The sequence below is a fragment of the Allochromatium palmeri genome (assembly GCF_009720725.1).
Classification (GTDB): domain Bacteria; phylum Pseudomonadota; class Gammaproteobacteria; order Chromatiales; family Chromatiaceae; genus Thermochromatium; species Thermochromatium palmeri.
Genome location: NZ_WNKT01000030.1, coordinates 1 through 48,106, shown reverse-complemented (window position 1 = coordinate 48,106; position 48,106 = coordinate 1). Strand labels below are relative to the sequence as shown.

50 protein-coding genes are annotated in these 48,106 nt (G+C 60.0%); 18 read left to right on the top strand and 32 right to left on the bottom strand.

The window, feature by feature from the left end; translation table 11 throughout:
* Positions 1–177: 177 nt before the first annotated feature.
* From GJ668_RS13345 to atpD, 13 genes are all read right to left on the bottom strand, one after another.
* Entirely contained in the window at positions 178–1,341 is a 1,164-nt protein-coding gene (locus GJ668_RS13345; RefSeq protein WP_155450644.1) for an RNA-guided endonuclease InsQ/TnpB family protein, read from the bottom strand.
* The gene (locus GJ668_RS13340) at positions 1,319–1,972 is read right to left on the bottom strand and encodes an IS607 family transposase (RefSeq protein WP_155450643.1); all 654 of its coding nucleotides are present in this window, start codon (positions 1,970–1,972) and stop codon (positions 1,319–1,321) included. The genes GJ668_RS13345 and GJ668_RS13340 overlap by 23 nt, the downstream gene beginning before the upstream one ends.
* A 92-nt stretch (positions 1,973–2,064) precedes the next feature.
* Positions 2,065–2,379 carry a DUF1840 domain-containing protein gene (locus GJ668_RS13335; protein ID WP_155450642.1) on the bottom strand — a complete coding sequence of 105 codons (315 nt, stop codon included), beginning with the start codon at positions 2,377–2,379 and terminating at the stop codon, positions 2,065–2,067.
* A gap of 29 nt (positions 2,380–2,408) precedes the next feature.
* The gene (locus GJ668_RS13330; RefSeq protein WP_155450641.1) at positions 2,409–3,356 is read right to left on the bottom strand and encodes a F0F1 ATP synthase subunit gamma; all 948 of its coding nucleotides are present in this window, start codon (positions 3,354–3,356) and stop codon (positions 2,409–2,411) included.
* A complete protein-coding gene (locus tag GJ668_RS13325) occupies positions 3,353–4,681 on the bottom strand; it encodes a DUF2254 domain-containing protein (protein ID WP_155450640.1) in 1,329 nt (442 codons plus the stop codon). Before GJ668_RS13325 ends, GJ668_RS13330 begins: the two co-directional genes overlap by 4 nt.
* An 83-nt stretch (positions 4,682–4,764) precedes the next feature.
* A complete protein-coding gene (locus GJ668_RS13320; RefSeq protein WP_155450639.1) occupies positions 4,765–6,324 on the bottom strand; it encodes an alternate F1F0 ATPase, F1 subunit alpha in 1,560 nt (519 codons plus the stop codon).
* On the bottom strand, positions 6,321–7,136 hold the full coding sequence (locus GJ668_RS13315; RefSeq protein ID WP_155450638.1) for a F0F1 ATP synthase subunit delta: 816 nt from the start codon (positions 7,134–7,136) through the stop codon (positions 6,321–6,323). The genes GJ668_RS13320 and GJ668_RS13315 overlap by 4 nt, the downstream gene beginning before the upstream one ends.
* Positions 7,137–7,139: 3 nt before the next feature.
* Positions 7,140–7,421, bottom strand: coding sequence for a F0F1 ATP synthase subunit C (locus GJ668_RS13310; RefSeq protein ID WP_155450637.1), 282 nt, complete (start codon positions 7,419–7,421; stop codon positions 7,140–7,142).
* A gap of 30 nt (positions 7,422–7,451) precedes the next feature.
* On the bottom strand, positions 7,452–8,141 hold the full coding sequence (locus tag GJ668_RS13305) for a F0F1 ATP synthase subunit A (RefSeq protein ID WP_155450636.1): 690 nt from the start codon (positions 8,139–8,141) through the stop codon (positions 7,452–7,454).
* Positions 8,125–8,454 (bottom strand): ATP synthase subunit I, encoded by a 330-nt coding sequence (locus GJ668_RS13300; RefSeq protein ID WP_155450635.1) that lies wholly within the window; start codon positions 8,452–8,454, stop codon positions 8,125–8,127. Before GJ668_RS13300 ends, GJ668_RS13305 begins: the two co-directional genes overlap by 17 nt.
* Positions 8,447–8,785 carry an AtpZ/AtpI family protein gene (locus GJ668_RS13295; RefSeq protein ID WP_155450634.1) on the bottom strand — a complete coding sequence of 113 codons (339 nt, stop codon included), beginning with the start codon at positions 8,783–8,785 and terminating at the stop codon, positions 8,447–8,449. The genes GJ668_RS13300 and GJ668_RS13295 overlap by 8 nt, the downstream gene beginning before the upstream one ends.
* Positions 8,778–9,167 (bottom strand): F0F1 ATP synthase subunit epsilon, encoded by a 390-nt coding sequence (locus GJ668_RS13290; protein ID WP_155450633.1) that lies wholly within the window; start codon positions 9,165–9,167, stop codon positions 8,778–8,780. Before GJ668_RS13290 ends, GJ668_RS13295 begins: the two co-directional genes overlap by 8 nt.
* Positions 9,164–10,606: a F0F1 ATP synthase subunit beta gene (atpD, locus tag GJ668_RS13285; protein WP_186343098.1), complete on the bottom strand. Its 1,443-nt coding sequence runs from the start codon at positions 10,604–10,606 to the stop codon at positions 9,164–9,166. The genes GJ668_RS13290 and atpD overlap by 4 nt, the downstream gene beginning before the upstream one ends.
* A 1,008-nt stretch (positions 10,607–11,614) precedes the next feature.
* On the opposite strand from atpD, the gene GJ668_RS13280 reads away from it, so the two are divergent.
* The 3 genes from GJ668_RS13280 (at position 11,615) to GJ668_RS13270 (ending at position 15,263) form a co-directional block, all read left to right on the top strand.
* Positions 11,615–13,951 carry a putative bifunctional diguanylate cyclase/phosphodiesterase gene (locus GJ668_RS13280; RefSeq protein ID WP_186343097.1) on the top strand — a complete coding sequence of 779 codons (2,337 nt, stop codon included), beginning with the start codon at positions 11,615–11,617 and terminating at the stop codon, positions 13,949–13,951.
* Positions 13,952–14,034: 83 nt separating this feature from the next.
* Positions 14,035–14,766 (top strand): DUF3581 family protein, encoded by a 732-nt coding sequence (locus GJ668_RS13275; RefSeq protein ID WP_155450631.1) that lies wholly within the window; start codon positions 14,035–14,037, stop codon positions 14,764–14,766.
* 152 nt (positions 14,767–14,918) lie between these two features.
* A complete protein-coding gene (locus tag GJ668_RS13270) occupies positions 14,919–15,263 on the top strand; it encodes a FlxA-like family protein (protein WP_186343096.1) in 345 nt (114 codons plus the stop codon).
* Positions 15,264–15,402: 139 nt separating this feature from the next.
* Here the strand turns inward: GJ668_RS13270 and GJ668_RS13265 are convergent, their stop codons facing one another.
* The 14 genes from GJ668_RS13265 to GJ668_RS13200 form a co-directional block, all read right to left on the bottom strand.
* Positions 15,403–15,705, bottom strand: a complete 303-nt coding sequence (locus GJ668_RS13265) for a hypothetical protein (RefSeq protein WP_155450629.1) — start codon at positions 15,703–15,705, stop codon at positions 15,403–15,405.
* Positions 15,706–15,779: 74 nt separating this feature from the next.
* On the bottom strand, positions 15,780–16,841 hold the full coding sequence (locus GJ668_RS13260; RefSeq protein ID WP_155450628.1) for a radical SAM/SPASM domain-containing protein: 1,062 nt from the start codon (positions 16,839–16,841) through the stop codon (positions 15,780–15,782).
* Between the two features lie 104 nt (positions 16,842–16,945).
* Positions 16,946–17,692 carry a lysophospholipid acyltransferase family protein gene (locus GJ668_RS13255; RefSeq protein WP_186343095.1) on the bottom strand — a complete coding sequence of 249 codons (747 nt, stop codon included), beginning with the start codon at positions 17,690–17,692 and terminating at the stop codon, positions 16,946–16,948.
* A 26-nt stretch (positions 17,693–17,718) separates the two neighbouring features.
* Positions 17,719–18,963, bottom strand: coding sequence for a beta-ketoacyl-[acyl-carrier-protein] synthase family protein (locus GJ668_RS13250; RefSeq protein WP_155450626.1), 1,245 nt, complete (start codon positions 18,961–18,963; stop codon positions 17,719–17,721).
* A gap of 18 nt (positions 18,964–18,981) precedes the next feature.
* Positions 18,982–19,224 carry an acyl carrier protein gene (locus tag GJ668_RS13245; RefSeq protein WP_222930789.1) on the bottom strand — a complete coding sequence of 81 codons (243 nt, stop codon included), beginning with the start codon at positions 19,222–19,224 and terminating at the stop codon, positions 18,982–18,984.
* A gap of 84 nt (positions 19,225–19,308) precedes the next feature.
* Positions 19,309–20,196 (bottom strand): lysophospholipid acyltransferase family protein, encoded by an 888-nt coding sequence (locus tag GJ668_RS13240; RefSeq protein WP_155450624.1) that lies wholly within the window; start codon positions 20,194–20,196, stop codon positions 19,309–19,311.
* Positions 20,193–20,894 (bottom strand): glycosyltransferase family 2 protein, encoded by a 702-nt coding sequence (locus tag GJ668_RS13235; protein ID WP_155450623.1) that lies wholly within the window; start codon positions 20,892–20,894, stop codon positions 20,193–20,195. Before GJ668_RS13235 ends, GJ668_RS13240 begins: the two co-directional genes overlap by 4 nt.
* Position 20,895: 1 nt before the next feature.
* On the bottom strand, positions 20,896–22,614 hold the full coding sequence (locus GJ668_RS13230; protein WP_155450622.1) for a DegV family protein: 1,719 nt from the start codon (positions 22,612–22,614) through the stop codon (positions 20,896–20,898).
* On the bottom strand, positions 22,611–23,975 hold the full coding sequence (locus tag GJ668_RS13225; protein ID WP_155450621.1) for an AMP-binding protein: 1,365 nt from the start codon (positions 23,973–23,975) through the stop codon (positions 22,611–22,613). Before GJ668_RS13225 ends, GJ668_RS13230 begins: the two co-directional genes overlap by 4 nt.
* Positions 23,972–25,240 carry a B12-binding domain-containing radical SAM protein gene (locus tag GJ668_RS13220; protein ID WP_155450620.1) on the bottom strand — a complete coding sequence of 423 codons (1,269 nt, stop codon included), beginning with the start codon at positions 25,238–25,240 and terminating at the stop codon, positions 23,972–23,974. The genes GJ668_RS13225 and GJ668_RS13220 overlap by 4 nt, the downstream gene beginning before the upstream one ends.
* A gap of 7 nt (positions 25,241–25,247) precedes the next feature.
* Positions 25,248–25,907 (bottom strand): hypothetical protein, encoded by a 660-nt coding sequence (locus GJ668_RS13215; protein WP_155450619.1) that lies wholly within the window; start codon positions 25,905–25,907, stop codon positions 25,248–25,250.
* 192 nt (positions 25,908–26,099) lie between these two features.
* Positions 26,100–26,669 (bottom strand): outer membrane lipoprotein carrier protein LolA, encoded by a 570-nt coding sequence (locus tag GJ668_RS13210; protein ID WP_155450618.1) that lies wholly within the window; start codon positions 26,667–26,669, stop codon positions 26,100–26,102.
* Positions 26,670–26,692: 23 nt separating this feature from the next.
* The gene (gene fabG / locus GJ668_RS13205; protein WP_155450617.1) at positions 26,693–27,430 is read right to left on the bottom strand and encodes a 3-oxoacyl-ACP reductase FabG; all 738 of its coding nucleotides are present in this window, start codon (positions 27,428–27,430) and stop codon (positions 26,693–26,695) included.
* Positions 27,431–27,439: 9 nt separating this feature from the next.
* Positions 27,440–27,874 (bottom strand): hotdog family protein, encoded by a 435-nt coding sequence (locus GJ668_RS13200; protein WP_155450616.1) that lies wholly within the window; start codon positions 27,872–27,874, stop codon positions 27,440–27,442.
* 549 nt (positions 27,875–28,423) lie between these two features.
* On the opposite strand from GJ668_RS13200, the gene GJ668_RS13195 reads away from it, so the two are divergent.
* From GJ668_RS13195 to GJ668_RS13145, 11 genes are all read left to right on the top strand, one after another.
* Positions 28,424–28,690 carry a phosphopantetheine-binding protein gene (locus GJ668_RS13195; RefSeq protein WP_155450615.1) on the top strand — a complete coding sequence of 89 codons (267 nt, stop codon included), beginning with the start codon at positions 28,424–28,426 and terminating at the stop codon, positions 28,688–28,690.
* The gene (locus GJ668_RS13190) at positions 28,687–30,849 is read left to right on the top strand and encodes a beta-ketoacyl synthase N-terminal-like domain-containing protein (protein ID WP_186343094.1); all 2,163 of its coding nucleotides are present in this window, start codon (positions 28,687–28,689) and stop codon (positions 30,847–30,849) included. Before GJ668_RS13195 ends, GJ668_RS13190 begins: the two co-directional genes overlap by 4 nt.
* Positions 30,846–32,192: a lipid biosynthesis B12-binding/radical SAM protein gene (locus tag GJ668_RS13185; protein WP_186343093.1), complete on the top strand. Its 1,347-nt coding sequence runs from the start codon at positions 30,846–30,848 to the stop codon at positions 32,190–32,192. The genes GJ668_RS13190 and GJ668_RS13185 overlap by 4 nt, the downstream gene beginning before the upstream one ends.
* A gap of 177 nt (positions 32,193–32,369) precedes the next feature.
* Positions 32,370–32,714 (top strand): ApeI family dehydratase, encoded by a 345-nt coding sequence (locus GJ668_RS13180; protein ID WP_155450612.1) that lies wholly within the window; start codon positions 32,370–32,372, stop codon positions 32,712–32,714.
* The gene (locus GJ668_RS13175) at positions 32,698–32,991 is read left to right on the top strand and encodes an acyl carrier protein (protein WP_222930788.1); all 294 of its coding nucleotides are present in this window, start codon (positions 32,698–32,700) and stop codon (positions 32,989–32,991) included. Before GJ668_RS13180 ends, GJ668_RS13175 begins: the two co-directional genes overlap by 17 nt.
* Positions 32,992–34,059 carry a radical SAM protein gene (locus GJ668_RS13170; protein ID WP_155450611.1) on the top strand — a complete coding sequence of 356 codons (1,068 nt, stop codon included), beginning with the start codon at positions 32,992–32,994 and terminating at the stop codon, positions 34,057–34,059.
* 92 nt (positions 34,060–34,151) lie between these two features.
* A complete protein-coding gene (locus GJ668_RS13165) occupies positions 34,152–35,150 on the top strand; it encodes a radical SAM protein (protein ID WP_155450610.1) in 999 nt (332 codons plus the stop codon).
* A gap of 6 nt (positions 35,151–35,156) precedes the next feature.
* Positions 35,157–36,416 carry a beta-ketoacyl-[acyl-carrier-protein] synthase family protein gene (locus GJ668_RS13160; protein ID WP_155450609.1) on the top strand — a complete coding sequence of 420 codons (1,260 nt, stop codon included), beginning with the start codon at positions 35,157–35,159 and terminating at the stop codon, positions 36,414–36,416.
* 55 nt (positions 36,417–36,471) lie between these two features.
* On the top strand, positions 36,472–37,710 hold the full coding sequence (locus GJ668_RS13155) for a beta-ketoacyl-[acyl-carrier-protein] synthase family protein (protein ID WP_222930787.1): 1,239 nt from the start codon (positions 36,472–36,474) through the stop codon (positions 37,708–37,710).
* The gene (locus GJ668_RS13150; protein WP_155450607.1) at positions 37,710–38,186 is read left to right on the top strand and encodes an acyl-CoA thioesterase; all 477 of its coding nucleotides are present in this window, start codon (positions 37,710–37,712) and stop codon (positions 38,184–38,186) included. The genes GJ668_RS13155 and GJ668_RS13150 overlap by 1 nt, the downstream gene beginning before the upstream one ends.
* On the top strand, positions 38,165–39,052 hold the full coding sequence (locus tag GJ668_RS13145; RefSeq protein ID WP_186343092.1) for a polyketide synthase dehydratase domain-containing protein: 888 nt from the start codon (positions 38,165–38,167) through the stop codon (positions 39,050–39,052). Before GJ668_RS13150 ends, GJ668_RS13145 begins: the two co-directional genes overlap by 22 nt.
* A 4-nt stretch (positions 39,053–39,056) precedes the next feature.
* Here the strand turns inward: GJ668_RS13145 and GJ668_RS13140 are convergent, their stop codons facing one another.
* On the bottom strand, positions 39,057–39,446 hold the full coding sequence (locus GJ668_RS13140) for a hypothetical protein (RefSeq protein ID WP_155450605.1): 390 nt from the start codon (positions 39,444–39,446) through the stop codon (positions 39,057–39,059).
* A gap of 57 nt (positions 39,447–39,503) precedes the next feature.
* Between GJ668_RS13140 and GJ668_RS13135 the strand changes: the two genes are divergently transcribed.
* The 4 genes from GJ668_RS13135 to GJ668_RS13120 all read left to right on the top strand — a co-directional run bounded on the left by GJ668_RS13135 (position 39,504) and on the right by GJ668_RS13120 (position 44,827).
* Positions 39,504–40,250 carry a glycosyltransferase family 25 protein gene (locus tag GJ668_RS13135; RefSeq protein WP_343032216.1) on the top strand — a complete coding sequence of 249 codons (747 nt, stop codon included), beginning with the start codon at positions 39,504–39,506 and terminating at the stop codon, positions 40,248–40,250.
* Complete coding sequence (locus GJ668_RS13130; protein WP_186343091.1) at positions 40,247–43,318, top strand: methyltransferase domain-containing protein; 3,072 nt, start codon at positions 40,247–40,249, stop codon at positions 43,316–43,318. Before GJ668_RS13135 ends, GJ668_RS13130 begins: the two co-directional genes overlap by 4 nt.
* Positions 43,315–44,124: a polysaccharide deacetylase family protein gene (locus tag GJ668_RS13125; protein ID WP_155450602.1), complete on the top strand. Its 810-nt coding sequence runs from the start codon at positions 43,315–43,317 to the stop codon at positions 44,122–44,124. Before GJ668_RS13130 ends, GJ668_RS13125 begins: the two co-directional genes overlap by 4 nt.
* A 109-nt stretch (positions 44,125–44,233) precedes the next feature.
* On the top strand, positions 44,234–44,827 hold the full coding sequence (locus GJ668_RS13120) for a DUF4410 domain-containing protein (RefSeq protein WP_155450601.1): 594 nt from the start codon (positions 44,234–44,236) through the stop codon (positions 44,825–44,827).
* Between the two features lie 64 nt (positions 44,828–44,891).
* Here GJ668_RS13120 and GJ668_RS13115 read toward each other — a convergent pair whose 3' ends face one another.
* The 4 genes from GJ668_RS13115 to gloA form a co-directional block, all read right to left on the bottom strand.
* On the bottom strand, positions 44,892–45,608 hold the full coding sequence (locus GJ668_RS13115) for a YceI family protein (protein WP_155450600.1): 717 nt from the start codon (positions 45,606–45,608) through the stop codon (positions 44,892–44,894).
* 1 nt (position 45,609) lies between these two features.
* Positions 45,610–46,167, bottom strand: coding sequence for a YceI family protein (locus GJ668_RS13110; protein ID WP_155450599.1), 558 nt, complete (start codon positions 46,165–46,167; stop codon positions 45,610–45,612).
* A complete protein-coding gene (locus tag GJ668_RS13105; protein ID WP_155450598.1) occupies positions 46,164–46,718 on the bottom strand; it encodes a cytochrome b in 555 nt (184 codons plus the stop codon). The genes GJ668_RS13110 and GJ668_RS13105 overlap by 4 nt, the downstream gene beginning before the upstream one ends.
* Before the next feature lie 657 nt (positions 46,719–47,375).
* Positions 47,376–47,777: a lactoylglutathione lyase gene (gloA, locus tag GJ668_RS13100; RefSeq protein WP_155450597.1), complete on the bottom strand. Its 402-nt coding sequence runs from the start codon at positions 47,775–47,777 to the stop codon at positions 47,376–47,378.
* Positions 47,778–48,106: the final 329 nt, after the last annotated feature.

Here is a 48,106-nt window from a genome sequence, read left to right as displayed (position 1 = left end):
GTGAAATTATTGATGGTTATGGATCTGAATATAAAATTGCGTTTTCATCTGTTTAATTTTTTTAATGAAAGTACTTAGCGAACTTAAGATGGTGACTGTGCTCTTTGTCACCGCTCCGAAAAGTCTCAGATAATCTCAACTATCTGTTATTTTCTTCCTGCTTCATCGAGGCTGGTTTCACGCTGCCAAGGCAACGCCAGAGCCGTCCTCTCCACAGGCTGACACGGTAGAGCTTACCGCGTAATTGGCGAGGTTAATCGCCGCATTCAGGTCTCGGTCGATGGTTAGGCCGCACTCGCAGCGCAGGGTCTCGACACCGAGAACGATCTCAGGGTGGTGCTGGCCGCACTGCGAGCAGGTCTTACTGGATGGAAACCAGCGGTCTACCACCACGACCGTTGCGCCGGTCATGGCCGCCTTGTACTCGATCTTGGTGCGCAGCGAACGAAGGCCCGCATCACTGACCGAGCGGGCAAGACGACTGTTCGCGGCCATGCCTTTGACGTTCAGATCTTCAATGCCGATGACATCGAACTGCGTGGTCAGATGGTGACTGAGCTTGTGCAAGGCGTCTTCGCGGATGTCAGCCAGGCGCTTGTGCAGTCTGGAGAGCTTGGTTTTCGCTTTCTTCCAGTTCGCACTGCCTTTGCGCTTGCGGGCCAGGGAACGATTGAGCCGGCGCAGACGTCCGTCCAGTCTGCGGTGCGGTTTTGGTCCTGGGATGGATTCGCCCGTGGAGAGCGTCGCCAGCGCCTTCAGGCCGAAATCCACGCCGACCACGCCGGTGGATTCCTGGTGGAGCCGATCATCGGTCTCGACCAGGATGGAGATGTACCAGCCATCGGCCTGGCGACTGACCGTCGTTGACTGGATGCAGCCGGGGAAGCGCCGTTGCTCGCGCATCTTGACCCAACCGATGATGGGCAGCTTCACGCGCTTGCCATCGACCTGCACAGCCGACACGCCTTTCTTGGGCGGGCCGTTATCCGCGCGGAAAGCGTCGTGGATGCCTTTCTTCTTGAACTTCGGATAGCCGCCGTCCTTGCCTTTTTTACCCGCCTTCACCTTACGGAAGAAGTTGGAGAACGCCGTTCCAGCGTTCTTGATGGCCTGCTGCGGCGCGGTCTTGGTGACTTCCAGCGCCCACGGGAACTCGACGGGCTTGATGGCGTTGTATTGCTTGCGCAGCGCCGCCTCATTAGGTTTCAGGCCAGCCTCGTACTGCGCCTTCCATTGCGCTAACGACCAGTTGTAGGCATGGCGGGCGACGCCGCACGCCTTGGCGAAATAGGTCGCCTGTTCCTGGTTGGGGTCGAGCTTAATCTTGTGGGCGCGCAGCATCGTAAATTCCAAGGTCTTCGGCCATCACGTCCGCCGAGGCTTGCAGGTCGTGCAGCAGCTTGCGGTGTTTCTTGGAGCGGCTACCGTAGAGCCGAGCGGAAAAGACCGTGATGATCTCCAGAACGTCCTGGGCCAAATCTTCCTCGAAAGACGGCTGATCTCCCTTGTGGATGATGACGATCTCAATGCCCTGAATCTCACACAAGGCAAAGACAAGCTCCGAGCCGAAGCGTAGCAGCCGATCCTTGTGAGTGATGACCAGCCGCCGCATCTGGCGGCGCAGGATCATTTCGAGCAGGCGTTGCAGTCCTTTCTTGCGGTAGTTCATGCCTGAGCCGAGATCCCGGATGACCTCTGTGCGCCAACCTTTCGCGGCGCAGTAGGTTTCCAGCATCTCGTGCTGGCGATCCAAGTCCGCTTTCTGGTCATGGCTCGAAACGCGGGCGTAGCAGACGGTCGGAGCATCGGTATCACCGAGGGCGAGCAGGTCCGCTACCGCGTAGTAGCGGGTGCCGCCTTTGGTTTTGCGAGCCGGCAGCAGTTCTCCGGTCTCCTCCCATTTGCGCAAGGTTGCCGGAGTTGATCCGATAAGGGACGCGGCTTCGCCGATCTTGACTAATTTCCGTTCCATAGTGCTAGATTACAGAACATTATTGTAGATTAAAAGTATCTGTTATGAACCCGTGGCCGGTCAGTGCGCCGCAACCAGCCGCTGCCACTCGATCAGGCGTCCCACATCACATTTTCGTGCGCTGCGGCCGCCGCTGTGAGCAGCTCGATCAGCGGCAATGCGCGATGGGCGAGGCTGACGTGCTGGCCGTCCTCGCCATCAGTCGCTGATCCGTTGGTCGGATCCAGGGGCGCGTCCGGTTGTGCCTGGACCGCCGCCTGCAGCTGCGCCAGTGCCGTCGGTACGTCGTCAGCCATGAGGGCGCCGGGTACGCGGCCGCTATGTCCCATCAGCTTGATGAGTGTCACGGCGACGTCGCCGAACATCGTGATGCTGGCATAAGCCTTGGTTTCGAAAGTAATCAACATTTCGTTTCACTCCTGTTGTGATAAGACCGTCATCGGCGTTGCTTTGAACGCCGCGATCCGGCGAGTGCCTCGAAGCCAGCGATGACATCGAACAGTTCCTCGTCGATGCCGCTCTGGCGCAATCGATGGAAGGTTCCGTTCAGCGTTTCCAGCAAGTCTTCGATATTTTTATCGGCGCGCTGCATCGCGGCGAGTCGGCTGGCGTTCTCGCTGGCCAGGGATTCGGCGCTGGCCCGAAACAGCGACACGAACAGATGCTCGCGGATCAGCGCCCGCAGGGTTCCCGTATCCACTCCGGAGTCGTCCCCGATGACCTCGGGCTGATTGTTCGTCGGCCAGGGACGCTCCGCCAGCGAAAGACGCCAGGACTCATCCAACGGCAGCAGTCGCTGAGCGACCGGCGTATAGACCGCTGCCGAGTGAGGTCTGTTGTAGACAAGATGCAGGATGGGCAAAGCGCTGCGAAGCCCCTCATCCGCCTCGATCGCCACCAGAATCTCGCCGACCAGCGGTGTAATGCCGGCGACCGAGTTCGGCACCTTGAAGCATTCGACCACCGGCAGACCGGCGTCTACCAACCGCGCCTGCACCCGCTCGCCGACCGCCCACACCCGTAACTGACGCCCTGATCGATCCCTCGACGGCTCAGTCAGCCCGGCCAGCGTCTTCACCGCATGATCAGCGACCAGATCGTTGAACTGGCCCACCAAGCCCTGATCGGAGCCAAAGACAACCGCGCCACTCACGCCCGCCTCCGCGCCTGTGGCGTCGCCAGTCAGCGCGTCCGCGTGGCCGATGCCCCGGAAGCAGACGCTCAGCCCCAGCTCCACGGTGCGGGCATAGTCGCCCAGGGCGCTGACCGATTGCTCGTACTGGACGATGCTCGACGCGGCCAGCGACTTCATGGTGCGGACGACGGATTGGAGGTCACCGGCGCTTTTGAGCTTATGGCGCAGACTGGCCGTGGTGTCGCTCATGAGGCGCTCCGTCTGTCGAGGGCTTCGCGCACCTGTCTCAGCCGGTGCGCGAGCCGGTCGCGATCAGGCGGGGACGCAATGCAGCGCTCGGCGGCCTCGCCGATCGCGTCGACTTTTTGTCCGAGCGCCCAGCGCCGGTTCGGGCTGGCGGTCTGACCGGCGATGGTGTGCAGCGCGCCAAGCAGCCGCAACAGGATGGCAACGTTGCCTTCGGCGTTCTGCCGAATCTGGTCGAAGGCCTCGCCCAACAGGCTCTCGAAGCTCGAACCGCGAACGATGACGCGCAATGTCCCTTCATCCAGCCGATCGGGAGTCGCAATCCGGCGCGTCGCCAGTCGGGTCAGGATCGCCGCCAGATAGTCCACGCACATCACGGCGGTGGTGGTGTCATTGATGCCGGGTGACAGCGCCTTCATGGCGACGTCGACGATCTGGCGGATACCGAAGGCGACATCCTGCTCCACCGTGCGCTGACGACTGATGACGTAGAGCGCGTTCAGTCTGGCCGTCGTCGCCTCGTCCAGGTCACCCGGATCGAGCAGCGAGACCAGCGGCGTGCCCGCGACGACGAAATCCCCGACGCCATGCTCCATCCGCAGCAGGGTCTCCAGTGTCCGGGCCACATCCGGCAGTGCGTCCAGATCGAGACTCGCGATGTAGCCGGTCTTGTCGGCCGGAACGACCAGCCAGGGCTGCCCGGCGAGCGCGCTCGCCAGGGTGTCGTCCGTGCCTTCGTCGTCATCGGCTTCCAGCGCCTCCGGAAACAGATGATCCACGGCGGCGAGCGTTTCCTGCGCGGCCGTGGCTACGATGCTCGACGCCTGGATGGAGGTCGCAATGTGATGGATGAAGTGGATCAGCACCGCGATCCCGACGAAGGCGAGCAGCAGACCGACCAGCACCGCCAGGGTCGGGACGAAGGCCCCTTCGGCACCGTCGCGAATCGTCCGCAGCACCACCAGGCAGTAGGCGAAGATGCCGAGAAAGACGCCGAGCACCCACTGGTTGACGCGATCGCGCATGAAGTTGCGAATGACCCGCGAGCTGTACTGACTGGAGGTGAGCGAGAGTGCAACGAGGGTGATCGAGAACACCAGCCCGGCCACGGTGATCATCGAGCTGGCAACCGTTGTCAGCAAACCACGGGCGCCGGCCGCACCGGCCCCGAAGAGCAGCGGCCAGTGCGCGACCAGATGCAGATCGAGGGTGGTTTCCAGGGTGATCAGCAGGATCGCCAGCACCACCGCATCGACGACCATCAGGGCGGGGACGAACCAGAAGCTCGACCGCATCGCTTGCCAGCCATGGCGAAGTTTCGTGATCATGCGCGGAGATCCTCCTGTGAGACGCTGGGTTCGTGCGTCTGCCTCTTCAAGCTTCGCGCGGATTCCGGCACCGTCCGGCCGCGCTAACCGCCCCGTTTGAGTGCTGAGTCAGGTTCGGGCTGAAACCCGGCGAGCGCCCCGCGCCCGATCTCGACAATGGTTTGACGATCCGCCGCGCTCAGGGCATCGGCACTCACCAAGCGCTCGATCACGTCCTCCGGGATCGTTGTTGCCGCGTCCAGCACCGCCCGCTCGGCGTCGGGCATTCGCGCAAGCGGCACTGTGTCGAAGAGCCCGGCGGTCAGAGCCAGCAGGATGGCGATCTGCGCGGGCATCGACACCGGAGCGAATTCCGGTTGCTTGAGGCAGGCGCGAATGCGCCGCCCATGCGCGATGCGTTGGCGGGTGTCTTCATCCACGCGCGCACCGAAGCGGGCAAAGGTCTCCAGCTCCTCGAATTGCGCATAGGCCAGCTTCAGATCGCCCGCCACCGCGCGGTAGGCGGCCCGCTGCGCCTTGCCGCCGACACGCGAGACGGACTGGCCGACATCGACCGCCGGCAGCACGCCCAGTTCGAACAGCGATGGCGAGAGATAGATCTGCCCGTCGGTGATGGAGATGAGATTGGTCGGAATGTAGGCCGAGAGGTTCTGGGCCTCGGTCTCAATGATCGGCAACGCGGTGAGCGAGCCGCCGCCAAGGTCTTCGCGCAGGTGAGTGGCACGCTCCAGCAGGCGCGAGTGGATGTAGAAGATATCGCCGGGAAAAGCCTCGCGACCGGGCGGGCGACGCAGCAGCAGCGACAGCTCGCGATAGGCGCGCGCATGATGGGTGAGATCGTCATAGACGATCAGCACATCGCGGCCTTGCTCCATGAAGTGCTCGGCGATGCTGGTCGCGGCATAGGGGGCGATGTAGGTCAGCCCCGGCGCGTCGTTGCCCTCAGTCAGGACCACCAGGGTGTAGTCCAGCGCGCCCTGTTCTCGCAGGGTGGCCAGGGTCTTGGCAGTAGCGGACGCCCGCTGGCCGATGGCGCAATAGACACACAGCACATCCTGGCCGCGCTGGTTGAGGATGGTATCGATCGCGATGGCGGTTTTGCCGGTCTGCCGATCACCGAGGATCAGCTCGCGCTGGCCGCGCCCGATGGGGATCAGGGCGTCGATGACCTTGAGTCCGGTCTGCAGCGGCACGGTGACGGGCGCGCGGTCCATGATGGCCGTGGCGGGACGCTCGATCGGCAGGCGCTTACCCGTGGTCAGCGGCCCCAGGCCGTCGAGCGGTCGTCCCAGTGGATCGATGACACGCCCCAACAGACCCTCGCCGACCGCCACGTCCATGACCCGGCCGGTGCGCTCGACGGCATCGCCGGCGTGCAGTTGCCAGTAGTCGCCGAGCAGCACCACGCCGATCTCGTCCGGGTCCAGGTTGAAGGCGATGCCGAACACCTCGCCGGGAAACGCCAGCCGCTCCTCGAAGCCGACGCTGGGCAGACCGGAGACCTTGGCGATGCCGGTGGAGACGCTGGCGATGGTGCCGATCTCGTGGGGTGTCAGTGGTAGCTTGAAGGTGTCCCGCGTCTGGTCGATGGCGCCGAAGAGGCGATCGAAGACGGACTGCAGGGTGTCGGGCGCCGCGTTCATGGCGTGGGATCGTCCAGCCCGGACGCCGCTGGTTTGGACGCGGCACCCGGTTGGTCCTTCGTCCTGAGCAATTCATCAACCCCCTGCTCCAGCGACTTCAGATAATCCGCCAGGTTCCAGCCGATCCGTTGTCCATTCGCGCTCAGGTCGATCCCGCCAATCAGATCCGGCCCGCTCTCGAACCGGACCGAAACCTCGGCGTCAAACCGGCGGTTGAGCGCCGCCTGGATCGCCTCACGTTGCGCCACGGGCAACGCCAAGGCACTGCGCACGCGCACCGGCTCGGTCGTCGTCTCCAGTGCTTGGCCAAATACATCGCGCGCCTCGCCGTTCATCGCCTCCAGGCGCTCAATGAAAACCGCGACCAGTCGTTCTTCCAAACTGACCCCGGCCAGATCAGTCAGCGTTTTGCGCGCAATCGCGAAGACCTCACGCTGCGTCCGGCTCAATAGCGCCTGATTGAGTTGCTCGGCTTCCTGGCGCAAGGCTTCCTGGCGCTTGGCCCGCAGGGCGTCGGCGGCGTGTCGGGCCTCGTCGAGCAGACGCGCGCGTTCGGTCTTCGCCGCGTCCGTCGCCTGGGCCAGGAGCGCCGCGCGTTGCGCGTCGAACGCCTGGTTCTTGTGTTGGAAGGTCTCGCGCTCCTGCTTAGCCTCGGCGCGTTTGGCGTCGGCGTCCGCCAGCTCAGCGGCGATTCGCTGCTCGCGCGCGTCGATGGCGTCGAGGATCGGACGATAGAGAAAGCGCTTCAGCAACCACACCAGGACCAGAAAGTTGATGACCTGCGCGCCGACAGTGAACCAGTCGATGAGCATGGCCTATGTCCCGGTGACCTGGGCGATGGCGAGGTTCCAGAACGGGTTGGCGAAGATCAGGATCATCGAGATGACGAAGCAATAGATGGCCGTGGATTCGATCATCGCCAGACCGACGAACAGGGTGCGGGTGATGGTGGCCGAGGCGTCGGGTTGTTGCGCCAGTGAGGTGAGCGCCGTCGCCACCGCGCGCCCCTCGCCGAGCGACGGGCCCACGACGCCGAAACTTGTCGTCAGGCCGGCGGTGATGATCGATGCCACCGCGATCAGGGTCAGGCTATCCATGGTGTGTCCTCCGCTAAGTCTGTGGGTGTCTCATGGTTTAGGTGCGGCCTTTGGCGTGCGCGTCTGCGTGGCGGCCGCGATATACACGGCGGCCAGGATGCTGAAGATATACGCCTGCACCAGGCCGGTGAGCAGACCGAGCGCCGTCATCAGGATCGGAAAGAAGAAGGGCGTGATGGTGAGCAGGATGGCGATGATCATCGCCCCGCTCATCATGTTGCCGAACAGCCGCACCGCCAGCGCCAGGGTGCGCGAGACCTCGCTGATGATGTTGAACGGCAGCATCATGAAGGTCGGCTCCATGTAGGACTTGAGATAGCCGCCAAGGCCCTGGTCCGCGATGCCGAAGAAGGGCACGGCCACCAGCACGCACAGCGCCAGCGCGGTCGTGGTCGAGAGCGAGCCGGTCGGCGGCTCGTAGCCCGGAATGATGGTCGCCAGGCTGGCGGCGGCGACGAACAGGAACAGGGTGCCGAGAAAGCCGAGATAGCTCCGCGCCTCGCGTAGTCCGACCTCGGCGATCTGCTTTTCGATGCCGGTGACGAGGATCTCCAGCAGGTTCTGCCAGCGCGACCGGCTCAGATCCCGCGACAGTTTGCGCGTGACGAGGAACGCGCCGACCACCAGCACCAGCATCAGCGCCCAGGTGAAAACGATGGTCGCGTTGAGCTTGAGAAACCCGTATTGCCAGAAGATGATCTCATCAGGACTCAGGCGCATGATCGACCTCCTTCACGACGGTTCGATGGTCATCGGCGGGGTGGGTCAGCTGCAGAACGACAAAACGCGCGCCGATGACGCCGACGAGCCCAGCCAGCAGGCGCTCCCAATGACCGTCGGAAACCAGGTACAAACCGACCAGCAGCAGGCCCATCCGCGCCAGCAGGCTGCCCAGCAGCCACAGCGCCGGTCGTGGGGACTTCAGGCTCTTGCGCAGCGTCCACCAGAGTCCGCCGAAGAACATGGCCCCGAGTCCCAGTCCTGCGACCCCGGCCAGCGCCAGACCCAGACCCAGACCCAGCGTTTCATGCATCGTCATCCTCCTGTTCTTCGCGCATCGCCCGCTCTTCCTTGGCGACCCAATGCCAGGCATTGAAACAGCCGAGCGTCAGCCCACCCACCAGCAGCGCCAGTGTCCAGGACTGGCTGCCGGGATAGTGTTCGTCGAGCCACAGACCCAGCCCCGCGCCGAGCAGCGTCGGCACCACCACCGACCAGCCGATCAGCCCCATCATGCCGAGGCCGAACCAGACCCCCGGCGTGGGGTTGCGCCGCGCCCTGAGCTTGCGCGTGGCCTTGTCGCCGACCTGTCCGGCGAGGCTTGGAGTCCTGTCCGAGGTCTTGCTGTCTGGAGGTTCAGTCATGGCGCAGACTCACGAAACGGTGCAGAAATCCGGATTCAAGTTTCGCCATCACCGCGCGCATTTCCTGCTCGCGCGCGTCCAGGAGTAAAAATTCCTGTTCCACCGTCGCGCGCAACTGGCCAAGGTCGTTGCCGCGAATCGCCCGGCGCACCGACACCAGCACCTCAGCGCCGGTCTTGACCAGCACGCCTTCATCCACGGCCAGGTAGACCTCGCCCTCGGCGACGGTTTCGTAGATCAGGATTCCGGGCGCGAGCGCCGCGACACAATCCAGGCGACGTGGCAGAATCCCGAAAAAGCCGTTAGGCGTCTCAGCGACGAGGCGCGTCACTTCGGTGATCTCCACAAAGACGCGAAATGGCAACAAAACCTTCAGATTCATGACGTCTTCTCCTTGTCTCTGTTGTCCTTGTCGTCCTTCACCTTCACCAAAGCCTCATCCACCCCCCCAATCATATAAAGCGCCCTCTCAGGCACATCCCTGAACTCATCCCCCAGAATGCGCTCGCAGCCATCCAGCGAATCGGTCAAGCTAACCAGCTTGCCGGTCAGGCCAGTAAAGCGTTCAGTGGTAAAAAAGGGCTGAGTCAGAAAACGCTCCAGCCGCCGGGCACGAGCGACCAGATTGCGGTCCTCCGGCGAGAGCTGTTCCAGGCCCAGCATCGCAATGATGTCTTTCAGCTCCGCGTATTGGGCGAGCGTGCGCCGGATCTCTTGCGCCAGGGCGTAATGCCGCGTGCCGACGATGCCGGGCGTGGCCATCTGCGAACTCGATTGCAGCGGGTCGATGGCCGGGTACAGCCCCTCCCCCGCCCGCTTGCGCGAGAGCACGATGGAGGCGGAGAGATGCGAGAAGGTATGGACCGCCGCCGGGTCGGTGAAATCGTCCGCCGGTACATAGACCGCCTGGATCGAGGTGATGGCGCCAGCATCGGTGTTAGCGATGCGTTCCTCCAGCCCCGACAGCTCCGTCCCCATGGTCGGCTGATAGCCCAGGCGCGAGGGCATCTGACCCATGAGGCCGGAGACCTCCATGCCGGCCTGGATGAAGCGGAAGATATTGTCGATCAGCAGCAGCACGTCGCGCTGCTCGTCGTCGCGAAAATACTCGGCCATCGTCAGCGCCGCATGGCCGACGCGAAAGCGGCTGCCGGGCGGCTCGTTCATCTGGCCGAACACCATCACCATGTGCGGCAGGACGCCGGCGTCCTTCATCTCGCGATAGAGTTCCTCGCCTTCGCGACAGCGCTCGCCGATGCCGCAGAACAGGCTGACACCGGCGTGGTGCCCGATCATGTTGTGGATCATCTCGGTGAGCAGCACGGTCTTGCCGACGCCCGCCCCGCCGAACAGGCCCGCTTTGCCGCCGCGCTCCAGCGGGAGCAGTACATCAATGAGTTTGATCCCGGTCTCGAAGACCTCGGACTGGGTCGAACGTCGCGCTAGGGGTGGCGGGGCGTTGTGGACGGAGCGCCATTGGATGTCAGTGGGTGGCGGTTGGCGATCGATGGCGTTGCCGAACACGTCGAACATGCGCCCGAGGAGACCTTGGCCCACCGGCGCCATCAGCGGTGCACCGCTGTCCTCGACCCACATGCCGCGCGCCAGGCCCTGGGTGGGTGTCAGAGCGATGCCGCGTACATGCTGGTCATCCAACTGTGCCAGCACCTCGATGCGGATCTGACCGTCCGACCCCGCGCGCAGCAGCCGATAGATCGGCGGCAGCTGCGTCTCGAAGCGCAGATCCACCACGCTGCCGCGCACCGCGACGACCAGGCCGCGATTGGCGAACGGGGTGTTGTGGTCTCTGCTCTGGTCCACGCCAACCTCCGTTGCTCGCGCCTCAAGCGGCGCAGGCCGTTATCGGGTTCGATTGAAACCGGAACCCTGTCCGTAGCCCTGACCCTGATCGTATCCAGGACCGTAGCCATTCATCATGCCGGAACCCTGACCATATCCAGGGCCGTAACCATTCATCATGCCCGGACCCATCCCATAGCCCGGACCTTGACCATATCCAGGGCCGTAACCATTCATCATGCCTGGACCTATGCCATAGCCTGGTCCGTATCCAGGGCCATCCATCATGCCCGGGCCCATGCCGTAGCCAGGACCGTACGCGCCTTGAGGCGGTTGGGCGAATGCGCCGGCGGCCAAGACCGTTCCGACGAGAAAGAGGGCGGCGCTCGACGTTGTGCGAAGGTTCATGCGTGCCATGGTCAAACTCCAATAAGGATTTGGTTCGATGTCTGTCTCCGCAACGAGCCAAAACGCTTATCTGGCAGCGTCCGGCTGAACCATTGCGACACCCTTTTTATAGGCGCATTGGCGATGGCTGTCGGTACGCTGCCGCACATAAGCGCCCTGATGGCGATGCCCCGGATTGCCGGGGACGGGCAACCTCTGCACACATCCAACCCGTCTCACTGGACCAACATCAGTCCAACGGTGCACAAGGTCCGGTCTTCCGCGCTGGATGATCACGGCCGCAAGTGGCCAACGTCTTGCCGTCACCGGGTCGCGAATGCCGCGATCAATATTCTCAATGCCGGTTTGGGGTTTATAATTGCTGACCATAATCTATTTTTTCTATGAAAATCTGGATTTTGCGTCGGCTTGACCGCTCTCGACAAACCTTGATACCTAGAGACTAAACTTCAGTGGACGGCATAGACCTGGGCGCCGTCGGATACATGCGCTCGGACGAGCGTCCACCAAAGCTCAAGGCCGTCTTCACCCTGGAGCCCTAGGCGCGAGACTTTCATGCATCTTCGATGGCACCGCAGTATCTTGTCTCGAACCGGGACCGTCCTGGTCGCCGTCTTTCTGTTGATCGGCACGATCACCGTCGGCATCAACCTGCAACACAACCGGTCACACGGCGAGAAAGCCTCCAAGCTCCGCCTCAATCAATTGCTTGATACCGTCGAGAGCACCGCCAGCGTCGCCTGTTTCACGGGCGATAAGGTGCTTGCAAACGAACTCGCCTCTGGATTGCTGAGAAATTCAGAGGTTCTCGCCGTCGTCATCCAGGCGGATGACAGGGAGCTGGTCAGCCTTCGACGTCAAGCCGACAACGTCGATCTCGCCACCGAGCCGAGCGTCACGCCATTGGTCCGCGATGTGTTTTCCCCGTTCACGCCGGAGACACGCGTCGGCCGGATACGGCTGACACCGAACCAACAGGTGATTGGTGAAGTCATGCGGCAGGAACTGCTTGGCGCCATGCTGCAGATGGCCCTTCAGTTAGTGCTCGTCGCCTTCGCGGTCGCGGTGGCCATGCTGTTCCTGATCATCCGCCCCATCAAAGCCATCTCGGATGGCCTGCATCGCATGGATGCAAGCCGTGGTGAGCGGCTTCCCCTCCCCGCCGGACACCAAGACTCCGAAATCGGCATGCTGGTCGAGGACGTGAATCTCATGGCCGATCATTTGGTCCAGGTTCTCAATGAAGAGCGGGGACTGCGGATGCAACGCGAAATCGATGAGCGCCGTTATCATGCGATCTTCGAGAATGCGGATACGGGGCTCTTCGTGCTGGACAACGAGGGGGTTCTCACCTCGTGGAATCCTGCCTTCGCGCGACTGATGCACCTGTCGACGCGGACCGAGCAGACCGCTCAGCGCTCGCTGTTCAGTTTCGGCTGGAAAGACCCGGCCCGGCTGGCCGATGTCTTACTGAAGAGCCTGAGCAGTCAACAAAGCACCTCGGGCGATCTGCATTTCTGTTCGCCTGAGGCGCCGGATCGATGGCTAAACATAATGTTGACGCCAATCGCCGATCAAACCATTCAGGGCGTGATTCACGATGTGACTCAGCACAAGGAGGCAGAGCACTCAGCTAGACAACTGGCCGTCACGGACAGCCTGACCGGTTTGCCCAATCAGCTCGGACTGGAGCGGCACCTGCATGAACTGGCTCGCGCCTGCGATCTGACCCAAGGCACTGGCTTCGCGCTGGTGCTCATCAGCCTCGACGACTTCAAAAGGGTCAGTACCGGCTTCGGTCCAACCGCCGGCGACGACATCCTGAAGGAAGCTGGCAGGCGCCTTTCTTCAAGCGTCAAGGGCACCGATATCGCCGCGCGGCTCGGAGTCGATCAATTCGCCGTGCTGCTGCCCGGCATCAGCCTTGACCTGGATACGGAGCGTGTCACAGAACGCATTCTCCACGCCCTGCATAAGCACTATTTCGTCGCCGGCTCGCCTGTGCAGCTCCAGATTAGCGCCGGAATTGCCTTCTATCCCCATGACGCCGACGCCGGTGTGGCGGAATTGTTGCAGCATGCCGATCTGGCTCTGTCGGAAGCCAAGAGTAGTCATGGCAGCTCCATCCGGTTTTTCGACCCGACGCTCGCCGAGATCGCCAAACACAGACAACGTCTCGAAAACGATCTGCGACGCGCCATCCGGGCCGGGCAATTCGCGCTCTTTTTGCAGCCGATCGTCGATCTCACGCAAAACGCCCTGGTTGGTGCCGAGGCGCTGCTGCGCTGGCAACATCCGGAGCACGGTCTGGTTCCACCCGACGAATTCATCCCACTGGCCGAGGAAACGGGTCTCATCAACGACATCGGACTCTGGGTTCTGGAAGAAGCGGGTAAACAGCTTGCGGTCTGGCAACAGGCCGGACTCCCGCTGTATCTGTCGGTGAATGTCTCCGGCCGTCAGATCCCCGATGGACTCCCCCCCAGCCTACTGGTCGATCAGGCCGCCCGCCTCGGCTTCTCACCCGCTTCACTGGCCCTGGAGATTACCGAGGGCGTGCTCCTGAGCGATTTTGGCAGCGCCCAATCCTGGCTCGACGCCGTGCGTTCGAGCGGTTTTCCCGTCTATCTGGACGATTTCGGCACCGGCTATTCGTCGCTGTCCTATCTGAAGCGGTTCGCTGTCGACCGCTTAAAGGTGGACAAGAGCTTCGTCCGTGATATCGGCACCAACCTGGGGGATCGGGCACTGGTGGCGGCCGTGACGGCCATGGCGCGCAGCTTCCACCTCGACGTCGTCGCCGAGGGGGTGGAGGACGCGGACCATGTCAGGCTCTTGCGGCACATGGGCTGTCGCTACGCGCAGGGCTATTACTTCTCGCGCCCGGTGCCCATGGAATCATTCCACGAGTTCAGCGCGCGTATCCCGGAGTTGCTCCGGGCAACGCTGGACTCATGATCCGGACCTCGCGCACGCTCGATGCCCTCCCCCTCTTCCAATGCCACGTCTTCGTGGCTTCCCATACCTCGGAGCGATCAGCCATGTTTCTCGATCCTTTCCACGCGCCCGAAGGTGGCGCCGTTCGTGTCTCTGCGGCGCAGGGCAGTGCCTTCGCGAAGGCGGTCGCGGGTGATTTCAATCCCATTCATGATGCGGTGAATCCGCGCTTTTGCGTGCCTGGCGATCTGCTGTTCGCACTGGTGTTGGCCAGGTTCGGCGTCGCGAACCGGATGGCGTTTCGCTTTACCGGGATGGTGGGGGCGGATGTCGGTCTGAACTTCGCGGCAGGAGCCTCAGACGTAACAGTCAGGACCGAGGACGGCAAGTCCTGTCTTGAGGTCGAGTCGAGCGGAGACGTCAGCAACGACCTGGCGTTGATCGAGTCTCTGGTCTGCCGCTACGTCGCCTTTTCGGGTCAGAACTTTCCGCACATCCTGGTGCCGCTCATGGAGCAGCATGGCGTGATGATCAATCCCGACCGGCCGCTGGTGATCTATGAGCAGATGTCGTTCGAGCTGGACCGGCTGGATTGCCCGGATCTGGACGTGGCGCTGGAGTCAACCGAGCTGGAAGTGAAGGGACGACGCGGCGAGGCGCGCCTTGGATTCGCGCTGCGCGCCCAGGGTGAGCTGATTGGACGGGGCTCCAAGACCCTGATTCTGAGCGGGCTGCGCGACTATGAGCCTAAGGCGCTGCAGGGCTTGGTCGAGCGCTATGCAGGCTGGAAGGCCGCCTATCTCACAGATCCGGCATCACTTCAGCTCCAGGCATAGCCAACAGCGTATCAGGCGGGGCGGAAGCCTTTGCGTTGATAGGAGCCTCGCCCCCAGCCGACCCGTGCCTCGCGCGAACGGTGATCGGCTCAGGCAACCGGCGGCCGTTTGGCTGATACTTGAAGAGCGAACAACAAGCCGGGGATATGGCCATGATCGGTGCCATCAGCGGATATGCGTCCATCAACTCGTTCGGTCGGTTCAGTACGAGCGACACGACAACCAGCACGACCACGCAGGTGGCGGCGCTTGAGCGTCAAATCACGGCGCTGGAAAAGGAACTCGAAGCCGCCTTGAAGGAGACCGGAACGTCGGAAGATCAACAGTACGCCATGAGTCTGAGCCAGCAGATCGCCGCGCTGGAATCGCTCATCGCCCAACTGACGGCCGATCAGAACACGACCACTCTGGAGGCGGACACCACCGGCGGCGGGGGAACGACCAGCTCCACGCTGGGGGTGCATCTCGATGTCTATGCGGCCCGCCGTGGTTTGTAGAGGCGGGAGGCGCGTCTGCCTCTGGAATCAGCCGTTTCTCAACCTCAATCCCACAACTGGGGCGCTGATGTGCGTCACGCCTGACCCGTCTACTCCAGCGCAAAACCGGCTGTCAGGTAGCTCCAGTTCGTCATGAGGTTCACAGTCCGATTTCCCCACTCATCACCGGCACGTTGGCGAGCACGGCCAGGGCGATCATCCAAAAGACCAGCGAGATGTAGCCACGGCGTAGCAGATTGACGCCAAAGCCGAGTAGATAGACCGACTGCGCCAACCGTAGCGCACCTTCCCCGACAATCCCGAGATCCAGTTCAGGCAGCACTCGGTTCAACCAGAATCCGAACTGAACCAGCAGCCAGAGGCCGGCCACCACGCCGATGAGTCCGACACCGATCTCGAAGCGTCGAAACGGTTTCTGCACCGGTTGTGGGATGAGGGTCATGTGTAAGTTGTCTCCGCAGCTGAGTCTCAAGTCCCCGGAGATTGTAGACACGTTTTTTGAAGCGTTCGGGGCGTTCATCGATGATCAAGGCCCGGTTTTCGGCTACAGGCCGCTATCGTATTCCGCCAGCAAGTCGGATCGGAGGCCAGGTAATCACCGGTCATCTGATAGGCCGCGCCCCGGCACCCATAGCATTCCTCGCTTTTTTCACAGGTGCTGCAGAATCCCTTGATCGTCTGCCGGTAGTTTTTCAGGTTTTTCATCACCTCGCTGTTTTTCAGGATATCGCCCAATGGTTGCCGACGAATATTGCCCAGCGCAATGGTCACGCCAACACAAGGCGTGACATCACCCTGGGCAGTGACCAGGCAGGAAACCTGGTGACGCATGCAGCGGTTGCCGACCAGCGGCGGCTGCGGCTCCCACTGGCGATTAAACTGTTCGCGGTCAATGGCTGAGAGCCGGGTGAAGAGATTCTGCAACTCCTCGGCTTCGACATAGAGCCAGGTGTTTTTTACAGCGTTGGCCTGGGGGGTGAGGATCTCGAAATAGGGTTCGATGTTCTGCTCTCGCAACCACTGCCAGAGTTCAACCAGTTCTCCCAGGTTCTGCCGACAGATGACGGTGCTGGCTGCAAGAACCAGCTCCCTTGAGGGGTAACCTGCCCGGTGCAACCGTTCCAGGGCCTGGTTGATGATCGTCGAGGCGCCCTTTTTTCCGGCCAGGTGGTCCTGAATCGCGGCATCGCGGGAGTTCATTTTCACCACCACCTGTACACGTTCCTCGGCCAGAACCTGCGCCAGCTCCTCGGTGATACCACTGCCGTTGGTGAATAGCTCGATCTCCAGTTCAAGTTCGCCGAGAAAACGGAGCATTTCCACCAGGTGAGGATAGATGGAAGGCTCGCCGCCCAGAATGATGATTTTTTTCGCGCCCAGTTCCTTGGCCTGGAGAATAACGTCTTTAATCTCCTTGAGCGACATCTCCAAATCCGATGCTGTTGGATCTTCCACATAGCAGTATGGGCACCGGAAATTGCATTTCCGGCTGAACTCGATTTCCATGGATAACAGCCGGTCGGCCGCCGCTGCGGCGCGGATCTCCTCTTCGGTGAATTCCAGATTGTAGAGTTGCATGCTTAGTATCCTTCGAGATCCTTGAATGTATTATTTTCCCGAATCGAATGCTCTTCGTTTTCGGAAAAACCAAAATAAGGCCGCGAACGACCATCATCCAGTATTTACGCCAATTCCGCCTCGCGCTGCCGGCCTTCCATGGCCCGGCGAACCCGTTGGCCAAGGTCGCTGAGGCTGCATTGGAGATCCTGGACGGCAATCGTTTCGACAAGACGCAGGCGGATCGTGTTTTCCTGGCTGGCAGCAAAGAGGAAAACGCCGGGAGTGAACAGTCGGTCCGTGTTTTCCACAACTAGGACATGGACCGGCACCCGGCATTGCCGGGCAATCTTCAATGCCCCCTGGTGAAGGGGCGCGATCCGGCTATCGCGACTACGCGTACCTTCCGGAAAGACAAAGAGGTTGCCCCCGGAAGCGAGATACGCGGGCAGAGATTCCATCTGCGTAAGCATCAGGGCCGCGAACGGGCCGCTGGCCGTGGCCGGCAGGTAACCGGAGGTGCGAATCACCCAGCCAAAGATGGGGACGGTGAAAAAGACGGATTTGACGATGGTGGTGGCGCGGTAGAGATGGGCGATCAGCAGCAGGGGGTCGAGATAGGAGCGATGATTACAGAGAATCACCGAACCACGAAGTGAGCCGATGGCGGCATCGATCTCCCAGTGTTGTCGCGGGGCGATATTGTGAAGGATGCGAAAAAAAAATCGATAAAAGAGGCGGTTATATCGCTGAAAGGCGCGTGCTTTTTCTTTGTGGAAAAGACTGCTCCACAGATAGAGCGGCGCAAATAGAAAAAGAAAACCCAGGGTAAAATAAAGCCAGCAGATGAAGGTCACGCTGAGATCAAACAATCTATCCGCACTCCACCGCCGCATTTTTACACGACCTCGTTGCCGTTTTTTATCAGGAGGCAGGTGTTGACTCCGCCAAAGGCAAAATTTTGGATTGCAGCAATGCGAGTCGAGGCTTCGATTACCTCTGGTGTATAGTTGAGTCGGGCGCAGCGGGGATCGATTTCCTGAAGATTCAGGGTAGGGGCAAGGAAGTCTTCGGCCATCATGTACAGGGTCATGATCAGTTCCATCGCGCCGCAGGTTCCCATGGTGTGGCCGGTGTAGCTTTTCAGTCCGGTCACATAGGGAGATTGGCCATAGACGGCCTCGATGGCCTGGGATTCGATGATATCGCCCATCTTGGTTGCGGTTGCGTGGGCACTGATATAGTCCACCTCCTTCGCCTCGATGTTTGCATCGTCAAGGGCAAGGCGTAGGGTCGAGGTGATGCCATCTAGGTTGGGAAGGATCAGGTCGCCGCCGTTGTTGTTGCAGGCAAAGCCGATGACCTCGCCGAGGATGGCGGCCCCCCGCTGTTTGGCGGACTCGTATTCCTCGAGAAGGACAGCGGCACCGCCTTCGCCAACCACCAGGCCATCGCGCTTTTTATCAAAGGGGCGGGGGGTGCGGGAGGGGCAGTCGTTGTAACCGACCGAGCAGGCAAGCAGATTGTCGAACACTGCAACGGTTGTAGTGTCGTATTCGTCGGCCCCGCCGCAGAGCATGGCATCCTGCACGCCGAATTTGATCATTTCATAGCCAAATCCGATGGCTTGGCTGCTGGTGGTGCAGGCGGTGGAGGAGGCGATCACCCGACCGGTGATGCCGAACATGCGGGTGATGTTGACCGCCGTGGTATGGACCATGGAGCGGAGGTAATCGACCGCGCCGATGGAAGAGAATTCGGTCTCGAGGCTCTGAAAGAATGTCTGGTAGATATCCCGCTGCACCGTTGGGCTGCCGTGGGTGGAGCCAAAGGCAACGCCAAGGCGGCCGGATGCAATAGATTCCTTGGAGAGTCCGGATGCCTCGAGCACATCCTTGGCCACCTGGCAGGCGTAATAGGCGACCGGTCCCATCGTTTTACGCTGAGAGCGATTGAACGCGTAATCAATGGGGTAGTCGACTGTACCGAAAACGCGGGAATGAATATGGCCGGTGAGAAGGCCGTCATCACGCAGAGGCTTGATCCCGGAGCGTCCCAGGCGCAGGCTCTCGACGATGGATTGTTGGCCGTACCCAATGGGGGTGATGGCGGAGCAGGCGGTAATAACAACGCGACGTTTCATCGAACAAACCCTGGAGGATTACTGAGCGCGGCCCTGTTGGATCCTCTCCAGGTAGTCGAGGATATCGTTGATCGTCCTGATCTCCATCGCCTTTTCTTTTTCCTCGCGGGTGAGGGAAAAGCCCAGGATGCGTTCGATCTTGCCCAGCAGTTCAATCGCGTCGATGCTGTCGAATCCGTGGTCGTCTCGCAGGTTGTCATCCAGGCCCGGTTCCTGGAATTCGAAATCCTGGACAAGGATCGTCAGGATTTTTTCTTGCATTACATCTCTTGTCATGGTGGCTTATCTATGTAGCGAATCTTGGTGGCAGAAATAGCCGCTGCCGAGCCTGGGGAATCGGGCCAGTCAGGGGGTCTCACCCGGATCAAGGAGGAATCGGTCGAAATGATACCATTCGTAGGGGTGAGCGCGGAGGGCCGCTTCCAAGAGGTCGGCATACCGTTGCGCGGCCTGTGCAACCGCTTGGTGCCGATCTTCTCTTCGCTCGCATCTGACCCAGATGGGCTCGGAAAAGGTAAACCGGTAGCGGTTGCGCCCCGTGCGGAAGGCGAAAAAGACGACAATTGGTGCCCCGGAGACCAGGGCAAAAACGAAGGGTGCCTCGGAAACAAAGGCTGGATGGCCAAGTACCTGCACCGGAATCCGGCGCTGATCCTGCCGCCAGATGATATCTCCGGCCATGGAGACCAAGCCCCCCTGGCGCAGTATTTTCAAGCCCTCCAGTGCGGTAAAGGGATTGGCCGCGCCCTGGTCAACCCCAATAATCGTGACCCCAGCCTGTTGCAGCTCCTCTTTTTGTCGCCGTTCCACCCCCTCTTTTTCCTTGACGCCCATATAGAGGAGCAGGGGCGTCTCGTAGCCCTGGTGAATCATGAGCCGTGCCGCCATCTCCCAGTTACCGAGATGGGACATTAAAAGAAGTGCCCCTCCATGATTGATGCGTGCATTCAGCGCCTCGCCCCCTTCACAGGTAAAGATCGGCAGCTGGCCGTTGTTGGTCAGAAAACGATCAAAATGGATGGTGGTAAAGCTCTGATACTGGCAAAAGGCGCACCAGAGATGAAACCAGCGGCTCCGTTGGGGGAAGACGATGGCATAGAGGCGGAGGCTTTCTCGAACCTTGGGGGAAAAGAGAAAGTAGCCGGTGGCAATGCAGCGCGCGATACTGGTGAAGAACCAAGGGCCGATGAGGCGTGAGATCCGCACCAGGACAGCGTAGGGAGCAAGACTCATTGTTTGCTGCCCAGACGAAAAATGCGGCTGTAGATCAACCGGCTGAAGGTGCTCGAGTTGCGCAGAAAATCGCGCCAGGGCCGGAAATGGCTGACGCGAACGCCTTTGGGCTGGTACACGACCGAGACCGGAACTTCCACGGTAGCAATCCCCGCGCGTTTGGCGCGCACCAGCACTTCCACCTCAAACTGGTACCGTCGGGCAACGACCCCGAGCTGCAGGGTTTCGGGAAGGGGGTACAGGCGATAGCCGGACTGGGAATCCGAGATCTGTGGACCGCCGGAGACCCGGACCCAGAAGTTGGAAAATCCACGACCAAAACGACTGGTCCAGGGGACATGGTCACCGGCCATACCCTGGCGATTGCCGACAACGATCGTTCGTTCACCTCGCTCTGCCGCCGCGAGCAGGGTCAGCGCGTCAGCCGGGTCATGCTGGCCGTCGGCATCAATGGTCAGCGCCCAGTCGCAGGTGCGAGCAGCTTCGGCAAAGCCGGTGAGCAGGGCCGCTCCTTTCCCTTGGTTTTCGGCATGGTGCAGCAGGGTGACACCTTCCTGATGTTGGAGAACAGAGGGCGTGGAATCGGTGGAGCCGTCGTCGACGACAATAATCGCTAGGCCCAGAGGGCGTGCCGCCGCGATCACCGCAGCAATTTGCGGTCCATGATTGTACACCGGTATAACGATGGCAACGCGCATGTTACGGCTCCTCGGCAAAGGCCAGCGACCAGGTGCCCGGTCCCATATGGACCCCCGAGGTCAATGAAAGGGGAACCAGGTGGAACTCCGCCCCAGGTAGGAGGCTGTGAAGTTGCGGTTGGGCTATTTCGCGCACCCAAGGCTCGTTGTCGGAGTGCTGGAGCAGGAGCACGGCGCGGGCCGGAGTGGTGATCTCCCGGCGCACTTTTTCGCAGGCAAAGGCGAGTTGGGCGTCCCGACTGCGGACCATGCCTTCCTTTTTCACCCCCGCCGCCGTCGGACTGATGATCGGTTTTAGACCCAGAAGATGACCGAACAGGCCACTGGATCGTGAGACGCGGCCACCGGCAGCCAGATACTGGAGGCTGTCGATGAAGACGTACTCCCGGCAGGCCCGGCTCAGGTGCAGGGCGTGATGGCGAACCGCGTCCGCATCGGCGGTTCGCTGGGCCAGTCGGGCGCTCAGCAGGGCAATCAGCCCCAGGCGTCCCGAGGCGGCGCCGGTGTCAATGACCTCGAGGAGCTGGTCCCGGTCCTGCTGTTCTTGCCAGGCCAGGGCCACGGCATGGTTGCCGGTGAAGGCGGAGCCCACGCAGAGATAGAGGGTTTTGCCGAATTCTTCCAAGACAGTGCGATAACGCTGATGCCGTTCGGCCAAGGAGGCCTGAGCCGTGGTCAGGCGGTACTTGTGCCGCATCAGTTCATAGATCTGCACCGGATCACAGAGGCTTTCCGGGCGGGCGCTGTCGCCGTGGATGATATAGCTGTCGAGGAGGCTGATATTGTAGCGTCGGGCCAGCTCGCGGGGTAAGGAGCCAGCGGCATCGGTCATGATGTGCAGACAGCCTGCCGCAACGGATTGCGCCTCTGCGGCATCAGCCTCCGCCTCCGCCTGTAGCGGCTCAGCCGACCAGTGGCTCACTTCTCCAAGATCGGCAAGTTGGGCGTGCAGCATCCCTGGATCAAGGGTGTGGATATGAATCTTCAGGCTGTTCTGCTCGGGGACAACCACCAGGCTTTCACCCAAATGTGCGAGTTCGGTCGGATCCAGGGAGCGCTCGTTTGTCGGGGCAAGGAAGACATCGACGCAATACGCATCGCTTGTTGGTGGCCGAAACTTCGCGTCCAGGGTGAGATAGCCGTGGAAAAGGTCAAAGAGTGACGGACGCTCGCCATCCATTCCTGTCAGGGTTTGGAAAAATCCATCGAAAAAGACATACATGCCCAAGGCGCCGGAATCAACTACGCCCGCTTGCCGGCAATCAGCTTGAATATCGGCGGTGGAGAGCACTGTTTTCTGGAGGTCGGCAAGGATGTCCTTACAACGGGCGGCGTCGAGCGATGGGGATGAGGCGAACAGCTCGGACAGCGCTTCAAAGACGGAGAGCATGGTGCCGTCCTTGGGGACGGCAACGGCCTTGCGTGCCTTGCGGTACCCTGCCTGGATGCGTTCAGGCAGCTCGGCCGGACTGGTTGCCTGGAGAAGAACACTGAAAAAGGCGGCGGCGATATTGCCGGAGTTGCCGGTAGCCGAGTGAATGATCTGCTCGGCGGTTTGCGCGGATGTCAGCGTGCAGGCGCGCAGCGGGCTGAGGCTGATACGGAGGTTGGCACCAGTATCCGCGTCCGCCACCGGAAAGACATTGATCCGATCAAGCAGATCCGACCAGGCACTGAGACTGACATATCCGGCAGTGAATGCCTCTTGCAGAGTCGTCATGGCATAAAGAGCTTGAGCACGGCTTCGCGATCGACCTTGCCGTTGTCCGTGACCGGAAGTCGATCGATGGTTTTGATGGCGCCGGGCAGGGCGTAGGGCTCGAAGCGGGTCATCAAGAGCGTTCGGATGTCCTCGATCTCCACGAATGGCCCTTCCACCAGGGCGACGATGCGGTGCTCACGACTGCCGCGATCGGGCAGCGCCAGGACAAGGCAATCGCTAACCCCCTGCATGTACTTGATCGCCGCCTTGACTTCCTCGAGATCGACCCGTTTGCCCCCAACCTTGATGACGGAATCGGTGCGCCCTCGCAGTTGGAAGGCCGTGGCCCCGTCGGCCTCGACCCAGTCGTTGGCGAGGTAGCCTCCGGCTGCATCCAGCGGCAGGCTGGGTGAAAGATAGGGTGAGCGGATCTGAAGTCGCTGGTTGTGGATCTGCCAGTCGATGGTGGAGTAAGGGGTGAACCCGCGTTCTCCACAGGAGCGGTTGCGCAGCGCGATGCCACCCGTCTCAGTGGATCCGTAGATCTCGACAATGCCACAGCGATTGGCCAGGCTGAACGCGTTGTTGTCCGTGACATCGAGCATGCCCGCGGAGGAAAAGGCGAGACGGAGCGCATCCCCTAGACAACCTTTGCCCCGCAGTACCCGATAATGCGGGGGAACGCTGACGAGCACCGTTGCCTTGCGCTCGCGCACGCAGCGCACGATCTCCTCGGGAAAGGACGGTATCCCAGGGACGACCGATGCCCCGGAAACCAGGGGCAGGAGCACGGAATAGAGCAGGCCGTAGATATGCGCGGGAGAGATGGTGGCAACGATGCGATCAGAGGACGAAACAGCAAAGTGGGCGGCAAGGAACAGGGCCTCGCCAAAGAGGTTGGTGCCAGTCTTGCTCCAGAGTTGGGGAGCGCCGGTGGTGCCGCCGGTATAGAGACGGAGTAGCTCTTCATCCGGGTAGATGGCGGGCAGTGGGGCCGCCGTCCCGCCGCCCTCCCCCAGCGGCCGGATCGGTTCCATGCCTGGAGGGGGTGGCTGCTCCGGGTCGACCAGGGCATGCCGGCAGCCGGTTGCCTGATGCAGCCCCGACAATGCCTGGGCGGAAAAACTGTAGGGCAGGAGCACGATCGGCCCGCCGGCCAGGGAGGACAGGAGCGCCGCGGCAATCAAGTCACGGTTATCGGTTGCCAGGCAGAGCGTTTGTCGTTCTAAGTCATCGGCGAACTGCCGCCGCAGCCAGGCCGCCATCCCATGCACCGAGCCAAGGGTCGTGCCGCCATCGACGAATTCCTGGGCTGGATCGAGCGCTCGAGTCAGCAGGGCGGCGACCTCCGGACCATTGCAGGGAATTGCGGGCTTCATCGTCCAGGCTGCACCTTGCCGAATGTCTGGTTGCTCAATTCGCGGTTGCGTGGCCTGAAGGTATTGTCCGCCATCTCCTTGCGCACCACCTGTTGGAACAGTTTCGCCATCTTGATGTTCTGTGATTCGTCCCGGTAAAAGGTATCCCAGGCGTAGGCGAGTAATTCCTGCAGCCGCTCCGGAGACATATGCTTGGGCTGATAGACGACTTTGTCCGCCGAATAGTCATCCCAGTCGGTGGAGATGATTCGGTTCTGCCGCTGGAGATCAGCATAGGCCCTGGTGTGAGGAAACGGGGTCAGGACCGTGAATTCGGCAAGATCCAGCTCGATGTCGAGGAGAAAATCGATCAACCGTTTGATGGAATCCTCGGTATGGCTGTCGAGTCCAAGGAGGATCGTTCCTTCCACGCCGATGCCATGGTCGTGATAACGCTTGACCCGCTCGCGGATGTAATCCGAGGTGTCGAACACCGCCTGGTAGACATACCAGGCACCGGCCTGGGCGGCGAGGTCGAGCACTTCGGGCTTGTCTTCGATGGGGTGGCAGCACCACTTTTTCTTGAGCGGAATCATCTCCCGAAAAAGATCCATTTCCCAGGCCGTGTCCTGGGCCAGCGAGTTATCGACTAGAAAGAGGCGGTTATTGTCGATGGCCTCCATCTCGGCAATGGTCTTATCAATGGGTCGGGGACGAAATTCCCGGCCGCCGAGGTAGGCCACGGCGCAGGGGTAACAGTTGAAATGGCACCCGCGCGAGGCGTGGACCAGATCGACCATCTGCACCCCTTTGTGATTGTAGAGCGAGCGATTGAGAATACTGCGGCGGGCCGTGCCCACCAGGCCAATATCGGGGCGATCATCAAGAAAGTTGTAACAAGGCTGGAGATTGCCCTGGCGAAAGTCGGCAAAGATCTCCTCCATGCGTCCTTCCGCTTCTCCGAGAAAGACGGCGTCGGCATGGGCCATCGTCTCCTCGGCATGGAGCATGGTGGCGATGCCGCCGAATATTACCTTGACCCCTCTGGCACGGTAGGCGTCGGCGATGGCCCAGCCCCGTTTCACCTGCACGGTCAGCATCATCGAAATGCCGACAAGATCGACCGGATCGTCAAAATCAATCGATTCGAGGTTTTCGTCGACAAAGTCGACGTCCACATAGCCGGGCAGGGTTGCGGCAAAGACGACCGGGCCATGGGGAGGGAGGTGGAATTCGGTTTGCTGGGTCAGTTTTGGCCATTTCGGATAGATTAGACGAAATTTCATGGCGGATTCACGGATTGATAGCGGGCAGGGATTCGGCGCTCAGTAGCCGCATGTTCAGAGTATAACCGGCAGCACCCTGACCGGTTAGGTTGAGTTCGTGCGCCATGAGAGTGCTTCCGTGCTGGTTGCACATACGGGCATCGACCGTGCGGGTCTGCACCGGCGTTTCGCCGGACGACCCCATCGGCGCGTAGGTCGAGAGTCGGAAACAACCGTCCATCTTCGGGAGAACATCGGTCACTTCCTGGCCGTTTGCATAGCGGCACTGGACCCGGCCGTCGGCCAGGCGACCGACGCTGACCACTCCAGGCGGGGACAGAAACACCGCCCGAACGTCAGCAATGAGGCCCGCGGCAAACCCTTGACGGTCAAAGGGAGGCAGCGCCCGCAGAACCTGCAGGGTGCCGTCGCTTTGGGAGCGGGCCGTAAACAGCGTCAATCCCTCGATCGTCATCAGGGCACAACTGAGCGCGTTGCCATCGATGATCAGCACCCCCACGGCATTGCCGTTGGCTCCATTGGCGAGCTGAAAGTTGATCTCATGGGCCAACTGCCAGCGCCCCTTGGGAAAAAACGAGGCGCAACGGTCGGCAATGGGTGCGGACGTCACAGCGATCATCGCCGGGAGGGAGGCGTGCCTGGTGGTGCTGCAGGCGGCCAGGAGCATGGTGATCAGCGGAAGGGTAAGTCGCCAGTACCTCCCCTGAAGCCGTTGTTGCCAGGGGCGCGCCTTCTCTGCTGAATTTAGCTGAACGGTACACACTATTGCCTTGTTCACCCGAGAATAAGAAGCCGTAGGCCGAGGTAAGCAGAAGAAGAGCCTGTTCACTAGGGATCGACTCGGTCTGTCAGGGCCTGATCAGGGGGTCGTGAATCGGTTGGCCGGAATCTCCTCGTTCAGCACAACCTGGGAAAAGGTAATCACGGTGAAGTCCTCATCCCCCTCAACAATCGTCACTTGCTCCACCACCCCTTTTTGTGCTCCCAGACGTAGCTCGATGCGTTGAATCATCGACTCCATACCTGGATCCCTGGGGCGAAGCTCCAGGGTCTGTTGATCCTGGCGGTGGACGGTAAAGAGCGGGTTGTCGTTGAAACGACCGTCCAGCCAGCTGCCGATATCCTGAAGCACAATCTGCATGGCCTCCACCCCGGAGCCGTTATCGCGCTCAAAGTGGCCATCGTGTTCGATGCGTTTATCAATGTGGCCGTCATGGAGCAACAGGACCGTGTGCATGGGCTGCAAATATTCCCAACGCAAGGACTGAGGACTTTGAAAGGTGAGCGTTCCCTGGGAGATCAGCGGTCGGGCGAGAATTTTGAGATGTTTTTCCTGGGTGAATACAGCCTGGACCGAGTGAAGTTCTCCAGCGGGATGGAGGCTCCCTTCACTCGAGGCGACTCCGCCTATCCCGAGCAGGCTCGGCAACAGAACCCAAACCGCGAGTCTTTTCACAACATGCCCCCGTTCACCGAGATAACCTGCCCGGTGACATAGGATGCGGCATCGGAACAGAGAAAGGCCACCACCTGCGCCACCTCTTCCGGGCGACCGATGCGGGCCATGGGAATCAGCCCCTTGATATGCTCCTTGGGAGCATTGGCAATCATGTCGGTCTCAATCAAACCCGGTGCCACCACATTGACACGTATACCCATGCGGGCTACCTCCGAGGCCACGGTCTTGCTTGCGGCGTTAAGTCCGGCCTTGGCGGCGGCGTAATTCGCCTGCCCTCGATTGGGCATCAGCGAGGAGGCCGATGAGATGGAAACAATCGCCCCCGTTCTGGCGCGGACCATGTGCTCAAGAACCGGACGGGTCATGTTGTAGAAGCCGTGCAAACTGGTCTCGATGACGCCATGCCAGTTTTCGGGAGACATCATCATGAACAAGCCGTCCGCCAGGGTACCGGCATTATTGACCAAGATGTCGATGGAGCCATGACGACCGGCAATGTCGGTGATCGCCGCTTCTGTCGCCTCCCGGTCCCGGATGTCGAACGGATAGACTTCGCCCTGCCCGCCTACTGCCCGCACCTCGGCTAGGGTTTGCTCGGCACCATCTCGGTTACGCCTATAGTTGACGATGATGAACGAGCCGTTTTTGGCCAGCTCGACGCAAACGGCGCGGCCGATACCGCCGCTACCGCCTGTGACGATGGCGACCCGAGGATTGTCATTTATGCTCATCTTCGATCTTTATCCTTGAAATAATTGAAGAACCACCGAGGCGGCAAGCTGGCCGTCGAGATAAAGTTCACTGGTGATTTCCCGGAAATTTTCAAAGACCAGGGTGTTTTCCGCACTGACCAGTATTTGGGTACCAAGGGGAAGTCGGTCGATCAAGAGATCGGCCCGTTTCACCGCCACCAGCCAGCCCATTTGGTTGGAGTTCAGGCCCTTGGTCTGGACGCGATCCCAACCGTTGCACACCCCAGCGGTCTGGGCTGCCAATTCAACGCAGATCAAGGATTCAGCACCATGGGCATCGGTGAGCGGCCAGCTCGATCGTACCCTGCTCAGAGTTCTGGCATGGACGGCATCCACCTCCAGAACTTTCTCAATTAGGAGCATCCCGTCTCGATGCGGGAGCAGATCCTCGAGAGTGAGATTTTCAAGTTCCAACCCGTTCATAATCCTCAATCCTCTCCGAAATCCTCTCCGAAGTCTTGTGCCAGGCAATCGACGCAACGTGCAAAGCTCACCCGAGCAGCATCCGCGCGCCCTGCCGCTACGGCCACTGCGCCCGATTCAGCATCCGATGGTAGCGCTCGAAGCGTCGCTCGGCGCTTAGCTCCATGGCGCACAACGCCGCCGTCACGGTGCGCGGGCCTTGAGCCAACAGGGTTCTTCGCAACATAATGTGGAAATAGCCCCAAGTCGGACGGGTAAACAGGCAGGCAAACGGCTACAGAACAGATACAATCGCGGTCGGAAGAGGACGCATCGGCAAACATCGCTGGCGTTTTGGTCGACATCGGACAATACCGCCCGCGGCCCTCCGTTGCCCATTCCGTCAGGTCCGTCATGCGTTCGTCGGCCTCCCGCTAAGGCTCAAAAATGGCCAAAATCGAGGTTTAACGTGTTTGTTAACGGCCACTTGCATCACTTTTTCATGAAAGAATAGTTTGTCCTTACACAACACCCGATTGATTATCAAGGCGAGTATACGTGGACAGTACGATGAATGAACTGATCGAAGAGCTCAAGACCAAACTGATCGAACTGTTGAATCTCTCCAGTCTCACTCCCGAACAATTCGATGCCAAGGCCCAGCTGGTGGGTGGGGAACTCGGCATTGACTCCATCGACGTCTTGGAGATGGTGGTGATGGTGGACCGGGACTACGGTGTGCTCATCAATAGTCAGGAGGTTGGCGAGAAAGTCTTTGCCTCCGTAGCGTCCCTTGCCGCGTACATCGAGAGCAACCGGGCCGGAGGGGCTACGTGAAGCAAAGGCTGGTCTACGTTGCCGCCGCTGGAATCGTCAGTCCTCTTGGTTGGGGGCTTGACGAAACCGAGGAGGCCCTATGTGCGGATCGCACGGCCATTGCCCCACTTGACATTTTTTCGCCCCTCCAGGGCCAGCCCCTGCCCGCGGGGCAGGTCAAGGATCTGGATTCCTCTCCAGTCCCACCGCGAGCCCATCGCTTGGCACGCGAGGCGGCACGGATGGCGCTGCACGGACAACCGGAACCACCCGATGCCATCGTTCTGGGGTGCACCACCGGTGGTATCTTCACCACTGAAGAGCAGCTGCGCAACAAAGAGCATTCCCCAGATGGTTACCGCTCACACGGCCTGCTGAGTCTGGTCGAGGATATTGCCAACCTCTGTCACTGTACAGGCCCGGCACTGACAGTCTCCACTGCCTGCTCTTCGGGAGCGGTCGCCATCGCGCTGGCCCTCAACCTCCTGCGAACCGGCCAGGCGCGCCGCGTCCTTGCCGGTGGGGTCGATTCACTCAGCCGTCTGACCTACTATGGCTTCCATTCCTTGCAACTGGTCGACCGCAATGGCTGCCGTCCACTGGATGCCGGCCGCCAGGGACTTGCGGTGGCGGAAGGGGCCGCCATGCTGCTGCTAACCACCGAGCAGATCGAACAGCCATTGGCCTGTTTGTTGGGGGCCGGGCTCTCCTGTGATGCCTACCACCCGACCGCACCCCACCCTGAAGGCAAGGGAGCCCGGGCGGCGATGCAGGCCGCCATCGAAGATGCCGGCCTTGCTCCGGAGGATATCGATTACATCAATCTCCATGGCACGGGCACGCCGGATAATGACCTGGCGGAGGCACGGGCCATTGCCTCGCTTTTTGCTTCGCCACCGCCGCTTTCCTCGGTCAAAGGCGCCATCGGTCATAGCCTTGCAGCCGCCGGGGCCATTGAGGCAGTGGTCTCCTGCCTGGCCATCTCCCGAGGACTGATCCCGGGGACGGTCGGTTGTCGCCAGCCGGATCCGGCCTTTGCCTTCACCCCGGAAATGACCTGCGTCCAGAGACCGGTGCGGACGGTGCTCTCCAACTCCTTTGGCTTTGGCGGGAACAACGGGAGCCTGGTGTTTGGAAATCTAGCGCATCAACACCCTCCCCTCCCCTCCTCAAGGGAGGCGTGGCTCGCCATTCACGGCAGTGCCTGCCTGACCGGAATAGGCCTGCTGCACGAAACGTTTGCGCGCCTGCAAGAAGGGGGGTCGGCGGGGGGGCGCTTTCCCGATGCGGATCTGGCCCAGCGGTTGCCTGCCAGGCTCATTCGACGGATCAAGCGGTTGGCCCGAATCGCCCTGCTGCTTGCCGGGGAGGCTCGGAGCAATGCCGAGGGGCAGGATGGGCCCGACACGGTGTTCATGGGAACTGGGTGGGGAGCGCTTTCCGAGACCTGGGATTTTCTTCAGGGGCTCGAGTCATCAGGCGAGCAGTTCCCCAGTCCCACTGACTTTGTCGGGTCGGTCCATAACAGTCCCGCGGGACAGGTGGCGATGCTACTCAAGGCGACCGGTGCCAACGTCACCTGCAGTGGCGGTGACTATTCCTTTGAACAGGCCTTCTTGGCGGCGCAAACCCTGTTGCCGGAAACCGGCCAGTCGGCCATGCTACTTGGAGTCGATGAAGCCCACGCCGAATTTACCCCTTTGCTCGATTGGTCCATTGGGACAGGCGATCTGGCTGACGGCGGCGGCGGCCTGTATGTTAACCGGGATCGCGAGCAGGCGAAGTGCCTGGCTCGGCTGGCTTACTATGGGCGAGGCGGGGGCGATGACCTTCCTGATCGCCTGTTTGCCGCTCTGGGGGGGGCGGAGTATTTTCATCGGCACAGCGTTGTCCTATTTGCCGGCGTGCCGGCCGCCATGCAGGCCGAGAGCGGACCGCAGTTGGAACGATTACAGCATCTGATCGGTCATTCCTTGCCTGTCTGCCGGTATCGTGATTTTGTCGGCGAGTTTGCCTCGGCTTCGGCGATTGCCGCCGTTCTAGCGAGCCAGTGTATCGAGACAGGCCGTGTCCCCGGTACCCTAGTCGGAGGTGCGGATGTCATGCTTGGCCCTGAAAGCCGGGTGCTTGTCCTCGGCACCGGACAATGTCTGACCGCCATGGAGTTTTTTCGCCCGTGAGGATCCTACTCCTCTCACCCAATCGGTTGATCTCTCCCTATCCGGTCTATCCATTAGGTCTGGATTATGTGGCGGCCTCGCTCTCGCCTGTCCATCAGGTCGAGATCGCCGATTTGAATGTTGTTGATAAATCGGCCCTGGCAGCCTTGCTCGACGCGTTTGCCCCCGAGATGATCGGCATCGCCTGTCGCAATATTGACAATACCGACGCCACCGATTCCCTGTTTCTTCTTGAGGAATATCGGGATCTGGTGCTCTGGTTGCGTGCGCGGTCGACCGCTGTCATTGCCTGCGGTGGGAGTGGTTTTACGATCATGCCGAAGCGGATTGCGGCCTTTCTTGATGTTGATTACGGCATCATTGGCGAAGGTGAGCGGTTTGGGCTGCTGGTCGAGGCCCTTGCGGCAGGGGATGATCCCGCGGCCATCCCGGGTATATTGTCCAGGGGCGGCATTGCGGTTCAGCCCCCATCCTGGCAGGGAGGATTGTCTCGCAGGCTACCGGTTGCGGATGAGCAGAGTGCGTTCTACGTCAAAAACGGCGGCATGCTCAACCTGCAAAGCAAACGTGGCTGCCCCTTTTCCTGTCTTTATTGCTCCTACCCCCGTATCGAGGGAGGCGTCCATCGGCTGGTGGAGCCGGACGAAGTGGCCCGGATTGCCTTGGGCCTGCAGGAAGCCGGTGCCCGGTATCTCTTTATTACCGACTCGGCCTTCAACTCCGATTTGACCCATAGTCTGGCCGTGGCCAAGGCCCTGCATCGTCATGGTCTGACGATTCCCTGGGGCGCTTTTTTCGCGCCGATTGCGATGCCGCCGGAGTATTTCGAGGTGATGGCAGCGTCCGGTTGCAAGCACGTCGAGTTTGGCACGGAATCCTTGTCCGAATCCATGCTGCGGACCTACCGCAAACCCTTCCGTCCCTCGGAGGTCATGGAAGCCCACCAGCAGGCCCGTGCCGCCGGATTGCATGTGGCCCATTATTTCTTGCTTGGGGGGCCGGGGGAAAGTGCAGCAACCGTGGACGAAAGCCTCGACGCCATCGAACAGTTAAAGAAAACAGTGGTTTTCTTTTTTTTCGGGATCAGGATCTACCCCGGTACCGGCCTCTATGACCGGGCTTTGGCCGAGGGCAAGATCGACCGAAGCACCGATCTGCTGCGCCCGGTCTATTATCACCCCGATGCCATCAGTCTGGCTGCCATCGAAGCTCAGGTCATCAATCGGGCTGCCCGGCGAAGAAACTGGCTGGTCGGCTCCGGCGGAGCGAGGGTTACCGCATCGTTGCAGGCCATGCACCAGCGAGGGTTGATCGGGCCGCTCTGGGAGTATCTGGCCGTCTAGATGGAAAAGCCTCCAGGGCAAACAGATCGGGGTACTCCGCTCGCGCTGTGTGGCAGGGGTACAACACAATGCAGGCAAGCCCCGATGGATGCTACCCCCTCAAGGTGGCAACTTGGGTTATGCTACACGCTGGCCATCCCGGGCTAGTCTCGTTTCAACTGGACACAAAATGATAGAATGTGGTTTTTGCTACTTGATTTAGATCAGCCTGCACCAGACGAAATTCGGGCAGGAGTCGTCGTCAACGGCGACTCGCCCTGGTTTGACGGCCATTTTCCCGATAGCCCCATTTTGCCTGGTATTGCGCAGCTCAAGATGGTTGCTGATGTAATAGGTAAAGCTCGACATCAGTCCTTGTGGGTCAAGCGGTTACATAGAGTGAAGTTCAAGCGAATCGTCAAACCTGGAGAGCTGCTCGAAATCCACGTCAAGGGCACGGATAACCAATATTCTTTTCGTATTACCCATAACGCAGAGGACGTCTGCTACGGCATGATGTCTCTTGATGGCAAACGGCATTAAAAACGACCCCATGAACAGCAATCTTGATCAAAATATCCTCCGCATCGCCAAAATCATCATCGACACGTTGCAAATGGAGGATGTGACCCCTGAGACCTTTGAAGCCGATCTTGACCTGGTTGACGAGGTGGGTATCGACAGCATGGACCTGGCCACTATTGCCCTGGTCATTCGTGATGAGTTCGGCGTTCGCATTGATGAGGACGACTATCCCAAACTGACCACCCTGCGGATCATCGGCGAGTACATCACCGAGAAACTGCAAGACGAGGGATAAATGAGCAGCCAGGCGACGCAGGACACGTTCTGGAAATTCGCGGACATTATTGCTACCCCTGCGATACGGGATCGCTGGGAAAAGGTACGGCGTTACTTTTTTCTTCGCGAGTCCACCTACGATATGACCCATCGCTGCAACATGCGTTGCGATGGCTGCTATTATTTCAATGGCGAAAAACAGTTCGCCGTTGAAAGCGGCGATCCTGTCGCCTGGCAGGAGCTGATGACCGCAGAAAAAGAGCGCGGCATCACCTTTGCAGTCCTTGCCGGGGCAGAACCCTCGCTGGTGCCCGAGCTATGTCGAATCTGTGCCGACACCATTCCCCTGGGAGCGATTGCCACTAATGGCCTCAAACTGCTTCCCCGCGAGATTGACTACCGGGTCCATATTTCCGTCTGGGGCAATGACGCCACCAGCAAGGGGGTCCGCAAGGCCGAGCACATGCTCGATCGTCAGATCGCCAACTACGAAAACGATCCTCGGGCGGTCTTTGTCTACACCTTTACCTCACAGAACATTTCCGAGGCCGCAGAGGTCACCAAACAGCTAGCCGAGGCCGGCCAACAGATCACCTTCAACATGTTCTCGGCTCCTGAAGGCTATAACGGCTCGCTTCGGCATACACCCGAGAGTCTGTCGGCAACGGCGGCGATGATGACCGGGCTCTTGCGCGAGTATCCCGAGTCGGTGCTCTTTTCACACTATAACATTGTCGCCCATACCCATCGCTTGGGACTGCACGCGCTCTATTCCTGCTCCTACCCGAGAATGAACCCGTCGACCAATGTCGGCCTGGGCAGATCGTTTCGGCAATACCGCACCGATCTGCAGTGGGATCGCGACGCCGCCTGTTGCGTGCCTGATACCGACTGTGCCGATTGTCGCCATTATGCGGCAGGGAGCGCCGTGGTGACGGCCCGAATGTACCGGCATGCCACCAACCCGGAAGCCTTTTCCGCTTGGCTCGATTACGTTGATACCTACCTGGCGGTCTGGGTGCGGGGATACGATAAGAGTCCCAATCTCTGTGACTATCCCGTCACGCCTCCCGCGGACGGTCAATAGAGGCAGAATCGAGTACTACCCGCACACCCAGGAACGGTAAGTCTCTTCGGATCGCACCGACAAAGCCGGTGGTTTACAGATTAGTTACTCGTATGAAAACAGTCAGCTCACTTCTTGATCCCGAATGGTACGAGCGTTACAAGCGCATCTCCAAACTCAACATCCGCAGCTCTATTTATGACGTGACCGACCGTTGTAATCTCCGCTGCAAGGGGTGTTTCTTCTTCTCCTCAAACGAGCATAAGGCCGCTTCGGAAGAAAAGGATGTGAGCAAGTGGGAGGCCTTTGTCGAGAGCGAAATGGCCCGTGGAGTCAACCTGGCCATCCTCATCGGCGGAGAGCCCACCCTCTGTCCGGACCGCATCGAGGCCTTTTACAAACGGTTGCCCACCTTCGTTGCCACCAACGGCATGATCAAGGTCGACCGTGACCGCTTCCCCGATTTGATGATCGGCATTTCCCTGTGGGGCGATCGCGAGGACGAAGTCCTCCTGCGGGGCAAGGATACCTTTGCCATTTCCAGCCGTCATTATGCCGGAGACCCCAACGTCTATTATCTGTACACCATCACCCCGAAGCAGTTGGGCAAGATCGAGGATAACATTCGCCGAATCAAGGATGTCGGGCTCAAGGTGCACATGCAACTGCTGTCCAACGACGAGGGGATCGACGGTTTTTCCTGGCAGCCCGACGAGCTGATCGCGGTGCGTGCAGAGATGGACCAGATGCTCGATGATTACCCGGAGACGGTGATCTCCTCCAAATATTATCACCAAATCATCACCACCGGGATCATGTGTGGCCGCCGCTTCGGTTGGATGGAGTGCCCCTCGGTCACCGATTCCATCGATCAACGAGACCCCCGGCCAAAACGGCTGACCAATTTCATCCGCTGGGCCTCTGATCTCAAGACTATGCACCGCTGCTGCACCTCCGAAACCCGTGACTGTTCCACCTGTAAGGACGGCGCGGCCCATATGAGCTGGGTTATGGTCAATAAGCGTGCCCACATGAACAGTTCCGAGGATCTGCAGAACTGGATCGAAGTCTATGAGATGTTTGCCAAGCTATACCGCTACATACCTTGGTAGTCGTTGATGCGACTCTCAGAGGGAAAAAAAGCGGTTATTGTCGGCTATGACGCCATTTCGCCATTGGGTGGCGATCTTGCCCAGCAGTGGCGCAATGCCGTAGCCGGCCGATCCGGTATCGGGCCGCTGACCCGCTTTCCGCTGCGAGAGGATTTTCCAGTTCGTATTGCTGGGCAACTGCCTGATGTCGACCACCTGAGCTATCCCTTTCTCACCGCCCGTCATCAAGCCGCCTGGCATTCTCCGGTATTCAAGTACGGCATGCTCACGGTGGCTCGCGCCCTAGAGCGCAGCGGCATCCAGATCGACTCCGGGCTTGCCCCACGCGTCGCCGTCACCTACAGTTCGGCGGTCGGGGGCATTGATGCGGTGCTCACCGCGGACAGGCGTCTGCAAGCCGAGCAGAAACTGCCCTACCCCTACGCCAATCCCAACTCCTGCATCAACATGATCGGCGGCAAGGTCGCCATGCTCACCGGTGCCAAGGGGCCGATCCTCTCTACGATCACCGCCTGTGCCACCGGCTTGACCTCGATTCTGGTGGGGGCCATGCTCATGGCCCAGAACCGGGCTGATGTTGCCATTTGCGGCGCTGTCGACTGTGCGCTGGTCGAACCGATCCTCGCCGGATTTCACACCATGAACGGCGCCTATTTTCCCAAAAAGGGCGAGGAAAACGAGCCACCCGAACGGGCCAGTCGGCCTTTTTCCGTTGATCGTCGTGGTTTTGTCGTCTCCGAGGGGGCTGGAGCCGTCATTCTCGCCACCAGGGAGTTTGCCGCCGCCCATGGCCTGAGACCCTCGGCCGAGCTGGCCGGTTGGGGTATGACCTCCGATGCCCATCACTTTGTCATGCCGGCCGAAGACACCGTTCGCCAGTGCATGATCGATGCCCTGGGCGATGCAGGCCTGCACAGCGGCGACATCGCCGCGGTCAACGCCCATGCCACCGCGACCAAGGCCGGGGACCGGGTGGAATTCGATGCCCTGCAGACCCTATTTGCAGGGTGCCTGCCACCGGTCAGCGCCAACAAGTCCCTGTTGGGGCATGCCATGGGTGCCTCGAGCATCATCGAAACCATCCTCGCCCTGCGTGGTATGGAAGAAGATCTGTTACTCCCCACAATCAATTATCAACCCGACCCCGAAATGGAACTGGACTGCGTCGCCCAGGGTGCCCGGCCGCTCGTCCAGGAACATGTGCTCAAAAACGCCTTTGGCTTTGGTGGATGCAATGCCTGCGCGGTCTTGAGAAAATTAGTGTAAATGCACCGTTGAGAGAGATCGTCCGCCATTGAGAGCACCAAGCAATAGAAAGGTCGTGGTTCTTGGTTATGGGGCCGCCTCCGCCCTGGGTAATACATTCGCCTCTACCTGGGAAAAGGCGGTGGCTGGAAAGGCCGGGTTTCGCCGCCTGACCCGCTGTACCGTGGAGACCCGCAGTCAGGTGGTCGGTGAGATACCGGACTGGAATCCGAGTGCGCTCCCCTATGTCAGCAGAAAGGATGCATCGCTGTGGAACGCGGATTTTGTCCATCTCACCATGGAGATCTGCCGCCAGGCCCTGGAAGACGCCGGACTGGTGATCGACAACCAGACCGGGCCGCGAACCGCCTGCCTGGTTGGCTCGGCGCTCAACGGCTCCGATGCCTATCGGATCGCCATGGACCACTACACCCGTCTCGGGCCGACCAAGGTCAGCCCCTACCTCCTGCCGAACCTCTGCGCCAATCTTCCCGCCAGCAAGGCGGGGATGCTGCTTGGCTTTACCGGCCCCATCTTCTCGCCCCAGGGTGCCTGTGCCTCGGGAAATCATGCCATCGGTATCGGTGCCCGCATGATCCGGGACGGTGACTGCGATTTCGCCCTGGCCGGTGGCGTCGATACCTGTTTGATTCCAGAGATTATTCTCGGCTTTGCCAATATGCTGGCAACGATCAACGTCGGCCCCAAGGACCGTTCTTTCGACGATCCGACTCAGGCCTCCCGTCCGTTCAGCATCGATCGCAAGGGCTTTGTCCTTGCCGAAGGGGCCGGGGTGCTGGTCCTGGCGGCCGAAGAGGCCGCGCGGGCCCATGGGCTGCTGCCGAGAGCGGAAATCGCCGGAATCGGCTGGAACTCCGATGCCTACCATTTTACTCGGCCCAATGAGCAGACCGTGACCCAGGCCATGCGCGCGGCAATTGATGATGCCGAGATTCGGCCGCAGGATATCGGTGCGGTCAATGCCCATGGAACCTCAACACCCACAGGCGACACGACCGAGGCGCATTGCCTGCGGACCGTGTTCGGTCGCCATGTACAGGGCATCCCGATCTCGGCCAATAAATCGCAAGTTGGTCATAGTCTGGGAGCCTCTGCCGCAATTGAGGCTGCTCTGGGGATTGAGGCTATGCGCCAGGGGCTGGTGTTGCCGACGGTCAACCATCTGCCCGACCCAGCCCTTGCCGATCTGGATGTCGTACCCAACCAAAGCCGCAGGCATCGCCACGAATTTTTTCTCTCCAACTCGTTCGGCTTCGGTGGAACGAACTGCTGCATCGTTTTCAGGGGTCTGTAATGCGTCCGAAACCCTTTGTTCCCGAACCCCACGAGCGCCCATCCTATGTGCGAGACACCAAAACCGGGCTGGTCTGGCACCGCTGCGAACTCCGCACCCTCTATGCGGATACGGACCGCTCCCAGGTGGTCTATCACGCCAATTACCTGCGGTATTTCGAGTTCGGTCGCGCCTCGCTCATGCGTGAGGCCAACTACCCCTACAAGGACATTGAAGATAGCGGTTTCATCTATCCGATCATCAATACCGAGCTCAATTATTATTCACCGCTTTTCTACGATGACCTGATGTATATCCACACGCGACTGGCCCGTTTGGAACTGGTCAAGGTGCAATTTGATTATCTGATTACCAACGCGGAAACCGGTGAGATTTGCTGTACCGGCATGACCCGTCACTGCGCGGTCAATTCCAGGCACATCCCGGTGGAAATCGACGACAAGACGATCGCCCTGTGGAAGCAGTTTCCCTGCTGATGGCCGATACGCGCACCCCAATCCGTATTCCAATTCTCCCCTGGTATTCCGATCATCACTTCGGCGGCCGCGTTATCCTGGCTGGCGTAGAGGCCATGCAGTTGCTGGCCGTTGCGGCGCACGCTGCACATCCAGGCGTGGACGTCCGCACGATGGCCGATGGCCGATTTGCCAAACTGCTTGAACTCCCTGCCGGTGCTTCGAGCATCGATGCGTTGGTGGAGACGGAAGACGGGGAAAACGGGACGATTCGCACACGCTTACTGACCCGAGTCCGAGGCAAGGTCATGACCCGTCTGGTCAGCCATTGCGAGGTGCGTTTTGCCGCTACGTCGGTTGCCGCCCTGCACATGAATCCGTTGCCGCCAGCCCCCGCTGCAGAGTCCTCGGTGAGTATTGACGCTGCGAGGATTTATGAGGAGCTGGTTCCCTTTGGCCCCTCCTTCCGCAGTCTGCAGGACCGGTTATATCTCTCCGCGGAGGCGGCCTGGGGTACGCTTCAGGCCGCGGCACCGGGGGCGAGTGCCGCCCAGCCACTCGGCTCACCCTTTCCTCTGGACGGCGCCATGCACGCCGCCTGCGTCCATGGGCAGCGAATCGTGGATTTCGTTCCCTTTCCGGTGGAATTTACCAGCCGACATGTTTTTAGGCCGACCGTGGCCGGTGAACGATATCGAGCCCAGGCCCTGCTCAAGCAATGGAGGGAGGGTGAGCTGATCTATGATCTGAGTCTTGTCGACGAAGCGGGGCACCTGCGGGAAACGGTCAGTGGGCTGCTGATGCGGGATGTGAGTCAGGGGCTGATCAAGCCACCGGCCTGGGTCAAAACCTTGGGCCCAAGAGGACAAACAGCGCGCAATGGCTAAGACATCAGAGGGGCAGGTCGGGCCGGTACTCTGCTCCCACCCAGGTTAGACAGCGCTCCACGCTCACCCGGGCAAGCCAGCGACCAAAAATCAGGGAGTAGGTTACGCCGGAGAGATACATGCCCGCCAGAAAGACGAGGTGCGACAAACCGTAGATGAGTGGGCCTCCGATGACGACGATCCATGGAGTCTGAAAATGCACGGAGAGAATGCCCAGGGCGGTCACGGCCGGCCAGCCGAGCAGCGAGCCCAGAATGATGAGAAAGACGCCAAGCAACACCTTGGCGGTTGGTTTTTCACGAAAGGCGGCAAGATCTGCCCGCTCTTCGATCGCTGAGCGCACAAAATCGGTGGAGGCCACCCAAAGGATCCATTTTGTAGACAACTGTTTCATCGATGGTCGTTATGTGTTGAGAACAGACTGGGCATCAAGTAGAGCCCATCGAGAGGCGTGAGGCAAGATCGGAGTAGGAACGAGAGGATGAGCCACGGAGCCGAGTGGGATTTTTTTGACGCCATCTACTGCATAACACTTGCGAGCCGACCCGATCGAATGCAGGCCGCAAAGGAGCAGTTTGCCCGGGTTGATCTGGAGGAGCGGATCGAATTCGTTGTTGTGGCAAGGGATGAAGAAGACCCTGTGCGCGGTATTTTCAGCTCGCATCAGCGTTGCCTCTCCCAAGCGCTGGCGGCGGGAGCCCAGCATATCCTGATCTTCGAGGATGATGTTTTTTTTCGGCAGCATAACCCGGAGCGGCTTCGTGAGGCTTGTCGGTTTCTGGAGGATATCGGCACCTGGGACGGTTTTGCACTTGGCTGCCTGACCCGCAGCAGCCGACCGACCAACCGGCGTGGCGTGGTCCGCATCCGCTATCAGTGTCTCACTCATGGCTATGCCCTCAATCGCCCCTTTGCCAAGCGCATTCTGCAGGAATCCTGGCAGGGCGTACCCATTGACACTCTGATCCATCGCCTTGGCGGGGAATTCTATGCCCTGCATCCGATGTGTGCCTTTCAGGGACTGGCGACAAGCGACAACAACACCGTCTGGATCGACCGGTTGCGCTCCATCTTCGGCGGCTTGGCCTTGATCCAAAAAGGCAACGAGGTCTACTGCAACCACAAGTGGCTTATTATTTTCATCCACGTCCTCGTTGCGGCGGGGCTCATCGCGCTTTTTTGGCCGACCTGTTCATGAAATCCACTTCGATCAACTATCCGGCGCTACTCCTCGTCGGCGCAGCGATTGCCTTGTTTGCCTACTTGGGGCTGACCCGGCTGCATATCGACACCGATATTGTCAAGACCCTGCCCGCCCACGAAAAGATCATTGGCGATGCCCTGGAGATTTTTGAGAACCACCCGATCCACGACCAGATTGCGGTGGATCTGATGATCGACCGCCATGCACCGGATCTCTTGGTCTCCTACGGGCAATCCCTGGAGAAACGGATGCGGGCCAGCGGCCTGTTTGCCGAGGTGGGGGGAGGTGATACCAGCGGTTTGCTGCCGGAACTGGCGCATCATGTGGCAACAACGCTGCCCCTGCTGTTCTCCCGTGAGGCGCTGGACACGGCCATCGCGCCTCGGTTGACGGACAGCGCCATCCGCAAGCGGCTGCAACAGGCCATGGCAGGGTTGTCGGGCCTGGACGGCATTGGTCAGGCGGCCTTTCTTCGTCTCGATCCTTTGGGGCTCAAGGATCCGATCCTGGCCAACCTGCTGTCTCTGGCACCATCGCAGGCGGCAACCTTCTATCAGGGATACCTGCTCTCAAGCGATGGGCGGCATCTCCTGGTCACGGCACGGCCGAATGCCGCTGGGACCGATGGCGATGCGGCGCGTAAACTGGCCGATTTCTTTGTCGCGGCAGAAAAAGAACTCTCCCAATCCGCGATATCGGCCGGTGTCCACCTGACTCTCACCCCGGTCGGCGCCTTTCGCGCCGCCCTGGATAACGAGGCCATCATTCGTCACGATGTACAGCTCGCCCTGGGCCTGACCACGGCCGGTCTTGCACTGTTGCTGTTGCTCGCCTTTCCCCGCCCCCTGATCGGCCTGCTCTCGCTCGTACCGGCGGTGGCCGGTATGGCCATGGCGCTCTTTGTGTATTCCCTGCTCCATGAATCGATTTCAATCATGGTCCTCGGGTTTTCCGGGGCCCTGATCTCGATGATGAACGATCACAGCATCGCCTACCTCCTCTTCCTCGACCGTCCCCACAAGACCCGAGGGGCGGTGGCGTCCCGTGAGGTGCAGTCCGTTGGCGGGAACATGGCCCTATTGACCACTATCGGTGCCTTTTTGGCAATCAGCCTGAGTGATTTTCCGGTATTCCGTGAGCTCGGGCAGTTCACCGCCCTGGCCTTTATCTGTACCTACCTCTTCATCCACGTCATTTTTCCACGCCTCTTTCCGGTGATGCCCGCGGGCGGCAAGCGGATCCTGCCCCTGCATTGGTTTGCCGAGCGTCTCTTCAACACCGGCCGTCTCGGGGCGCTGACCGCGCTCGGACTCGCCCTGGTCCTGCTCTTTTTTGCCAAACCAGAGTTCCGCGTCAGCCTCAGCGAGATGAGCACGGTCAGCGCCAAGACTCAGGCCGAGGACCAAATGTTCAGCCAGGTCTGGGGCAATACCGGGAGCAAGGTCTATCTCATGACCAGGGCCTCCTCCCTGGCCGAGCTGCAGAACAAGAACGACCGCTTGCTGGCCCAGATGGAAGAGGATCTGCAGGCAGACCGCATCCTATCCGTGTTTGTGCCCTCCCTCCTGTTTCCCGGCGCGGAGCGCAGTCGAGCGAATTTTGCCGCCTGGCGCTCGTTCTGGACACCGCAAAGGGTGCAGCAGGTACAAAGCACCCTCGTTGACGAGGGGATCACCCTGGGCTTGACAGCCGATGCCTTTGCTCCCTTTTTCGCGCAACTCAAGGCCACGAGCTTGCCTGCACCACCGATCCTCGATGGCCGTTACAACCAGCTCTTTGGCATTACCACCGGGTCGGACGGCCACCTGATCCAGTTCACCGCCCTGACTCCGGGAGAGGCTTACAATGCGCAATCCTTCCTCGAAAAGTATGGCCAGGAGGGCAAGGTCTTTGACGGCAATGATTTCTCCGCCCGCCTGGGCGAGACCCTGTTTTCCACCTTTGCGACCCTGCTGGCGATCATCGCCGCCATGGTGAGCCTGCTGCTCTTTGTGCAGCTACTCAACTGGCGTCTGACCCTGATCACCCTTTCTCCCCTGGTCTTTGCCTTTATCTGCACCCTTGGTACCTTGAGGCTGATCGGCCATCCCCTGGATATCCCTGCCCTGATGCTCTCGGTGGTCATTCTGGGTATGGGCGTGGACTACGCCATCTACACCGTTTGCGGCTGTCAATGGTACGGCACCGTCGATCATCCCGGCCATGTCCTGGTGCGCAGTGCAATCCTCATGGCGGCCGCGACCACCTTTATCGGGTTTGGCGTTCTCTGTTTCGCCCAGCACAGCGCTCTACAAAGCATCGGCTTGACCTCGCTGCTCGGCATCGGCTACTCCCTGCTTGGTACCTTTCTGCTGCTGCCGCCGCTATTGCGCTGGTTTTTTGCCCAAGATCGGACCAGACTCGATCCGGCGGCCACACTTGAGGAGCGCATCCTCTCTCGGTATCGCCTCATCGAGGCTTACCCGCGCGTTTTTGCCCGGTTCAAGCTCCGACTTGATCCGCTGTTTCGTGAACTCCCTCAGTGGCTGGACGGGAAAGGGGAGATACGAAGGATTCTTGATATCGGCTGTGGCTACGGTGTTCCGGCCTGCTGGTGTCTGGAACGGTATCCGGCGGCCGAGGTGATCGGCGTGGATCCTGACGCGTCCCGAGTGCATGTCGCCACCCGTGCCGCCGGCGCAAGGGGAACCATGCTCGTCGGAGCTGCGCCCGATCTTCCGGATATCCCCGGCCCGGTCGATCGGGTCATGCTGCTGGACATGTCGCATTACCTGAACGATGAGCAGCTGGTTGCCACCTGTGCACGCGGCTTCAGGGAGTTGGCAGATGGGGGGCTGGTGTTGATCCGTTTCGTCACTCGGCCCCAGGGACGTCTCTCGGCAACCTGGTATCTTGAGGATTGGCGTACTCGCCTTCGCGGCGGGCGGACCTGGTACCGAAGCCCGGAACAGTGGCAACGGATGCTGACCGATGCCGGCTTTGTTGAGCTTCGACTAGAGACTGCGATCAACAGTGAGCTTTATTGGCTCAGTGGCCGCAAACCTGGGGTGCCGACAACATGAGTAAGCGGCAGTGGCATCGCCGTTTCAGCCTGGCGAAAAAGACGGGCTTGAGCGTGCTGCTCACGGCGATCCCATTGGGCCTCAGCCAGGTTCCCCAGCTTGCCGCCATCCCTTTGGGACTGTTTCTCCTGGTCTGCTTGGGGGCGCCGTTTTTTCCCCGTTCGTCTTTTTTTCTGCCCGTCATCTCCAGAGGGGCGGATGGCCGTGAAGGGATCGCACTCACCTTTGACGACGGCCCTTTTCCCGACTCCACTCCGGTTTTGCTGGAGCTATTGGCACGTTATCGCTTACCGGCCACTTTTTTTGTGGTGGGAGAGCGTGCAGCCGCCCATCCGGAGCTAATCGCCGCCATCCTTGCCCAGGGTCATACCATCGGCAACCATTCCTTCAGCCATGACAACCTGCTCATGCTGCGCGCGTGCGATAGAGTGGAGGCGGATATTCGACAGACCCAGGAGATCCTGGCGAATTTGGGCGTGCGACCGCTGTTTTTCCGACCGCCCATCGGGGTCATCAGCCCTCGCTTGGTGCCGGCACTCGCCTCTCTCAAATTGCAGGCCATGACCTTCAGTTGCCGCATTTTCGACCGTGGCAACCGCAATGTTCACGATTTTGCGGCCAGGGTGGTGCGGAAGATCCGGCCTGGCGACATCCTCCTCCTCCACGACAACCCACCCCAGACGGAAGAGTATAGGGTGTACTGGAAGCAAGAATTGCACTATCTTTTTGCGCGTCTTGCCATGGAAAATCGGATCGTGCCACTCGCCGATCTCATCGGGCAGCCGGTCATGTTGCCGTTAGACTAGCTGTTGCGTCCCGTGTGATCATATGCCGCGAAGGAGCTATCCTTTGTTGCTCACCCGTAGCCACTATCCCTCCACGCCCTGAAGGACAGGGTTTCTCGCAGAGGAACTGATGAAACAGATGCGTATGCTAAAAATCATCTTGATACTGAACCTGCTTTTCCTGTCTGCATGTGCCACCCAGCAAACCGGAAGCGGCGCAGACTCGTCAGCGGATACCAGCCCGGGCGACAGTCAGGCTGCACAACCTGACAGTCCGCTTGACGGCAGATATGACAACATCGTGTTTTATGAGTTTGAAACAACACCGGAGATAAAAAGAGACTATCCCGAAGTGACAGATGAATGTCTGGCAAGCGCAATCTCACATCTTCTGGTGAAAAACGTTTACAAAAAAGTCGAAAAGCGCAGTGGTTCGTATCACCGCCACCAGACTCTTTTGATAAAAACAAAAATCTCCGATATGAGAATTGTAAGCACGGGAGCAAGAATGTGGGGGGGTGCATTTGCCGGCAGTTCATATATGAATCTTGAGGTTAAATTCATAGATGCATCAAGCGGCAGTGTGTTAAGAACAAAGAAAATATCAAGCAACAACAACGCATTCGCAGCAGCCTGGACATTTGGCTCCAATGACAGAAGCCTTGCCTCCGACATGGGAGTAATACTTGCCGACTACATAGTGTCCACAGTACCGAGCAAATAAGGCAAATCTGACCACCGGTCAGGTTTTCTGGGTAGCGGCGTAGGTTGAGCAAGAGCCAACTGCTCTATTTGGCGTAAGAGGCATGAAAATGAGCCAGTGCTTCGATCTGGAACGACAGGTCAAGCCAATCTTCAACCGCGAGTGCGCCGCCGAACAGACTGTAGGGCTTTAAGCCAAATGCCGTTTGGCGGATGCGAAACTGGCCGCTAGCTTGGACTCGCCCGGCGTCTTCCTCGAAGAGGACCGGAACGCGAAGGGTCTGTGTGACGTTGTTCAAGGTGATCTGCACCTGCAGCTCGGACTTCGGCTTCGTTCCGGGGAACCAGGTCGCGGAGATGACAACCCAGGGTGCTCGTTTGGCGTCCAATACGTCGCTCAGCAGATGCTCGCGCGTTCCGGCGATCTCGTCCTCTGTCAATTGCCCTTCAAGCCCAACCCGCTCTCGCAATGCCGGGTTGTCAAACTCGAGCTCGGCGAGCGCGAAGTAGATGTCCGCTCTCGAGCGCGCCGGGTCATCGTCGATCGATACCCCGCCTTTGATGTTCTGCGCGGCGAGGACGTGCTCATGCCCGAGGTGGGCGAGCGAGCCGGTGCGACCGACGCGGATGAGAATTTCCGAGGCATGCGGATCAATTCGATAGAGCACGCGATTGGGCGACTTCGTATCCTGATAGAAGGCGCTAGGGAATTCCGGCGGCACGGATGTCTCAGCCGGAACTGGAGGGGGAGTGCTCGCGCAGGCGCTGATCAACAATGGGACCAGGATCATCCAGTAGCGCATCTCAAGAACTCCTTTCGAGGCGCAGGTTGAATCGTACCTCAACCGGGTGGCCAATCGAACGGCTATCGGACCACTCACCTGTTCCGATCCGAAAGTCGGTTCGGTCCAGCTTGAGCTTGCCGATCATGGTTGCTTCCTTTTCTGAGCCGCTCCAGTTGAAGGGCACCTTGATGGCTTGGGTCACTCCCTTGAGCTTAAGGGTACCTTCGGCCACATAGTGGCCGTTGGCACCACGGATCTGCGAGCTTTCGAATTCAGCTTTCGGGTAACGAGCTATGTCCAGCCATTCGCTCCCGCGAATCGCCTCATTGATGTCCTTGCTGCTCAAATCTGCACTAATGAGGCTCACTGTGACATGCATCTGTCCTGTCTCAGGGCTCGACGGATCAAACCTCAATTGCACCGCGAAGTCCCGAAACTGTCCAATGGTCGGTCGTCCCTCGAAGGTGGGCACGAAGTTGAGTCGACTCGCGGCTCTGTCGACCCGCCACTCATCGGCGGCCGCGGTCGCCGCAATGAGCAAAGGGATGCAAGCGATCAGTCGATGGTGTGGCTTCACGGGCGATTCCTCTTGGAGGGCAGCATACGTATCAGGATCTGGTCGTGCAGGAGGAAGTGATGGCGTAGCGCTGCGGCTATGTGCATGACGACGATCAGTGCGAGTGACGCGAAGAGCACCAGATGAAGCGTTTTCGCGACGGCTCCCAGAGATTCATTGGGCTGAGTGATGGCGGGCAGCGGCACTAGCCAAAAAAGATCAACCGGGATGTTGACAGCGGAATTGATGACCCAACCGGACAGCGGCAGTACGAGCATGAGAAGGTAGAGCAAGGCATGGCTGGCATGCGCAACCCAGTGCTCCCAGGGCTTCATCTCCGCGGGGAATTGCGGCGGCGGACTCAGAAAGCGCCAGATCAGGCGTGCGACGACCAAGAGCAGGATAAGCATGCCGAAAGACTTGTGCCAAACGAATAGATCCAGCTTGACCGGAGAAAGAGACCAGGTCACAGCCGCGATGCCGAGCACTGTCTGCAGGACGATCAAGCCGGCCAGAGTCCAATGGAAAAATTTTGAAATCGATCCCCATCGCTCAGTTGTGTTGCGAAGCATAACAACCTCTGACTAGCTCTCGCCAGATAATCAGTTGAGTTCTTACCGTGAAAGATGCCTTGCGCGGGAGACGAACCCGCTCGTGGCCGCCAAAGCAGCTGAATCAACGCTGTAACCTGTCGTGAAGGCTCAGTTGGCGATGTAGCCGTACTTTTTGAGCATTCGAATCCAACGTGGTGCGTTGCGGTCGACGCTGATGGCTTCTTAAGCGAGCTTTGCGGGTGAGCCGAAGGCGTCCATGTCGGTGCCAATCTCTACCAGCAGCATGGCGGCCCCAATGGCATCAAGTCCCGGAATCGTATCTGACGCGACACCAGACGCAGCTCCCGTAGGTTAACCAGTGGAACGCGCTCATTCATTACCGGTCTTAAACAGCTTCCATGATATAGCTGGCGGAGGTGGTTTCGCACATTTTTCGGCGCACCTGAGGAGCCGGCCGCTCATGGCATCGAACGTCTTTTTTACTATCGTAACGGCACTGGCCTAGGCTTAATCATAGGCCAACACACCTGCGGTTGAAGACATCCTTTTGAAGGATCAGATGGTCCAGATAGGTCCGCGCCTCGTCCAGCCTGGGCGTAGATGTCGCGCTGGGCCTCGACGAAGCGGTTCAGGTCATGGGGATCGGTGGAGGTGGACATCGCTTGGCACTCCCGTCTATCCCTCGCCCGCCACCTGCCCGGCGCCGATGAGTTCGATCGGATAGCCATCGGGATCCTCGACAAATGCGATGATCGTCGTTCCGGCGTTCATGGGACCGGCTTCACGCAAAATCTTGCCGCCAAGCGCCTTGATGCGCTCCACGGCTCCATAGACGTCCTGGACCTCGATGGCGATATGTCCATAGGCATTGCCCAGCTCGTAGCAGTCCACGCCCCAGTTGTAGGTCAGCTCGATGACGCTCTGCTCGGACTCCTCGCCATACCCCAGAAAAGCGAGCGTGAATTCGCCGTCCGGGTAGTCTTTTTGGCGTAGCAGGCGCATCCCGAGCACTTGAGTGTAGAAGTCGATGGAACGCTGTAGGTTACCGGTGCGCAACATGGTGTGAAGGATTCTCATGAGGGACTCCTGATTTGAGTGAGGCGCCGAGCCGATAGAGCCGTCGTTCCAGGGCCTAGCGGGTCAGCATGAGATTGAAATCCACCCCCATGCGCACGGCGGCGACGATTCCAGCCAAACGACCAGTCGGCCAGCTGAGGAAAGCGGCGCAGTTCGCGCTGGGCCAGGGCTTCAGCGGTGTGCAAATCCATAATGTAACAATAATCCATCGACTGAAATGGATTGGACTTTGGACAAAAACACGCTCCTTCCCAGTGCCCAGTAGGCCTTCTTGAAACTTTTCGTGGTATGCATCCGATCAAGCCGTCGCGGTGAGCCTCGGTTGGCGC

Coding starts and splice junctions, on each gene's coding strand:
- GJ668_RS13345 (WP_155450644.1), bottom strand. CDS start 1,341: ATGCTGCGCGCCCACAAGATTAAGCTCGACCCCAACCAGGAACAGGCG.
- GJ668_RS13340 (WP_155450643.1), bottom strand. CDS start 1,972: ATGGAACGGAAATTAGTCAAGATCGGCGAAGCCGCGTCCCTTATCGGA.
- GJ668_RS13335 (WP_155450642.1), bottom strand. CDS start 2,379: ATGTTGATTACTTTCGAAACCAAGGCTTATGCCAGCATCACGATGTTC.
- GJ668_RS13330 (WP_155450641.1), bottom strand. CDS start 3,356: ATGAGCGACACCACGGCCAGTCTGCGCCATAAGCTCAAAAGCGCCGGT.
- GJ668_RS13325 (WP_155450640.1), bottom strand. CDS start 4,681: ATGATCACGAAACTTCGCCATGGCTGGCAAGCGATGCGGTCGAGCTTC.
- GJ668_RS13320 (WP_155450639.1), bottom strand. CDS start 6,324: ATGAACGCGGCGCCCGACACCCTGCAGTCCGTCTTCGATCGCCTCTTC.
- GJ668_RS13315 (WP_155450638.1), bottom strand. CDS start 7,136: ATGCTCATCGACTGGTTCACTGTCGGCGCGCAGGTCATCAACTTTCTG.
- GJ668_RS13310 (WP_155450637.1), bottom strand. CDS start 7,421: ATGGATAGCCTGACCCTGATCGCGGTGGCATCGATCATCACCGCCGGC.
- GJ668_RS13305 (WP_155450636.1), bottom strand. CDS start 8,141: ATGCGCCTGAGTCCTGATGAGATCATCTTCTGGCAATACGGGTTTCTC.
- GJ668_RS13300 (WP_155450635.1), bottom strand. CDS start 8,454: ATGCATGAAACGCTGGGTCTGGGTCTGGGTCTGGCGCTGGCCGGGGTC.
- GJ668_RS13295 (WP_155450634.1), bottom strand. CDS start 8,785: ATGACTGAACCTCCAGACAGCAAGACCTCGGACAGGACTCCAAGCCTC.
- GJ668_RS13290 (WP_155450633.1), bottom strand. CDS start 9,167: ATGAATCTGAAGGTTTTGTTGCCATTTCGCGTCTTTGTGGAGATCACC.
- GJ668_RS13275 (WP_155450631.1), top strand. CDS start 14,035: ATGTTTCTCGATCCTTTCCACGCGCCCGAAGGTGGCGCCGTTCGTGTC.
- GJ668_RS13270 (WP_186343096.1), top strand. CDS start 14,919: ATGATCGGTGCCATCAGCGGATATGCGTCCATCAACTCGTTCGGTCGG.
- GJ668_RS13265 (WP_155450629.1), bottom strand. CDS start 15,705: ATGACCCTCATCCCACAACCGGTGCAGAAACCGTTTCGACGCTTCGAG.
- GJ668_RS13260 (WP_155450628.1), bottom strand. CDS start 16,841: ATGCAACTCTACAATCTGGAATTCACCGAAGAGGAGATCCGCGCCGCA.
- GJ668_RS13250 (WP_155450626.1), bottom strand. CDS start 18,963: ATGAAACGTCGCGTTGTTATTACCGCCTGCTCCGCCATCACCCCCATT.
- GJ668_RS13245 (WP_222930789.1), bottom strand. CDS start 19,224: ATGCAAGAAAAAATCCTGACGATCCTTGTCCAGGATTTCGAATTCCAG.
- GJ668_RS13240 (WP_155450624.1), bottom strand. CDS start 20,196: ATGAGTCTTGCTCCCTACGCTGTCCTGGTGCGGATCTCACGCCTCATC.
- GJ668_RS13235 (WP_155450623.1), bottom strand. CDS start 20,894: ATGCGCGTTGCCATCGTTATACCGGTGTACAATCATGGACCGCAAATT.
- GJ668_RS13230 (WP_155450622.1), bottom strand. CDS start 22,614: ATGACGACTCTGCAAGAGGCATTCACTGCCGGATATGTCAGTCTCAGT.
- GJ668_RS13225 (WP_155450621.1), bottom strand. CDS start 23,975: ATGAAGCCCGCAATTCCCTGCAATGGTCCGGAGGTCGCCGCCCTGCTG.
- GJ668_RS13220 (WP_155450620.1), bottom strand. CDS start 25,240: ATGAAATTTCGTCTAATCTATCCGAAATGGCCAAAACTGACCCAGCAA.
- GJ668_RS13215 (WP_155450619.1), bottom strand. CDS start 25,907: ATGCTCCTGGCCGCCTGCAGCACCACCAGGCACGCCTCCCTCCCGGCG.
- fabG (WP_155450617.1), bottom strand. CDS start 27,430: ATGAGCATAAATGACAATCCTCGGGTCGCCATCGTCACAGGCGGTAGC.
- GJ668_RS13200 (WP_155450616.1), bottom strand. CDS start 27,874: ATGAACGGGTTGGAACTTGAAAATCTCACTCTCGAGGATCTGCTCCCG.
- GJ668_RS13195 (WP_155450615.1), top strand. CDS start 28,424: ATGAATGAACTGATCGAAGAGCTCAAGACCAAACTGATCGAACTGTTG.
- GJ668_RS13180 (WP_155450612.1), top strand. CDS start 32,370: ATGTGGTTTTTGCTACTTGATTTAGATCAGCCTGCACCAGACGAAATT.
- GJ668_RS13175 (WP_222930788.1), top strand. CDS start 32,698: ATGGCAAACGGCATTAAAAACGACCCCATGAACAGCAATCTTGATCAA.
- GJ668_RS13170 (WP_155450611.1), top strand. CDS start 32,992: ATGAGCAGCCAGGCGACGCAGGACACGTTCTGGAAATTCGCGGACATT.
- GJ668_RS13165 (WP_155450610.1), top strand. CDS start 34,152: ATGAAAACAGTCAGCTCACTTCTTGATCCCGAATGGTACGAGCGTTAC.
- GJ668_RS13160 (WP_155450609.1), top strand. CDS start 35,157: ATGCGACTCTCAGAGGGAAAAAAAGCGGTTATTGTCGGCTATGACGCC.
- GJ668_RS13150 (WP_155450607.1), top strand. CDS start 37,710: ATGCGTCCGAAACCCTTTGTTCCCGAACCCCACGAGCGCCCATCCTAT.
- GJ668_RS13140 (WP_155450605.1), bottom strand. CDS start 39,446: ATGAAACAGTTGTCTACAAAATGGATCCTTTGGGTGGCCTCCACCGAT.
- GJ668_RS13130 (WP_186343091.1), top strand. CDS start 40,247: ATGAAATCCACTTCGATCAACTATCCGGCGCTACTCCTCGTCGGCGCA.
- GJ668_RS13125 (WP_155450602.1), top strand. CDS start 43,315: ATGAGTAAGCGGCAGTGGCATCGCCGTTTCAGCCTGGCGAAAAAGACG.
- GJ668_RS13120 (WP_155450601.1), top strand. CDS start 44,234: ATGAAACAGATGCGTATGCTAAAAATCATCTTGATACTGAACCTGCTT.
- GJ668_RS13115 (WP_155450600.1), bottom strand. CDS start 45,608: ATGCGCTACTGGATGATCCTGGTCCCATTGTTGATCAGCGCCTGCGCG.
- GJ668_RS13105 (WP_155450598.1), bottom strand. CDS start 46,718: ATGCTTCGCAACACAACTGAGCGATGGGGATCGATTTCAAAATTTTTC.
- gloA (WP_155450597.1), bottom strand. CDS start 47,777: ATGAGAATCCTTCACACCATGTTGCGCACCGGTAACCTACAGCGTTCC.